This window comes from Streptomyces sp. CB02056, from assembly GCF_001905545.1.
GTDB lineage: Bacteria > Actinomycetota > Actinomycetes > Streptomycetales > Streptomycetaceae > Kitasatospora.
Genome location: NZ_LIPD01000024.1, coordinates 68,474 through 111,945, shown reverse-complemented (window position 1 = coordinate 111,945; position 43,472 = coordinate 68,474). Strand labels below are relative to the sequence as shown.

Annotated in this window: 47 protein-coding genes; 25 read left to right on the top strand and 22 right to left on the bottom strand. The window is 74.3% G+C overall.

All coding sequences use genetic code 11. The features are described 5' to 3' along the window. The first annotated feature begins 259 nt into the window (after positions 1-259). Positions 260-394, top strand: coding sequence for a DUF397 domain-containing protein (locus AMK13_RS45640; protein WP_338016390.1), 135 nt, complete (start codon positions 260-262; stop codon positions 392-394). Positions 395-578: 184 nt separating this feature from the next. Here AMK13_RS45640 and AMK13_RS39200 read toward each other — a convergent pair whose 3' ends face one another. Further along, complete coding sequence (locus AMK13_RS39200) at positions 579-1,247, bottom strand: response regulator transcription factor (RefSeq protein ID WP_380745244.1); 669 nt, start codon at positions 1,245-1,247, stop codon at positions 579-581. Between the two features lie 32 nt (positions 1,248-1,279). Then, the gene (locus AMK13_RS39195) at positions 1,280-2,290 is read right to left on the bottom strand and encodes a sensor histidine kinase (RefSeq protein WP_079272918.1); all 1,011 of its coding nucleotides are present in this window, start codon (positions 2,288-2,290) and stop codon (positions 1,280-1,282) included. A gap of 306 nt (positions 2,291-2,596) precedes the next feature. Between AMK13_RS39195 and AMK13_RS39190 the strand changes: the two genes are divergently transcribed. The 4 genes from AMK13_RS39190 to dacB all read left to right on the top strand — a co-directional run bounded on the left by AMK13_RS39190 (position 2,597) and on the right by dacB (position 7,228). Continuing rightward, positions 2,597-3,337, top strand: a complete 741-nt coding sequence (locus AMK13_RS39190; protein ID WP_079136449.1) for an ABC transporter ATP-binding protein — start codon at positions 2,597-2,599, stop codon at positions 3,335-3,337. Then, positions 3,334-4,674, top strand: coding sequence for an FtsX-like permease family protein (locus tag AMK13_RS39185; protein WP_074006325.1), 1,341 nt, complete (start codon positions 3,334-3,336; stop codon positions 4,672-4,674). Before AMK13_RS39190 ends, AMK13_RS39185 begins: the two co-directional genes overlap by 4 nt. A gap of 62 nt (positions 4,675-4,736) precedes the next feature. Next, entirely contained in the window at positions 4,737-5,504 is a 768-nt protein-coding gene (locus tag AMK13_RS39180; protein ID WP_074006324.1) for a DUF4097 family beta strand repeat-containing protein, read from the top strand. Between the two features lie 77 nt (positions 5,505-5,581). Then, complete coding sequence (gene dacB / locus AMK13_RS39175; RefSeq protein ID WP_079272917.1) at positions 5,582-7,228, top strand: D-alanyl-D-alanine carboxypeptidase/D-alanyl-D-alanine endopeptidase; 1,647 nt, start codon at positions 5,582-5,584, stop codon at positions 7,226-7,228. Positions 7,229-7,517: 289 nt separating this feature from the next. Here dacB and AMK13_RS39170 read toward each other — a convergent pair whose 3' ends face one another. Then, positions 7,518-8,045 (bottom strand): ferredoxin, encoded by a 528-nt coding sequence (locus AMK13_RS39170; RefSeq protein ID WP_074006322.1) that lies wholly within the window; start codon positions 8,043-8,045, stop codon positions 7,518-7,520. A gap of 218 nt (positions 8,046-8,263) precedes the next feature. On the opposite strand from AMK13_RS39170, the gene AMK13_RS39165 reads away from it, so the two are divergent. Beyond that, positions 8,264-8,806 (top strand): hypothetical protein, encoded by a 543-nt coding sequence (locus AMK13_RS39165; RefSeq protein WP_074006321.1) that lies wholly within the window; start codon positions 8,264-8,266, stop codon positions 8,804-8,806. Here AMK13_RS39165 and AMK13_RS39160 read toward each other — a convergent pair. Then, positions 8,776-9,438 carry a response regulator gene (locus tag AMK13_RS39160; protein ID WP_074006320.1) on the bottom strand — a complete coding sequence of 221 codons (663 nt, stop codon included), beginning with the start codon at positions 9,436-9,438 and terminating at the stop codon, positions 8,776-8,778. The genes AMK13_RS39165 and AMK13_RS39160 overlap by 31 nt on opposite strands. Further along, a complete protein-coding gene (locus AMK13_RS39155) occupies positions 9,435-10,763 on the bottom strand; it encodes a sensor histidine kinase (protein WP_079272916.1) in 1,329 nt (442 codons plus the stop codon). The genes AMK13_RS39160 and AMK13_RS39155 overlap by 4 nt, the downstream gene beginning before the upstream one ends. Before the next feature lie 366 nt (positions 10,764-11,129). Between AMK13_RS39155 and AMK13_RS39150 the strand changes: the two genes are divergently transcribed. From AMK13_RS39150 to AMK13_RS39140, 3 genes are all read left to right on the top strand, one after another. Beyond that, positions 11,130-12,629 carry an alpha/beta hydrolase family protein gene (locus AMK13_RS39150; protein ID WP_074006343.1) on the top strand — a complete coding sequence of 500 codons (1,500 nt, stop codon included), beginning with the start codon at positions 11,130-11,132 and terminating at the stop codon, positions 12,627-12,629. A 154-nt stretch (positions 12,630-12,783) separates the two neighbouring features. After that, the gene (locus AMK13_RS42660) at positions 12,784-13,695 is read left to right on the top strand and encodes a hypothetical protein (protein WP_074006319.1); all 912 of its coding nucleotides are present in this window, start codon (positions 12,784-12,786) and stop codon (positions 13,693-13,695) included. 346 nt (positions 13,696-14,041) lie between these two features. Continuing rightward, positions 14,042-14,419: a hypothetical protein gene (locus tag AMK13_RS39140; protein ID WP_074006342.1), complete on the top strand. Its 378-nt coding sequence runs from the start codon at positions 14,042-14,044 to the stop codon at positions 14,417-14,419. A gap of 31 nt (positions 14,420-14,450) precedes the next feature. Here the strand turns inward: AMK13_RS39140 and AMK13_RS39135 are convergent, their stop codons facing one another. Next, on the bottom strand, positions 14,451-14,723 hold the full coding sequence (locus tag AMK13_RS39135; RefSeq protein ID WP_074006318.1) for a hypothetical protein: 273 nt from the start codon (positions 14,721-14,723) through the stop codon (positions 14,451-14,453). A gap of 149 nt (positions 14,724-14,872) precedes the next feature. Continuing rightward, a complete protein-coding gene (locus tag AMK13_RS39130) occupies positions 14,873-15,259 on the bottom strand; it encodes an LppU/SCO3897 family protein (protein ID WP_074006317.1) in 387 nt (128 codons plus the stop codon). 260 nt (positions 15,260-15,519) lie between these two features. On the opposite strand from AMK13_RS39130, the gene AMK13_RS39125 reads away from it, so the two are divergent. After that, positions 15,520-16,680, top strand: a complete 1,161-nt coding sequence (locus tag AMK13_RS39125; RefSeq protein WP_079272914.1) for an ATP-binding protein — start codon at positions 15,520-15,522, stop codon at positions 16,678-16,680. A gap of 97 nt (positions 16,681-16,777) precedes the next feature. On the opposite strand, the gene AMK13_RS39120 is transcribed toward AMK13_RS39125, so the two are convergent. From AMK13_RS39120 to AMK13_RS39110, 3 genes are all read right to left on the bottom strand, one after another. Beyond that, positions 16,778-18,415, bottom strand: coding sequence for an alkaline phosphatase D family protein (locus AMK13_RS39120; RefSeq protein ID WP_049655540.1), 1,638 nt, complete (start codon positions 18,413-18,415; stop codon positions 16,778-16,780). 163 nt (positions 18,416-18,578) lie between these two features. After that, on the bottom strand, positions 18,579-20,225 hold the full coding sequence (locus AMK13_RS39115) for a multicopper oxidase family protein (protein WP_241853221.1): 1,647 nt from the start codon (positions 20,223-20,225) through the stop codon (positions 18,579-18,581). Then, complete coding sequence (locus tag AMK13_RS39110) at positions 20,218-20,718, bottom strand: hypothetical protein (protein ID WP_198959521.1); 501 nt, start codon at positions 20,716-20,718, stop codon at positions 20,218-20,220. The genes AMK13_RS39115 and AMK13_RS39110 overlap by 8 nt, the downstream gene beginning before the upstream one ends. A 149-nt stretch (positions 20,719-20,867) precedes the next feature. On the opposite strand from AMK13_RS39110, the gene AMK13_RS39105 reads away from it, so the two are divergent. Next, on the top strand, positions 20,868-21,767 hold the full coding sequence (locus AMK13_RS39105) for a LysR family transcriptional regulator (RefSeq protein WP_074006340.1): 900 nt from the start codon (positions 20,868-20,870) through the stop codon (positions 21,765-21,767). A 50-nt stretch (positions 21,768-21,817) separates the two neighbouring features. Here the strand turns inward: AMK13_RS39105 and ypfJ are convergent, their stop codons facing one another. Continuing rightward, on the bottom strand, positions 21,818-22,723 hold the full coding sequence (ypfJ, locus tag AMK13_RS39100; RefSeq protein WP_074006315.1) for a KPN_02809 family neutral zinc metallopeptidase: 906 nt from the start codon (positions 22,721-22,723) through the stop codon (positions 21,818-21,820). A gap of 188 nt (positions 22,724-22,911) precedes the next feature. Further along, positions 22,912-23,748, bottom strand: coding sequence for a helix-turn-helix transcriptional regulator (locus AMK13_RS39095; RefSeq protein WP_074006339.1), 837 nt, complete (start codon positions 23,746-23,748; stop codon positions 22,912-22,914). A gap of 161 nt (positions 23,749-23,909) precedes the next feature. Here AMK13_RS39095 and AMK13_RS39090 point away from each other — a divergent pair, with 161 nt between their 5' ends. Both AMK13_RS39090 and AMK13_RS39085 read left to right on the top strand, forming a co-directional pair. Beyond that, a complete protein-coding gene (locus AMK13_RS39090) occupies positions 23,910-24,440 on the top strand; it encodes an EF-hand domain-containing protein (protein ID WP_074006314.1) in 531 nt (176 codons plus the stop codon). A 181-nt stretch (positions 24,441-24,621) separates the two neighbouring features. Continuing rightward, the gene (locus AMK13_RS39085) at positions 24,622-25,473 is read left to right on the top strand and encodes an NAD-dependent epimerase/dehydratase family protein (RefSeq protein WP_074006313.1); all 852 of its coding nucleotides are present in this window, start codon (positions 24,622-24,624) and stop codon (positions 25,471-25,473) included. A 69-nt stretch (positions 25,474-25,542) separates the two neighbouring features. Here the strand turns inward: AMK13_RS39085 and fusA are convergent, their stop codons facing one another. The 4 genes from fusA to AMK13_RS39065 form a co-directional block, all read right to left on the bottom strand. Then, a complete protein-coding gene (gene fusA / locus AMK13_RS39080) occupies positions 25,543-27,609 on the bottom strand; it encodes an elongation factor G (protein ID WP_074006312.1) in 2,067 nt (688 codons plus the stop codon). A 397-nt stretch (positions 27,610-28,006) separates the two neighbouring features. Continuing rightward, positions 28,007-28,513: a hemerythrin domain-containing protein gene (locus AMK13_RS39075; RefSeq protein WP_074006311.1), complete on the bottom strand. Its 507-nt coding sequence runs from the start codon at positions 28,511-28,513 to the stop codon at positions 28,007-28,009. Between the two features lie 153 nt (positions 28,514-28,666). Beyond that, positions 28,667-29,254, bottom strand: coding sequence for a nuclear transport factor 2 family protein (locus AMK13_RS39070; RefSeq protein ID WP_079272913.1), 588 nt, complete (start codon positions 29,252-29,254; stop codon positions 28,667-28,669). A gap of 70 nt (positions 29,255-29,324) precedes the next feature. Next, complete coding sequence (locus tag AMK13_RS39065; protein WP_074006310.1) at positions 29,325-30,266, bottom strand: DMT family transporter; 942 nt, start codon at positions 30,264-30,266, stop codon at positions 29,325-29,327. 49 nt (positions 30,267-30,315) lie between these two features. On the opposite strand from AMK13_RS39065, the gene AMK13_RS39060 reads away from it, so the two are divergent. From AMK13_RS39060 to AMK13_RS39050, 3 genes are all read left to right on the top strand, one after another. After that, positions 30,316-30,900, top strand: coding sequence for a MarR family winged helix-turn-helix transcriptional regulator (locus tag AMK13_RS39060; protein ID WP_079272912.1), 585 nt, complete (start codon positions 30,316-30,318; stop codon positions 30,898-30,900). Between the two features lie 24 nt (positions 30,901-30,924). Continuing rightward, positions 30,925-31,455 carry a DUF6328 family protein gene (locus AMK13_RS39055; protein WP_198959520.1) on the top strand — a complete coding sequence of 177 codons (531 nt, stop codon included), beginning with the start codon at positions 30,925-30,927 and terminating at the stop codon, positions 31,453-31,455. Positions 31,456-31,656: 201 nt separating this feature from the next. Then, positions 31,657-32,259: an AAA family ATPase gene (locus tag AMK13_RS39050; protein ID WP_074006308.1), complete on the top strand. Its 603-nt coding sequence runs from the start codon at positions 31,657-31,659 to the stop codon at positions 32,257-32,259. Positions 32,260-32,284: 25 nt separating this feature from the next. Here AMK13_RS39050 and AMK13_RS39045 read toward each other — a convergent pair whose 3' ends face one another. Together AMK13_RS39045 and AMK13_RS39040 are read right to left on the bottom strand one after the other, a co-directional pair. Further along, positions 32,285-32,674, bottom strand: coding sequence for a hypothetical protein (locus tag AMK13_RS39045; protein ID WP_074006307.1), 390 nt, complete (start codon positions 32,672-32,674; stop codon positions 32,285-32,287). A gap of 119 nt (positions 32,675-32,793) precedes the next feature. After that, positions 32,794-33,204: a winged helix-turn-helix transcriptional regulator gene (locus AMK13_RS39040; protein WP_074006306.1), complete on the bottom strand. Its 411-nt coding sequence runs from the start codon at positions 33,202-33,204 to the stop codon at positions 32,794-32,796. 112 nt (positions 33,205-33,316) lie between these two features. Here AMK13_RS39040 and AMK13_RS39035 point away from each other — a divergent pair, with 112 nt between their 5' ends. The 3 genes from AMK13_RS39035 (at position 33,317) to AMK13_RS39025 (ending at position 35,614) form a co-directional block, all read left to right on the top strand. Beyond that, positions 33,317-34,255 carry an NADP-dependent oxidoreductase gene (locus AMK13_RS39035; RefSeq protein ID WP_074006305.1) on the top strand — a complete coding sequence of 313 codons (939 nt, stop codon included), beginning with the start codon at positions 33,317-33,319 and terminating at the stop codon, positions 34,253-34,255. Between the two features lie 508 nt (positions 34,256-34,763). Then, entirely contained in the window at positions 34,764-34,988 is a 225-nt protein-coding gene (locus AMK13_RS39030; protein ID WP_074006304.1) for a hypothetical protein, read from the top strand. Beyond that, positions 34,985-35,614 carry a helix-turn-helix domain-containing protein gene (locus AMK13_RS39025; RefSeq protein WP_074006303.1) on the top strand — a complete coding sequence of 210 codons (630 nt, stop codon included), beginning with the start codon at positions 34,985-34,987 and terminating at the stop codon, positions 35,612-35,614. The genes AMK13_RS39030 and AMK13_RS39025 overlap by 4 nt, the downstream gene beginning before the upstream one ends. A gap of 31 nt (positions 35,615-35,645) precedes the next feature. Here the strand turns inward: AMK13_RS39025 and AMK13_RS39020 are convergent, their stop codons facing one another. Further along, a complete protein-coding gene (locus tag AMK13_RS39020; RefSeq protein WP_074006302.1) occupies positions 35,646-36,389 on the bottom strand; it encodes a helix-turn-helix domain-containing protein in 744 nt (247 codons plus the stop codon). 268 nt (positions 36,390-36,657) lie between these two features. Between AMK13_RS39020 and AMK13_RS39015 the strand changes: the two genes are divergently transcribed. The 3 genes from AMK13_RS39015 (at position 36,658) to AMK13_RS39005 (ending at position 38,605) form a co-directional block, all read left to right on the top strand. Beyond that, the gene (locus AMK13_RS39015; RefSeq protein WP_074006301.1) at positions 36,658-37,323 is read left to right on the top strand and encodes a DUF4097 family beta strand repeat-containing protein; all 666 of its coding nucleotides are present in this window, start codon (positions 36,658-36,660) and stop codon (positions 37,321-37,323) included. A gap of 39 nt (positions 37,324-37,362) precedes the next feature. Next, a complete protein-coding gene (locus tag AMK13_RS39010; protein WP_074006300.1) occupies positions 37,363-38,199 on the top strand; it encodes an alpha/beta fold hydrolase in 837 nt (278 codons plus the stop codon). 61 nt (positions 38,200-38,260) lie between these two features. Beyond that, positions 38,261-38,605, top strand: coding sequence for a hypothetical protein (locus AMK13_RS39005; protein WP_074006299.1), 345 nt, complete (start codon positions 38,261-38,263; stop codon positions 38,603-38,605). 31 nt (positions 38,606-38,636) lie between these two features. Here the strand turns inward: AMK13_RS39005 and AMK13_RS39000 are convergent, their stop codons facing one another. Beyond that, a complete protein-coding gene (locus AMK13_RS39000) occupies positions 38,637-39,794 on the bottom strand; it encodes an acyltransferase family protein (protein WP_074006298.1) in 1,158 nt (385 codons plus the stop codon). Positions 39,795-39,932: 138 nt separating this feature from the next. On the opposite strand from AMK13_RS39000, the gene AMK13_RS38995 reads away from it, so the two are divergent. Continuing rightward, entirely contained in the window at positions 39,933-40,583 is a 651-nt protein-coding gene (locus AMK13_RS38995; RefSeq protein WP_074006297.1) for a GNAT family N-acetyltransferase, read from the top strand. 109 nt (positions 40,584-40,692) lie between these two features. On the opposite strand, the gene AMK13_RS38990 is transcribed toward AMK13_RS38995, so the two are convergent. Together AMK13_RS38990 and AMK13_RS38985 are read right to left on the bottom strand one after the other, a co-directional pair. Then, positions 40,693-41,409 carry an HAD family hydrolase gene (locus tag AMK13_RS38990; RefSeq protein WP_074006296.1) on the bottom strand — a complete coding sequence of 239 codons (717 nt, stop codon included), beginning with the start codon at positions 41,407-41,409 and terminating at the stop codon, positions 40,693-40,695. Positions 41,410-41,446: 37 nt separating this feature from the next. Continuing rightward, entirely contained in the window at positions 41,447-42,082 is a 636-nt protein-coding gene (locus AMK13_RS38985) for a TetR/AcrR family transcriptional regulator (RefSeq protein ID WP_074006295.1), read from the bottom strand. 160 nt (positions 42,083-42,242) lie between these two features. Between AMK13_RS38985 and AMK13_RS38980 the strand changes: the two genes are divergently transcribed. After that, positions 42,243-42,944, top strand: a complete 702-nt coding sequence (locus AMK13_RS38980) for an SDR family oxidoreductase (RefSeq protein ID WP_049655318.1) — start codon at positions 42,243-42,245, stop codon at positions 42,942-42,944. Positions 42,945-43,016: 72 nt separating this feature from the next. Next, entirely contained in the window at positions 43,017-43,439 is a 423-nt protein-coding gene (locus tag AMK13_RS38975; RefSeq protein WP_074006294.1) for a tautomerase family protein, read from the top strand. Positions 43,440-43,472 lie beyond the last annotated feature (33 nt).

Here is a 43,472-nt window from a genome sequence, read left to right as displayed (position 1 = left end):
ACACACTCTGCACCCAACACGGCATCGCAACAACGGCCTGAGCCTGACCTAGATCGAATACTTCGCCAGCAGAGTCGCCGGGCCGACTTCCTGCGCGGGAGCCAGGGGCGAGTGGTGTGGGGCGGCCCGATCCGACAGCACGACGATCAGCTCCGGATGGAGTCTCTGTCCAAGGTGGCTTCGCTCGACGTGATCCGCGCTGCACCGACGCCAGCTGGCACAGGTCCGGGTACGGCAACAACGGGGCACCTGCGTCGAGGTGGCGCCCGGATTCCCCGACGTGAGGCCCGTCCGCGATTCCAAGGACCCGAACGGACCGGCCCTGATCTTTGCCGCCAAGGCCTGGGAACCGTTCGTCACCACTCTCCGCAGTGACGAGTTCGGCGAGGCCTGAACCAAGGATCTCCCCGGTCGGCCAGATGCTCGGCTGGGTCCTCCCGCCGAGCATCTGACGTGGTGGAGAGCACCTACTTCCCGATCAAGGCGACCATGCTCGGCGGCCGGGTCCGGCCACGGAGCGGATCAACTGCACCGTTCTGCTGCAGGCCGCCGCCGGTGGACGCAGCGGCGTTGAAGTCCTAGTTGTATTCGAACCAGGTCAGGATGGCCTTCACCCGGCGGTTGTCCTCGCCGGAGGGCATGCCGAGTTTCAGGAAGACGTTCCCCACGTGTTTGGCCACGGCGGCGCCCGAGAGGAACAGTTCTGCCTCGATCTCCGCGTTGGAGCGGCCTTCGGCCATGAGGGCGAGCACCTCCTGTTCGCGGGCCGTGAGCCGGGCGAGCGGGCCCCGCGGCGGGTCGGCGCGGGTGACGTGGCGGACCACCTCGGGGTCGATCACCACTCCGCCGCCGGCGACCGTCTCGACGGCCCGCAGGAAGTCCGCCACTCTGCCCACCTTCTCCTTGAGCAGGTAGCCGACCGCCCCGTCGGCGCCCGGGCCGTTCAGGAGTTCGCGCACGTACGGTCCCGTGACGTAGGCGGAGAGGACCAGGACCGGCAGGTCCTTGTGCCGCGACCGAATGTCGATCGCGGCCCGGAGTCCGTCGTCGGTGTTCCCGGGCGGCATGCGGACATCCGTGATCACCAGGTCGGGGGCGGCTCCGGCGGCGGCGAGGTCGTCGACGGCGGCGACCAGTTCGTCGGCGTCCTCGCATTCGCGGATCACGTCGTGGGCACTGGAAACCAGGATCTCCCGGATTCCGGCGCGTATCAGCAGGCTGTCGTCCGCCAGGATGATTCTCACAATCGGTTTCCCGTCGCTTTCCCTGTCGAATTCCGTCACCACGGGGGTTGGGCCGGGGCGGATGCCACGACCTCCGTTCCGCCGCCCGGCGGGCTGGTGATTTCGAGGTTCCCACCGACGCTTCGCATCCGCTCACGCAGCCCGGAGAGCCCGGATCCGGTGCTGATCCGCGCGCCGCCGGCGCCGTCGTCGCCCACCCGGACACGGACGCCGCTCTCGGTGCACCGCATGTCGATCCGGGCGCTCCCGACGCCCGCGTGCTTGGCGATGTTCGTCAGGGCCTCGGAGACCGTGAAGTACACGGCCGCGGCGATCGGCGAGGAGAGCCAGGCGTCCGTACCGGTGCTGGTCAGTTCGACCCGCAACGGTGATCTGGCCACCAGTTCCCGGACGGCGGCGACGAGGCCGAGATCGCTCAGTTCGCTGGGGTGGATGTCGCGCACCGTCTCCCTCAGCCGTTCGAGGGCGCGCTCCGCCTGGGCCTGGGCCTGGCGGGCCAGTTGGACGATCCGTTCCTGCTCGGTGGCCGTCGCCGCGGCTTCCAGGATTCCCAGGCGCATGACGAGGGCGACGAGTTCCTGCTGGGCGCCGTCGTGCAGGTCGCGCTCGATGCGCCGGCGCTCGTTCTCGAAGGCCGCCGTCAGCGAGGCCCGGCTGGTGCGGAGTTCCTCCAGTTTCGCGAGCAGGTCGGGGTTCCGGCTCCCCGAGAAGGCCCGCAGGAGCAGGTCGCGGAGCAGGGAGACGCCGGTCAGCGCGCCCACGGTGACCGCACCGAGGGCGATTCCCGCGGGCACCGCCACGAGGGTTTCCCACAGGGCGGCCGGGGTGAACGGGCCGACTTCCGCGGCGATGCCGAAACCCCAGAGGACGGGGGAGAACACTAGCGCCAGGGCGCCGAGGAATCCGAAGAAGCCCACCGGCAGCGAGAGCGCGGACAGGAGCGCGGCGGTGACGAACACGGGCAGGTCGGTCCTCCACACCGACCGTGCCCGCAGCCGGTCGGCCACCCACCGCGGCCAGCTGCGGTCGGCGGGCCGCAGCGGCATCGTCCGGACTCCGCACCACTGCGCCCTGGAGCGGTCCAGTTCGGCCACCATCGGAACCGATACCGGTGCGGCGAGAACGGAAATCAGGAGAATCGGAAAGGCGGCCGCTGCGACGAATTCGGTCAGCAGCCTCCGGGCAACACGAATCTGCGCCATGATCGACATTTTCGCACGGTTCGGACCGGTCGGGCGGTAGATCCAAGTCTACCTCCGATAGCAGTGCAGGCTCCCGTGCACTCCACTGCCCGGCCCTGTTTTCCTTGATTCATGCCATTTCCCACTGCCGCTCCCGTGCCGTGCATTCGTTTGCGCGGCCTTCGGACGGAATTCCCCATTCCCGGCCGCCGGGGCGAGACGACGCGCGTCCTGCACGACATCGACCTGGAGATTCCCGAAGGCCGGCTGACCGCCGTCGTCGGCCCCTCCGGTTCGGGCAAGTCGACGCTCCTGCTCTGCACGGCCGGGCTGGAGCGGGCGACCGCGGGGTCCGTCGAGATCCTCGGGACGGACGTCCGCTCGCTCAGCCCCCGCAAGCAGGCCGCGTTCCGCAGCGAGAACATCGGCTTCGTCTTCCAGGAGTACAACCTCGTCAGCTCGCTGACGGTCGAGGACAACATCGCCCTGCCGGCGCGGCTCGCCGGCCGCCGGGTGCCCCGGGCGCGGGTCGAGGACGCCATGGCGCGGCTCGGCATCGCCAAGCACGCGCGGCGACGCCCCGACCGCCTCTCCGGTGGCGAGCGCCAGCGCGTCGCGGTGGCCCGGGTGGTGGCGAACCAGCCGCGGATCGTCTTCGCCGACGAGCCGACGGGTGCGCTCGACCTCAAGTCGGGTCATGTGGTGCTCGACTGGCTGCAGGCGCTTCCCGCGCAGGGGAGCACGGTGCTCATGGTCACCCACGACCCCCACGCCGCCGCGCGGGCCGATCAGGTCGTGGTGATGGGGTCCGGGCGGGTACACGCCGTCATCCCCGGTGGCGACTCCCGCGCGGTGGGCGACGCCGTCCTCGCGGCGCAGTCGGCGGACGAGGCGGGCGGGGAGGAGTCGTGATCCGGCTCGTGCTGTCGGACATCCGCCTGCAGGCGTCGATGTGGTGGTGGACGCTCCTGTGCGCCACGGTCGGCGCGGCGTGCTCGGCGGGCTCGGCCATCGCGATGTTCACCGCCGTCTCGGCGGCGCGGGCGGCGGGTGACGCACGGATGGTCTCCGCGTCGATCGCCCTCGGCGGCAACATCGCCTTCTTCACCGTGCTCGCCGCCGTGGGCGTCGTCGCCTCCGCGGTCGGCCTGACGCTGACGACCCAGCGGCGCGAGCACGCCCTGTGGGTGATCCTCGGGATTCCGCGCCACCGGGTCAGGTTCGTCCTGCGGACGCAGACGGTGGTGCTGGGCGCGGTGGCCGGCGCGCTGGCCGCACCGCTCGCCCTGCTGGTCGCGGGTGTCGCCCTCGCGCAGTGGAAGGGGACGGGTCTCGAACTGCACGGGGCCTCGGCCGGGTTCCGGTTCTGGTACGTCGGCGTGAGCGTGCTGTTCGGACTGGTTCCGTGCCTGCTCGGCGGCTGGGGCGTCACCCGGCGGGCCGCCAGGACGCCGGAGATGCGCGCCTTCCGGGACTTCTCCGACCCCCCGGCGCGGCCGGGCGTCGCCCGCGCTGCCCTCGCCCTGTGCCTGCTCGCCGGCGTGGTCGGGATGTGGATCCCCGGCCTGGGCCTCGAACTCGAGGGCGGACTCGCCCAGCGGACGGCCTTCGCGTTCGCCGGGAACCTCTTCCTCCTCTGCCTGCTGCTGCTCATGGGGCCGTGGGTGCTCACCCCGCTGATGAGGCTCTGGACGGCGCTGGTGCCCTCGCGCGGCGTCGCCTGGCACCTGGCCGTGCAGTCGTGCCGGGCCCGCGCGACGAGGAGCGTCACCACGGTGCTGCCCTTCGCGCTCTCCCTGTCGTTCGTCGGCCTCTTCATGGTGATGGGGAAGGTCATGCCCGGAGGCAACGCCGGGCTGGACAACATCCTGGTCGTGCTGGGCTGGGTCTTCGTCGTCTCCTGGGTCGGGGGCCTCGCCGTGATCGCCCTCGTCGGGCGGGAACGCGCCCGCGACTGCGCCGTGGTGACGGTGGCCGGTGCGCGGCCGGGCGTGGTCACCCGGTCGATGGTCTACGAGGGGGCGATCTACGCGGGGACGGCGATCGTCTTCGGCGCGCTGTTCGTCGCCGTGTCGAGCCTCACCACCGCCCTCGGAGCCCGGACCGACGCCGTCCGGGTCCTGGCGGGCCTCCCCTGGGCCACGCTCGGGGCGCTCGCCGCCGCGACGCTGGTCACCACCTGCCTCGCGCTGGTCCTGCAGGCGGCCCGGGTGTCGCGCACGGTCGCGGTCCGGGCGCTGCGCTCGTGAACCGGGGCGCGGGAACCCGCACCACCTTGCCCGTTCATGCTCGTTGACGAAGGAAGAACCCGATGGAACCGACCACCCGCACGCTTCTCGCCCTCGGCGGAGCCGCCCTCCTCGGCCTCGCCGCCACGGCCTGCACCACGGACGGCGCCTCGACCGACGCGACCGTGGAATCGAAGTCCTTCGACTTCTCCGGCGGCAGCCTGACCGTCGACTCCGGTTCCGCCGACCTCGCGCTGGTGGCCGCCGACATCGAGGACGTTCAGGTGGAACGACGGGTCAGCGGCAGGAAGGTCGGCGGGGAGGTGGGGTCCGGCTGGCAGCTCGAAGGGGGCACGCTCACACTCTCGCTGGACTGCACGGGGATCTCGGTGGGCTGCGGCGCGAAGTACACCGTGAAGGTGCCGCGCGCCGTCGCCGTCACCGCCGAGAGCGGCAAGGGGCGCATCGAGGCCACCGGCTTCACCGCGGACTTCTCGGCCCGGACCGCCGGCGGCGACGTCCGGCTGTCGGACCTCCACGGAGCCAAGCTGGCCCTGCAAGGCGGCGACGGAAGCATCAAGGGCGACGGGATCTCCGCCCGGTCCGTCAGCGTCACCTCGCGCAACGGCACCGTCGACCTGCGCCTGGCCGCCGTGCCCGACCTGGTCGACGTGCAGAGCAAGGACGGCGACGTCGAGCTGGGCCTGCCGGACTCGACGTACGCGGTCCGCACAGCCGCGAAGAAGGGCGACGTCACCGTGAACGTCGCGAAGGACGACGCGAGCGGCCGTTCCGTGGCCGTCCGGACCCGCAACGGCAGCATCGCCATCGGCAAGGGCGGGAAGCCCTGACCGCCGCGCGGCAACCAGGCCGGAAGCCTTCGATCGAGCGCGAAAGCCGAACAGGAAAGTCGAACAGGAAAGAACGAATGCCAAGCAACTCCCTCTCCGGAATCAAGGCCCCTCGGGTACGGCGGCGTACCGCCCTGGCGCTCGCCGCTTCGATGACGGCCGCCGTGGCGATGACGGCGTGCTCCCACGACTCCACGGACGACTCGGCCTCTCCCACGCCGGGTGCCGCACCGGTGAGCGCCGACCTGCAGAAGCTCATGAGCACCGCACCGTGGTCGTCGGGCCAGTGGGGCCTGCAGGTCGCCGACCTGCAGACCGGGAAGGTCGTCCAGTCCAAGGGCGCCGATTCCCAGTTCATGACCGGTTCGACGGCCAAGACCTTCGCGGTCGGTGCCGCGCTCGACGTCCTGGGTGACGACCATCGCTTCCGTACGCCCGTGGTGCACTCGGGTACGGTCTCCGCGGACGGGCGGCTCTCCGGCGACCTCATCCTGGTCGGGAGCGGCGACCTGGCACTCGGCGGGCGGACCACCGCGTCAGGCGGACTGGACGTCCCCGACTTCGACCACTACGACGCCAACGCCGTCCCCGGCATGGCGACCATCACCGCAGAGGACCCGCTGGCGGGCGTCAACGAGCTGGCCCGACAGGTCGCGGCCAGCGGAGTCCGCCACGTCGACGGCGACGTGGTGATCGACAACCGACTCTGGGATCCGGTGTCGATCGGCGGGTTGCCGGTCACCCCGACCATCGTCAACGACAACCTCATCGACGTGCTCATCACGCCGGGCGCACCCGGCGAGCCGGCCAAGGTCGACTGGCGCCCGAAGACGGCCGCCTTCGGCGTCGACGCGCAGGTGACGACCACACCCGCCGGAAGCAAGCCGGCGGTGACGACCGAGAGCGTGAGCCCCGGTCACATCCGGGTCCGGGGTTCCGTGCCCGCGGACGCGAAAGCCCCCTTCGTGACGACCTACCAGGTCCCCGACCCGGCGGCGTTCGCCCGCACCGTCCTCATCGAGGCACTCGCCAGGAACGGCGTCAGCGTATCCGCCCCCTCGCTGGGAGCGAACCCCGACAGCAGGCTCCCCCCGTCGGCGGAAGTGAACTCGCTGCCCGTATCGGCGACCTACACCTCTCCGCCCTTCAAGGAGTACGCGAAGCTGATCAACAAGGTCAGCCACAACCTCGGGGCGAACCTGCTGCCGCCGCTGATGGCGGCACACAACGGGCAACGAACCTATGCGGACGGCATGAAGACCGAGAAGGAGTTCCTCGCCCGCTCAGGAGTGGATCCGAGTGCAGTGAGCCTCGTCGACGCCCAGGGCCTCCCCGGCGACAAGGCGACGCCGACCGCCCAGGTGGCGCTGCTGCGGCACCTGGCACGACAGGACGACTTCGACGTCTTCTACGACTCCATGCCGAACATGGGCGTCGACGGCTCGCTCGCCGACGTCATCGACCGCACCGACCCCGCCGCAGGACACATCCGCGCGAAGACCGGCACCCTGGTCAGCCCCTACCAGGGCAAGCTGGCCCTCGGCACGAAGGCGCTCGCCGGCTACATCGATGCGAAGGACGGCCACCGCTACGCCTTCGCGATCTACGTGAACAACATCCCGGTGCCCAGCGACTCCGTGAGCGATGCCATCGACCTCGCGCTCAAGGCCAACAAGCAACTGGGAGCGATGGCCGCCACCATCTACAAGTCGCCCAAGGCGTGAAGGCCATCCTGACCTGGTTCGAAGACGACCGGGACTCCAACGCCGTCGCGTCCACCGGCGGCGGCATGACGCAGGTCCGTCCTCCATGACCTTGCCATCGGTTGTCGATCTTCGCGAGATGCCGGACCTGTCGATCCAGGGCCACCGGGCGAGCGCCTGGGGCAGGCCGGTGACCGCGACGCCTGCGACGATCTCCCGACGGTCGGTCATGCCCTGGGTCCGGGAGGCCAGGATCCGTACGGCGAGGCGACGGCTGGCCCCGGCGAGCCCACGCGCTCGCTGCGTGACGCTACAGCTCGGGCAACCGGTCAACGGGGGCGGGGGATCGCCGCTCTTCCAGCCAGTAGAGGTAGATCCGCAGGTCGGTTGCCAGGCCACCGGCGATGTAGAGCTCAAAGTCGCGGACGGCAGCGGCTACGCCCTGGCCTGCCCGGACATCGCTCTCCTCCCATGTGCTCCGTTGATCGGAGAGGTACTGCACGACCTGGCCGCGGTCACGCCACCACTCCCGGACCGTTTGCGGTGTCCATCGCGAGTCGCCATCGCAGCCGTACCCGAGGAACGGGTCGTTGTCTGCCGCCTCGACCAGCAGGGCCGTGTCCGCAGGCGTTCTGGGCTGGCGGTAGACGTACTCGCTGAGGTATCTGCCTCCGTAGAGAACGTGAGCGGGTGCCGAAAGCCGTCCCGTCCAGCAGGTATCGGTCTCCCCGCCGTAGAAGGGCCCGGGAACGTTGAGCCACAGTCGGTCTTCCCAACGGCCTCGGAAGGCGTCACGGTCCTTGCCGAGGATGGCCATCGGGTCGAAGTAGAGCGTCATCAGCCGAGACTAGGGCATCCGTTCGAGCTCGACGACGGGCCGTCGACGGGAGGGCGACTTCCCGGTCCCCCGGGCTCGCCTCGGCCGCGGTCGGCGCTGTGTCGGGACGAGAGACCGGGCGCACCGACAACCGGCTGCCCTCGAACCGGCGTCTGCTCCATGATCCCGGGGCGGGAGTCCGAGCTGCCGCCTCAGCCCTTCAACGACCAGGAGCCCGTATGTCGGTCGAGCTCGACATCCCGGAATTCCCCCATGAGGAGCCTCCCGGCGAGATCACCTGCCGGCAGAAGCCCTGGAACGGTGTCCTCGTCAGGGTGGACCGGATCCCCTTCAAGGCCGGAGACAAGCTCACCTTCGACGTCACGGTCCGCAGCGACTTCCAAGGGCAGACCCCGGCCGCGGCAGTCCAGGGCGTCGTGAACATCGCCGCTGACACCGCCACGGTCGACTACGCCATCCCATGGGACGGCGTCCTCAACGCCGTCACCGAAGGTTCCATCATGGTCTTCTACACCCTCACTCCCGCCGACGGCAGCAAGCCAACGACCTCTGAGGGCGCCATAGTCCGGTACTCCCGCCGGCAGCCCGGTGGCGCCGTCTGCGGCCCGGACAGCTGCACGACCTCCAGCCGGCACGCCGGTGGGCGTTCCACAGCCAGGGCGTTGGCCTCGGCCGCGCGGGAAGTCGGCGGGGCCGACTTCCCGCGCGGGGTGGGTACCGGGAGGGCGGGTCATGTCGGGTGGATGAGGCGGGTTTCGTAGGCGAGGACCACGGCCTGGATGCGGTCGCGGAGTTCGAGCTTGTGGAGGATGCGGCCCAGGTGGGACTTCACGGTGGCCTCCGCGAGGTGCAGGGTGGCGGCGATCTCGGTGTTGGACAGGCCGCGGCCGACCTGGACGAGTACCTCGCGTTCGCGGGTGCTGAGCCGGTTCAGCCGCTCGTCGTGGTCGGGGTTGCGGCCGTCGGGGATGTGCGGGCGGAGGTTGTCCAGGAGGCGGCGGGTGATCCGCGGGGAGAGTACGGCGTCGCCCGCGGCGACGTTGCGGATCGCGGTGAGGAGTTCCTCGGGGCGGGCGTTCTTCAGCAGGAAGCCGGAGGCTCCGGCGTTGAGTCCGGCGAAGGCGTACTCGTCCAGGTCGAAGGTGGTGAGGATGAGCACTCTGCTCTGCGGGGAGGCCGCGATGAGCTGCCCGGTCGCCTCGATGCCGTCGGTCCCGGGCATCCGGACGTCCATGAGGACGACGTCGGGGCGCAGTTCGCGGGCGAGGCGTACGGCCTGGGCGCCGTCGGCGGCTTCGCCGACCGGTGCCATGTCGGGCTGGGCTTCCAGGACGGTGCCGAAGGCCATCCGGAGGAGTGCTTCGTCGTCGGCGATCAGGATGCGGATCGTCATGCGGGCGGCGCTCCGGCGCTGTCGAGGTGGAGGCGGGTGTGGACCCGCCAGCCGCCATCGGGAAGCGGTCCGGCGTGCAGTGTGCCCCCGTAGGCGGCCGAGCGTTCGCGCATGCCGGGGATGCCGTGGCCGGGCGGTACGACGACGGCAGCGGTGGCGGTGGCGGGCTGGGGCGGGTGGGGGCCGGTGTCGGTGACGTCCACGGTGACGGTCGCGGCCGCGCAGTGGATGCGGACCGTCGCGCGGGTGCCGGCGGGCGTGTGCTTGAGGGTGTTGGTCAAGGCTTCCTGTACCAGGCGGTAGACGGTGAGTTGGGCGGTGGCGGGGATGTGGGCGTGGCCGCCGTGGACGTCGATGCCGGTGGGCAGCCCGGCGGCGCCCATCTGGTCGGCGAGGGCGGCCAGTTGAGCGATGCCGGGCAGCGGGTGGCGCCGCGCGTCGGGTTCGTCGGTGCGCAGGACGCCCAGCGAGCGGCGCATGTCGGTCAGGGCCTGCCGGCCGGTTTCGGAGATCTGGAGCATCGCGGTGGTGGCCTTGTCGGGCGACCGGTGCTGGGCGTAGACGGCGGCGTCGGTGAGCGCGACCATGACGGACAGGTTGTGGGTGACGATGTCGTGCATCTCCCGGGTGATGCGCGTCCGTTCCTCGGCGGCGGCCAGTCGCGCCTGCTGCTCCTGTTCGTGTTCCAGGCGTGCGGCCCGCTCCTCCAGGGCGGCGAGGTAGGCGCGCGTGGTGCGCACGTTCACGCCGAGGACGGCGGCGGCGACGGCCAGGGCGGTGACCGCGACGAAGGGGGTCAGGAACGCGCCGTCCGTCGACCAGCGCAGGCAGGCCAGCAGGGCCCCGGCCTCCACGACGGCGCCGGCGATGAGCGTGCCGCGCCGGCCCGAGTTCGCCGCCACCGTGTAGAGGGCCACCAACAGGGCTACGTCGGCGGGCAGTTGGAAGCCCGTCAGCCACTGGACGAGGGCCGCGGCCGCCACGGCGGCGAACACCGTGCGCGGGGCCCGGCGCCGCCACAGCAGGGGCAGGGTGAGGGCGGCGGTGAGGGCCGCGGCCACCGGCAGCTCGTGCGGTGCGCGGGTGGTCGCGACGTTGAGGAGCAGGAGCGTCGCCAGCAGGGCGTCCCATGCCGTGGGCGGCAGCCGGGAGCGCCAGCGCGCGGCGGCTCTCAGCGGTCGCGCGGCTCGTGCGGCTCGTGCGCAGGCGAGGTCGGCGTAGCCGGTCAGCCGTGCGGCCGTCCTCGCCCACCGGGCCCGCACGCGGACGCGCACCGGCGCCTGGTTCCGGTGGGCGTGGCCGGGTTCGGCGGCCGCCTCGGTCATCGCACGTCCCTGTCGATTCGGCGTCAAGGCGGCCCCGGGTCCGGCACGTCGGGCACGTCCGGCACGTCGGGCACGTCCGGCACGTCCGGCACGTCGGGCACGGGGACCGTACGCCTCGCGCGGCCCCGGGTGCGTGCCGCCGCCCCGGCACGTACCGCGGCCCTGTCACGGTAGGCCGCCGGCCCCGCGCGGCGCATGAGCCCACCGTCTGATCGCCCCGCGCCGGCATACGACCGCAGGAGGAGTCCCGCCACCTCCCGTGGTCGCAGCGCGCCCGCCGCTCCGGCCCGCCCGGCTGCCACCGCGGTCGTACCCGGACCGCCGCGGACCGCACCCCTGGTGGCACGCGGCGGCGACCGGTGGCCGATGCGGCGGCGCGCGCCCGGCGCCGAGCATGGCCAGGTGACCGAGATCATCCCGGGACTGCCCATGTCCCCCCTGGAAATCCTCGCCCTGCTGGCCGCCCTCGCGCTGGTGACGGCACGCTGGCTTCCCCCCGCCGCCCGCCCGCGCGCCACGATCGCGGCGGGGGCGGTCCTCGTGCCGTGCGCGATCGCGCTGGGCGCGGCGGGCGTCCGCTGGCAGCTGCTGCCGGTCCTGGCGGGCGCCGCCCTCGCCTCGCCGTTCGCCCTCGCGCCCCTGCTGCGACCGCTGCGCCGCCGTACCGGACGGCCGGCGTGGCGGGCCCGCTGGTGGCTGGCGCTGCCGGGGTCGGCGGCCTGCGTCGGCCTGATCGCCACGGGCCCGGTGGCCGCCTGGGCCTTTCCCGTCCCGGTGTTCCCCGAGCCGTCGGGCGGCTTCGCGGTCGGCACCCGCGTGGTGCAGTGGACCGACCCGCACCGCCCCGAGACCTTCACCGCCGACCCGAACGACCTGCGCACCGTCGTGGTCCAACTCTGGTACCCCGCAGGGGAGATCCCCGCGGGTGCGCAGCGGGCCCAGTACCTCGGACGCACCGCGCAGGAGGCGCGCACCGTCTCCGGGGCCCTCGCCCGGGGCGTCGGTCTGCCGGGCTTCCTGGTCGACGGCGTCCCGCGCGCCCGCAGCCGTTCGGTCTTCGACGCTCCGGTGGCCGGCGGCGGCGAGCGGTTCCCGGTCGTGCTGTTCTCCCCCGGGTCGGGCGGGGTGCGCACCCAGAACACCGCGTGGGCGGAGGAACTGGCCAGCCACGGCTACGTGGTGGCCGCCCTCGACCACCCGTACGACTCCGCCGCCGTCGTCCTCGCCGACGGCCGGACGATCGGCACCGAGACCGCCTCCAGCGGCGACCGGGACAAGGACGACGAGCTGGCGGCCGGCTGGACGGCCGTCCGGGCCGGCGACCTCGGCTTCGTCCTCACCCAGCTGGACGCCCTGGAGCGCGGCGGGATCGCCGACCCGCTGACCGGACGCCTGGACACCGGCCGGGTCGCGGTGACCGGCCACTCCATGGGCGGCGCCGCCGCCCTGCAGGCGGCCCGGCAGGACCGCCGCTTCGCCGCCGTCGTCGACCTGGACGGCTACCCCCACGGCCCCACCGCGCCCGCCCTCGACCGGCCGACGCTCGCGCTCACCCAGGCCATCACCCCGGACAGCGACCCGCGCTACCTGCCCCGCCTCACCGAGGCGCTCGACTCCAGCACCGCGCCGAGCTACCGGCTCACCGTCCCCGGCGCCGCCCACCTCACCTTCATGGACGGCCCCCTGTACCTGCCGCCCGTGCCCTCGCTCGTCGGCACCCTGGGCCGCACCGGGGGCCCGCGCACCGTCGCCGCGGCCACCCTCGCCTTCCTGGACGCCGTCCTGCGGGACAAGCCCGGCGACCCGGCCGGCGCCCTGCGCTCCTACGGCGACCTCACCGTCCACCGCCCGGGCACCCCCGGCTGACGCCGGGTGACGAAGGGCCCCGGCCGGGGCAGTTGTCGCGAACGCCCGTTCTGTGCGTGACCGTTGTGGTACGTTCCGTAATCCAACCGAAAACAGGCGACCCCGGCGGTGCTACCAACACCCCGGGGTCCGGCAACAGGAGCCAACACTCCCGATGCGCGTCCATCGTAGCGCCCCCGTGCGCAACTTCACCGTGCTGCCCAACGCCGTACTCCAGTACCGACGGCTCTCCTACACCGCCCGGGGCCTGCTCGCGGACCTCCTCTCCCGGCCCGACGGGTGGCGCGAGGACGGCCGGCACATGGCCGACACCAGCCCCCAGGGGCGCGGCGCGATCCGCAGGGCCCTGAAGGAGCTGGCCGACGCCGGGTACTACCGGGTCGAGAAGATCCGCCTGCCCGACGGCACGATCATCACCGAGACCCACGTCTACGACGTCCCTCGGGCCGCAGCGCCGAGTACCACCCGCCCGGTCCCCGGTGGAGCGAGCACCGGCCGCACTGACACCCTTTCAAAGGACCGGCACCAAGAACCCACCCTCCCCGCCGAATCGCCCTCCGAACCGCCCGACGGGCAAGCGGGCGGGCGGCCGGGCGGGCAGTCCGACGAGCAGCTCCGCGAGGCGGTCGCCACGCTGTTCCGGGTGATCCGCCCCGAGCCGCGACTGCGCCTGGGCGAGGCCGAAGCCCGCGCACTCGCGCCCCTGGTCGCCCGGTGGCTGGAACGCGGCAGTACCGCCGCCGACCTCGCCCAGGCCCTGCTGCCGGGCCTGCCCGCCCCGATGCACTCGGCGGCCGCCGTCCTCCGCCACCGCCTGGAGCGCAAGCTGCCGCCCGCCCCAAGCACCGTACGGACCGGGGCACTTCGGTACGCCGAGTGCGCGGCGTGCCACGACCCGGTGCCCGAACCCGGCATCTGCGGCCCCTGCGCGGGCCTCGCCCCCCGCCCCGTCGCGGTCGGCGGCGGCGAGGCGGCCACCCGCCCCGGCGCGGCCCGTGCCAGGGCGGCGCTGCGGGCCGCCCGGGCGGCCGGCCCGCACCCGGGCGGCCTTGTCACCTGCCGCTGAGCCCGGAGGCGTGTGCCGCTCGACTCCGTGCCGGAACCCCTCTGTGAACACCCTGGAGGCCATGTACCGCTCCCCACCGGGGATTTGCGCGGACGGGGAGCCCGGTGGCGCGGTTCCGGCGGGCGTACGGCGCATGCGGTCCCATCACGGGACGGACCGCCGAGTCCTCCGCGGAAAGCCGGTTGGTCACCCACTGGGTCCAGCGCCACCCCGGTTTCGACACCGGGGCGGCGGCGTGCGGATCGAGGGCGGAAGCCCGGGCGGCACGGGGTGCCGCGTGGGTGCTGCCGTCCTGGTACTCGCCCTCTTCCTGATCCGTACGCGCAGCGGCTGGTATTACTGGGGTATGCAGGAAGAGACGGCACGCTCCGCGATCGACACGTTCATCTCCGCGTTCAACGCCTCGGACGACACCTATGTGACGGCCCTGCTCTCCCAGGCCCTGACCTCGGACGTGGTCTTCTGGGGGCCGTTGGGCCGCAGCGAGGGAATCGCGGCGGTCGAGCAGTTCGTGCTGGACATCCGGCACCACCCGGCGGGAACCGGCACGATGACGCGCTGCTCGGCGGTGGACATGCCCGGCGAGTGGGCCCGCTACCAGTGGGTCTTCACCACCCCGGACGGAGGCCCCCGCCTGGCGGGAACGGACGTCGTCCATCTGCGGCGGAGCCTCATCGACCAGGTCATCGTCTTCGCCGGGGAGATCGAGCCGTCCGCCTCCTGACGAACCGCCCGGGCAGCGCCGCGGGCGGGCTTCAGCGCGGGGAGCCGTAGCGGAGGTCCACGAGGGCGCCGGTCAGGCCGCCGAGCGTGAGGGCGGGGACGACCGCCGACCAGGGGTCTCCGGTCAGCGCTCCGGAGAGCATCACCAGGGCGATGACAGCCGCTGCGACGGCGCGGGCCGGCAGCGAGCGCGGCAGCAGCGGTACGGGCGCACCGGCGCGGTGCCGTCGGGCCAGTCTGACGGCGAGCAGGACCAGTGCGGCCACCAGGAGCGGCGGCACCATCGCGTGCGTGGAGATCCCCATGGCCTTCGCCCTTCTGGACGGCTGGGTGCGAACATACACCCCCGACTCCCCTGCCCACCGCCCCCGGTGACAGCGAACGGCCCGGCGCCGGGCCGTTCGGCGAAGGCTCGGCCGACCGAGTGCGGCGAGGGGCCCGGGGCGGCGCCTCGCTACGGGTTGACGGGGCCGAGGATGGTGGTCGGCTTCGGCTGCTTGGGGGTCTCCAGGCTCTGCAGGCAGAGGGTGTACTTGTCGCTGCCGTGCTTGGAGGTGAAGTAGCCGTCGGCGGTGGGGTACTTGCGGCAGGCGTTCTCGCCGTCGGTGGTGTCGTCCTCGCGGCCGACGACGCGGGCCTCGGCCTTCGGGTCGGAGCAGGGGACCACGTCGATGTCGGGATTGCTGTCGACGACGCCGGGCAGGACGGCGGCGATCGGGTTGTTGTTGTGGATGCAGTCGCCGGCCTCGGCGAACTCGGGGTCGCGCTTGGCCATGACGACGATCAGCGGGATCAGGACCGCCGGGACGAGCAGGCCGACGATGGCGGGCCGCAGGTACACCGGCTTGCCGGGGTCCGCCGGCGGGCGGGGCGCGAAGAACTTGGATCGGGGGACCTCGGGAGCGCCCGGAACGGCCCCGTACGCGGCCCCGGCGGGGGCGGGGCCGCGCTCCGGCGGGTGTCCGGGGCCCCTGCGGCGGGCGCCCGCGGGCAGGCGCTCACGCGCCCGCCTGCGCCCTCGGCAAATGGGCTCTGACCTGGCGTTATACCGAAATTCGCCTAGGCTGTGGAGCTCTGCCGGACACCTTCGGAGGGGACATCGTGAACGAGGAGAAGACCGGGTACGAGGCCGCCCGCATCCAGGTCCTGGAGGGCGTGGAAGCCGTGCGGAAGCGGCCCGGGATGTACATCGGCTCGACCGGTGAGCGCGGCCTGCGCCACATGGTGTTCGAGGCTGCTGACCGGGCGGTGAGGGAGGTCCTGGCCGGCCACGCCGGGCGCGTCGACATCACCCTCATGTCCGACGGTGGCGTGCGCGTCGCCGACGACGGCCCGGGCGTCCCCGTCCGCGGGGCGGAGGGCATCGGTGAGCCCGACCTCGACACCCTGCTGACCCGTCTGTGCGCCGGAGCGGGGCCCGGTGGCGGCCGCAGCGACCTGGCGCTCGGGCACTGGGCGGTGGGCCCCGCCGTCGTCAACGCCCTGTCGGGCCGGATGACGGCCGAGGTGCGGCGCGAGGGGGTGCGCTGGGAACGGGAGTACGCGCGCGGCACGGCCGTCACCCCGCTCACCGACGCGGGCCCGGCGACCGGCAGCGGGACCGTCCTCACCTTCTGGCCGGATGCCGAGGTCTTCGGGACGACGGAGTTCTCCTTCGACGACCTGGCGGACCGATTCCGTGAACTGGCCTTCCTGAACCGCGAGTTGGACATCTCACTGACCGACCGGCGCGGGCCCGGCGAGCCCAGGTCCGAGCGGTTCCACTCCCCCGGCGGGGCACAGGACTTCGTCGCATTCCTCGACAACCGGGACGCGGCGCCCGCCGCCACGGACACCGTCGCCTTCGAGGGCGAGGACCCGCGGATGGCGGGGACGGTGGAGGTGGCCCTGCGCTGGCGCGCCGACGGCGAGGAGCGGGTCCGGAGCTTCGCCAACAGCCGGCCCACCCCGCGCGGCGGCACCCACGAGGCGGGCTTCCGCGACGGGGTGGCGGCCGCGCTCGACGCGTACGCGCGCAAACGGCTCCGGCCGGCCCCGGCGGAACCCGGCCTGAGCCCCGGGCAGGCCTGGGCGGGCCTGACGGCGGTCGTGTCGGTGAAGCTCGACGAGCCCGAGTTCCACGGCTCCACCCTGGACGTGCTCGGCAACACCGCCGTGCGCGCCTGCGTCGCCGAGGCCGTCCGACGCCACCTGGACGCCTGGCTGGAGGAGCACCCGCAGCAGGCCGCGGCCGTCGTCGAACGCCTCGTCCGGGGCGCCTGAGCGGCACCCGGCCCGCCTGCACGGCCCCGGCCGCCTGAGCAGCACCCGGCCCCGCCGCCTCCCTCAAGGCGGCGGGACCGGGAGGCCAAGGGCCCTGTCAGGCCGGGCGGATGCCCGGGTTGCCGGCCTCGGTGGTGAAGGAGGCGGCGGTGGACAGGGTGCCGCCGGGGCGGGTGATGTGGGAGACGACGCGGTAGTCGGCGCGGGCCCGGTGGCGGTCCAGGGTGAGCACGGTGTAGCCGCGGCGCCCGTCGTAGAACTTCATGTGCGGGTTGGCCGCCATGAGGTTGCCCCAGTTGGACGGCTTCTCCTCGCCGTCGCCGTCGCTGCTGATCGAGGTGCCGACGAACTCCACGCCCACCGTGCGGGAGTTGGGGTCGTTGAAGTCGCGCTTGACGTCCAGGGCGTAGGCCACGTGGACGTCGCCGGTGAGCAGCACCAGGTTCTTGACGCCGGACTGGTCGACGGCCTTCAGGAAGCGCTCGCGGGCGGCGGGGTAGCCGTCCCAGGCGTCCATGGAGAGCTTGGAGCGCTCGGCGGTGGTGTTCTTGCGGCGGGAGAAGACGACCTGCTGGGGGACGACGTTCCAGGTGGCCTTGGAGTGGCGCAGGCCGTCGGCGAACCAGCGTTCCTGGGTGGCGCCCATGAGGGTGCGCTTGGGGTCGTCGGACTCGGGGGTGGGGTACTGCCAGCCGTCGCCGTTGGCCTGGTCGTCGCGGTACTGGCGGGTGTCGAGGATGTCGAACTGGGCCAGCTGGCCGTAGTGGACGCGCCGGTAGAGGGTCAGTTCGGTGCCGCGGGGCTGGGGCATGCGCAGCGGCTGGTTCTCCCAGTAGGCGCGGTAGGCGGCGGCGCGGCGGGCGACGAAGGGGGCCGGGTCCTGGTTCTTCTCGGGGATGCCGGCGGCGTAGTTGTTCTCGACCTCGTGGTCGTCCCAGGTGACGTACCAGGGGTGGGCGGCGTGGGCGGCCTGGAGGTCGGGGTCGTTCTTGTAGAGGGAGTAGCGCAGCCGGTAGTCCTCGAGGGTGGTGGTCTCGTGGTTGAAGTGGGCGGCGAGGGTGCGGTCGGTGTACTTGCGGTCGCCGCCGGCGGCGTCGATGCCGTACTCGTAGATGTAGTCGCCGACGTGGAAGACGGCGTCCAGGTCCTCGCCCGCGAGGTGGCGGAAGGCGGTGAAGTAGCCGTCCTCGTAGGCCTGGCAGGAGACGAAGGCGATGCGGGCGCTGTCGAGCTTGCGGCCGCGCGGCGGGGCGGTGCGGGTGCGTCCGACGGGGCTGGCCCAGGTGCCGACGGTGAAGCGGTACCAGTAGGTGCGGGCGGCGTCGAGGCCGTCGACGTCGACGTGGACGGCGTAGTTGAACTCGGCGTGGGCGCGGGCGGTGCCGCGGCGCTCGACGCGGCGGAACTTCTCGTCGCGGGCGATCTCCCAGCCGACCCGGACGGAGCCGGTGGGCGGCAGGCCGGCGCCGGGCTCCAGCGGGCGGGGGGCCAGGCGGGTCCAGAGCACGACGGCGTCGGAGGTGGCGTCGCCGGAGGCCACGCCGAGGGTAAAGGGATCGTCGCCGATGGCGCGCGGGGCGATCTCGTTGTCGGCGGCGTGCGCGGAGGGCAGGTTGACGCTGAAGGCGAGCGCGGCGGCGGCCGAGGTGACGGTGAGGAAGCGGCGCCGGTCCAGGCGGGAGGCGGCCTCGCGCAGCATCCGGTCGGGCGTGGGGTGGTCGTCGGGGCGGGTCATGGGGGTGGTGGCCTTTCGCTGCTCGGGGGGTGTGCGAAGGGAATTGGAGTGGACCGCCCGGTACGGCGGGGGTCGGGATTCCGGCAGCAGAGTGATCATCCGGTGCGAGAGCCGTGAAGGTCCGGCAGTTCCGGCGGATCCCCCCGAACAGGGGTGAAAGGGATCAGACGACTTCCAGGTTGGCCATCATCCCCATGTCCTCGTGCTCGGCGTTGTGGCAGTGGAAGAGGTAGCGGCCGCGGTAGCCGTCGAAGCGGGTGATGATCTCCGCGGACTCCCCCGGGCGCAGCGAGACGGTGTCCTTGAGGCCGGCGTCGTGGGGCAGTGGGGGTCTGCCGCCGCGGGTGAGGATGCGGAAGCCCACGAGGTGGAGGTGGACGGGGTGGTGGACGTCGGCGATCAGGCGCCAGATCTCGGTGTCGCCGAGGGGGACGGTGACGTCGGTGCGGGCGGGGTCGAAGGGGCGGCCGCCGATGAGCCAGCCGTGGCCGCCGTTCGTGCGGCCGGCACGGAAGGCGAAGTCCCGTGTGCGGACGGCGTCTTCGCGCCGCCAGTCGGGCAGGTCGGTGGCGAGGCGGGGCGGGATGCGGCTGTCGTCGGCGGGGGCGGGGCGGGCGATGCGGAAGGCCATGACGTCGCGGGTGCGGCCGGTGCCGAGGCGGTTGACGATCCGGACCAGGGAGCCGACGGGGGCGGCGGCGAAGTCGACGACGAGGTCGTAGCGTTCGGCGGGGGCGACGGGCAGGCTCCGGTGGGTGACGGGGGCGGCGAGCAGGCCCTGGTCGGCGCCGATCTGGACGAGGTCGAGGCGGCGGCCGTCCTCGGTGCGGGCTTCGAGTTCGTAGTGGCGGGCGTTGGAGGCGTTGAGCAGGCGCAGGCGGTGGCGGGCGGCGTCGGTCTCGTGGACGGGCCAGGGGGCGCCGTTGACGAGGACGACGTCGCCGAGGACGCCGGCGAGGTGGGGTTCGGTGACGCCGGGGCGGTCGCGCAGGGCGGGGTCGAGGGAGGGGTAGGTCAGGGCGCCGTCGGCGGTGAAGGCGCGGTCGGTGATCATCAGGGGGATCTCGTGGGGGCCGGCGGGCAGGCCGAGGGCGTCCTCGGCGTCGTCGCGCACGATGTGCAGGCCGGCGAGGCCGCGCCAGAGGGCGGGGGCGGTGAAGTCCATGCGGTGGTCGTGGTACCAGAGCAGGGTGGGGCGCTGGTCGTTGGGGAAGGTGTAGTCGCGTCGCAGGCGGCTGGTGACGGCGCGGGGGTCGGCCATGCCCGTACCCGTGCCGCCGCCGTGGCCGCCCGCGCCGTCCATGCCGGGCATGCCGGGCATGCCGGGCATGGTCTGGGGGGCCTGGGGCCAGGCGGCGGGCAGGACGAGGTCGGTGGGGTAGCCGTCGGAGTCCGCGGGGGTGCGGCCGCCGTGCAGGTGGACGACGGTGGGCACCGGCAGTTCGTTGCGGTGGGTGACGGTGACGGGCCGGCCGCGGCGGGCCTCGATGGTGGGGCCGGGGAAGGAGCCGCCGTACGTCCACAGCGGGGTGCGCAGGCCGGGCAGGACCTCGGCGCTGGTCTCGCGCTGGACGATCTCGTAGCGGTCGGTGCCGCCGTCGGTGGAGACGGGCCTGGCGACGGCGGGCAGCGGCAGCGGCACCTGGTAGGGGGGCGGCAGGACGGCGGCGCTGCGCAGTTCGGCGCCGGTGGTGGCGGGGCGGCGGGCGAGGGCGGCCGCGCCGGCCAGCGAGGCGGTGGTGAGCAGGCCGAACGCTCCGCCGATTCCGAGAATTTGACGGCGCGTCAGGTTGACGTGGGGTTCAGGCACGGTCGTCGTCCTCCCGGCGGAGGGGCCGGCGCGGGGGCAGCGGGGTACGCCACAGGGCGATGGTGAGCACGGCGAGGCCGGCGATGGTCGCCACGCCCAGCGGCAGGTGCAGCCACAGGGCGCCTTCCGTTCCGGCGACGTACTGCGCGGTCTCGGCCGCGACCGCGGCGAGGGTGGCGGCCGCCGGCCAGGAGCGGCGCAGCCGGATCCACACCACGAGGGCGGCGACCAGCTGCAGGTAGCCGAGGGCGGTGACGGCGTTGGCGCCGGCGGTGTGCCAGCCCAGGGCGTCGTAGTCGCCGCTGAGGTAGACGCCGGCGAAGACGGGCTGGCCGAAGGCGGCGGCGGTGTGGACGGCGGCCACGGCGCGCAGGGTCCGTCCGGCGGGCCCGGTCCGCTCCCCCGGGTCGGCCCCTGCCCGTGGCCCGGTCCGCTCCCCTGTGGCGGACCGGGCCTCGGGCTCCGGTGGGGTCTGGTAGGCGGCGGTGGCCATGGCGCGGGGTCCTTCCTCGTACAGGGCGTCCGGGCCGGCGCATCGCTGCGGGCGGTGTGCGGCCCGTCCCTGACGCTATGTCCGCCCGGCTATCCTGTCTAAGATCAATATTGCTATGGCGTTATGACCGCTGGGGCATGGGGGCTTTCGTGGACCTGAACACGCTCGCGCAGTTCCTGGCGGTGGCGCGGCTGGAGCACCTGAGCCGGGCGGCGGAGGAACTGCGCGTCGCCCAGCCGTCGTTGAGCCGCTCCATCGCCCGGCTGGAGGCCGAGCTGGGCACCCCGCTGTTCGAGCGCGGCGGGCGGCTGCGGCTGAACGCGGCCGGGCAGCTGTTCCGCGGCTACGTCGAGCGTTCGCTCGGCGAGCTGGAGGCGGGCCGGCGGGCGGTGGCGGAGGCCGCCGGGCAGGGGCTGGGCACGGTGCGGCTGGCCTCGGAGACCTTCCTGGCCTTCAGCGGGCCGCTGGCCGCGTTCAAGCGCGGCCACCCGGGGGTGGAGGTCGAACTGCACCAGCTGCCCGCGCGGGAGACGGCCCGGCGGCTGCGGGCCCAGGACGTCGACCTCGCCGTCGTCTCCCAGCCGATCACCGCCGAGGGCCTGGAGTCGGTGCTGCTGCTGGACGAGGAGGTGGGGCTGGCCGTCGCCCCCGGCCACCCGCTGGCCGGGCGCACCGCGGTCGGCGTCGACGACCTCGCCGGCCAGCCGTTCATCGCCGCCCGCCCCGGGCACTGGCAGCGCCGCCTGCTGGAGCGGCTGTTCGCCGCCCGCGGCCTGGAGCCGCGGATCGTCTGCGAGAGCGACGAGGCCGGCGCCATCGCCGAGCTGATCAGCGCGGGCCTGGGCATCGGCCTGGTGCCCGCGCTCTCCCGGCGCACCGCCACCCGCCTGCCGCTGGTGTGGGTCGGCGTCGACGACCCCGACTGCCGGCGCTCCCTGACCCTGTTCTGGGCCTCGGACACGCGCCTGCCCGCCGGCGCCCGCCGGCTGCGCGAGGCGATCGCGGGCTGGGACTGGGCGCGGAGCGGGCAGGCGCAGCGGAGCTTCTGACGACGGGCCCCGCGGGCGGACGTCGCGGCCGGTCCTCGCGGGCGGTGGTGCTACAGCTTGGCGGCCGAGAAGGTGTCGCACTGGGCGAAGTCGCCGCCGCGGTAGCCGGTGGTGAACCAGGCCTTGCGCTGCTCGGCGGAGCCGTGCGTCCAGGCCTCCGGGTTGATCCGGCCGGTGGCCTGCTGCTGGATGCGGTCGTCGCCGACCGCGGCGGCCGCGTCCAGGCCCTGGGCGATGTCCTGGTCGGTGAGCGAGGCGATCAGCGGACGGCCGGTGGAGGCCTGCGGGGTGGTGGTGGCGTGGTGCGCCCACACCCCGGCGTAGCAGTCGGCCTGCAGCTCCAGGCGCACCGAGCCGCTGGCGGCGCCCTGGCGGTCGTTGCCGACCTTCTGCATGGCGCCGGTGAGGGTCTGGATGTGGTGGCCGTACTCGTGGGCGACGACGTAGGACTCGGCGAACGGGCCGCCCTTGGCGCCGAAACGGGCGGACAGCTCGTTGAAGAAGCCCAGGTCGAAGTAGGCCTTCTTGTCGCCGGGGCAGTAGAACGGGCCCACCGCCGAGGTCGCCGGCCCGCAGGCGGTGGAGACCTGGCCGGTGAACAGCACCGTCTCGGCGTTCTTGTACGGGATCTTGGCGGCGCGCGGCAGCTCGGTGCGCCAGAACTCCTGGAGGCTGTTGGTGACGGCCACGATCCGGCAGTCCTGACGCTTGTTGGCGTCGGCGCCGGTCTTGCAGGCCTGCTGCACCTCGCCGGCGGTGCGGGTGCCGGTGGAGGAGCCGGAGGAGCCGGAGCCGGAGGACAGGCCCAGCAGCTGCGGGTCGACGCCGAGGACGACCGCGAACAGCACCGCGAGCAGGCCCACGGCCCCGCCGCCGATGGCGACCTTCCCGCCCGGGATGCCGCGCCGGTCGTCCACCTGCGAGGTGTCGAGGTCGCCCTGGTCGTCGAACTGCATGTGCCCCTGCCTGCCCGCTTCTGTCGGTCTCTGGCGATCGGTCGATCGGTCGATCTGTCGGTCGGTCGATCTGTCGGTCGGTCGCTTTGTGCGCTCTGGTGACGGTCTGTGCCGTCACGGCCCGGCCCAGCCTACGGGCCCCGGCCCGCCTCGTCGCGCAGCGGGGCCTTCCGATGCCGGTGCGGGCGTCAGGCGGGGGCGGGGGCGCCGACGACGCGCAGCAGTTCCAGGCGGGAGGCGGAGTCGCTGCCGGGCGCGGCGGTGTGCACCAGCAGCAGCTGGTCCTCGCCGCCGGCGGCCAGCACCTCGCACTCCAGGTCCAGCGGCCCGACCACCGGGTGCAGGAGCCGTTTGCGGCCGCTGCGCCGCCGGGCGACCTCGTGGCGTTCCCAGTAGGCGGTGAACTCGCCGCCGTCGGCGAGGAGTTCGTCGAGGAGTTCGGCGGCGCGGCGGTCGCCGGGGCGGGCGGTGCGGGCGGCGCGCAGGGCGGCGACGTGGGCGCGGGCGAGGTCCTCGTGGTCCTCGGCGGGGAACAGCGTGCGGGTGTCGGGGTCGGTGAACCAGCGCAGCAGGAGGTTGCGGCGCTCGGGCGCCAGGGCGGCGTGGTCCCCGAACAGGGCGGCCGACATGGCGTTCTGCGCGAGGACGTCGCCGAGGTCGGAGACCACCTGGGCGGGCGTGTCGTGCAGCCGGTCGAGGATGAGCAGCAGTCCGGGGCGCACGTGGCCGAGCGGGCCGTGCCGGCGCGGGGGCTCGTGCCCGACGAGGCGGAACAGGTGGTCGCGTTCGTCCTCGCTCAGCCGCAGGGCCCGGGCCAGGGCGGCGAGCAGCTGCGGTGAGGGCTGAGGGCCGCGGCGCTGTTCCAGGCGCGCGTAGTAGTCGACGGACAGCCCGGCGACCTGTGCCACCTCCTCCCTGCGCAGTCCGGGTGTGCGCCGCCGCGCCCCGGGCGGCAGCCCGAGGTCGGCGGGGGTGAGCCGGGCCCGGGCCCGGGTGAGGAAGTCGGCCAGCGCCGTTCGGTCGATCATGCCCCCAGCATGGCCCGCCGGGGCGCGGCGCAGCCAGGGATCGCCGGTCCCCGGCTGCCGGGACGCCGGGCTCCCGCGCCGCGCCTTCCCGGCCCGCGCGCGTCCCGCCGGTAGCGTGGACCGGCAGAACTTCCCCTGAGAGAACGGATGGTGACGGGATGTCGGACGAGGCGAAGCGCCGTATCTTCGCGATGCTGGACACCGACGGCGACGGCGTGATCTCCCACGACGAGTACCTCGCCCGGGTCGACCGGGCGGCCTCGGCCTTCGGGCGCGGCCCGCACGACCCGCCGGTGGCCGCGGCCCGCGCGACCCACGAGGAGGTCTTCCGGCAGATGGACGGAGACGGGGACGGCGGCGTCACCTTCGAGGAGTACCGCGCCTGGGCCGGTCACGAGGCCTTCGAGGAGACCTGTCGGCCTGCGCTCGGCTCGCTGTTCGACCTCGCCGACGGCGACGGCGACGGGCGTGTGACCCGAGGGGAGTTCGCCCGGCTGCGCGCGGCGAGCGGCAACCCGCCGGAGGGGGCCGCCGCAGCGTTCGACGCCCTCGACACGGGTGGCGAGGGCACCGTGGAGCGCGCCGTCTACCTGGTGGCGATCCACGACTTCCTCACCACCGGCTCCTCCCCCATGGCCGGCGCCTACGGTGACGGCCGCCCCGGCCCGCGGGAGCCCGCCGTCCGCTGACCTGGCTCCCGGCGGTCGGTGCGGGCGTCGGCGGGTGTCGGCGGCCGGGAGCCCGCCCGGGCGCCCCGTGGCCCCAGCCAGGGATCGGCGGTCCCTGGATCGGGAGGTCTCTGCCGCGCCCCTCGCGCCGCGGGCAGGGTGGTGGGCGTCGGAGGAAGCGACTCCCTGGAGGAGACGGGCGATGGCGAAGATCCTGGTGACGGGCGCGACGGGTTCGGTGGGCAGTCGGCTGGTGCCGCGGCTGGTGCGGTGGGCGGGAGCGGAGGGCTCCTCGGTGCGGGTGCTGGTGCGCGACGCGGCGAGGGCGCGGGGCCTGGACGGGGTGGAGGTGGTGGTCGGCGACCTGTGCGAACAGGGCGACCGGGCACGGGCGTTGGACGGGGCCAACGTGGTGCTGAACGTGGCGGCGGCGCTGCGCGGGGTGCCGGACGAGACGGCGTGGGCGGTCAACCGGGACGCGGCGGTGGCGCTGGGGAGGGAGGCGGCGAAGGCCGGGGTCGCGCGGTTCGTCCACACCAGTACCAACCTGGTGTACGGGCGGGGGCTGGGCCGCCCCGCCGTGGAGGGCGACCGGACGGCGCCGGATCCGGCGTGGGGGGTGTACGCGGCGTCCAAGGCGCGGGCGGAGGAGGGGCTGCGCGCGCTCGGGGACGAACTGCCGCTGGTGGTGGCCCGGTTGGCGTTCGTGTACGGGGACGGCGATCCGCACCTGGCGCAGTCGCTGAACTGGGCGGCGCACTGGCCCGCGCACCAGCGCCTGGCGGTGGTGCACCACGCGGACGTGGCGCGGGCGCTGTGGCGCGCGGTGACGGTGCCCGGCGTCGAGGGGCGCACGTACAACGTCGGCGACAACGCGCCACTGACGGCCTGGGACCTGTACGCGCTCAACGGGCGGGTCCACCCCGGTGGTTCGCCGGACGCCCCGTTCGACCCGTGGGAGGGGCAGGTGTCGACGGCGGCGGCGCGCCGGGAGCTGGGCTGGCGTCCGCTGTACCCGTCGGCGTGGGCGGCGGCCGACGCCGGGGCGCTGTAACTGGGCCGACCCCGCCGCGGGAAGGCGGGCCCGGCCCCGCCGTGGGGACGGCGGGGCCGGGCGACGGGCTCAGCCGGCCGGCGTGGGCGCGGGGGCGTAGCCGGCCGGGCGGGTGGTGAAGGTGCCGCGGCCCTGGGTGCGGCCGCGCAGGCGGCCCGCGTAGCCGAACAGTTCGGCGAGCGGGACCAGCGCGCCCACCCGGGCGGTGGCGCCGGGGCCGGGGTCGGTGGAGCGGACGTGGCCGCGGCGGGCGGCGAGGTCGCCGAGGACGGTGCCCAGCGCGTCCTCGGGCACGGTGACCGTCACCTCCGCGACCGGTTCCAGCAGGTGCATCCGCGAGGCGCGCAGGGCCTCGCGCAGGCCGAGGCGGGCGGCGGTGCGGAAGGCGAGCTCGGAGGAGTCCTTGGGGTGGGTGGCCCCGTCGGTGAGGGTGACGGCGACGCCGGTGACCGGGTGTCCGCCGAGCGGTCCTTCGGCCAGGGCGTCGCGGCAGCCCGCCTCGACGGCCTGCACGTACTCGCGCGGCACCCGGCCGCCGGTGACGGTGGAGGCGAACGCGAACTCCGCTTCGGCGCCGTCCGGCAGGGGGTGGACGTCGAGGACGAGGTGGGCGAACTGGCCGGCGCCGCCGTCCTGTTTGGCGTGCCGGTGGACGAAGCCGGTGACGCCCTCGACAAGGGCCTCGCGCAGGGCGACGCGCGGGCGGCCGACGACCGCCTCGATCCCGCTGTCGCGCCGGACCTTCTCCACCGCGACCTCCAGGTGCAGTTCGCCCAGTCCGGACAGGGTGCGCTGGCCGGTCTCGGGGTCGGTGGCCACGCGCAGCGAGGGGTCCTCCTCGGCCAGGCGGGCGAGGGCCGCGGCCAGCTTGTCGGTGTCGGTGGCGCGGCGGGCCTCGACGGCGACGGTGACGACCGGTTCGGCGCTCACGGGGGCCTCCAGCAGGATCGGGTGGTCGGGGTCGCACAGGGTGGCGCCGACGCGGGTGTGCTTGGGGCCGACGACGGCGACGATGTCGCCGGCGCGGGCGTGGTCGGTCTCGGTGTGGCGGTCGGCCAGGACGGTGAGGATGCGGGCGACGCGTTCGCGGCGGCCGGTGGCGGTGTCGAGCACGGTGGCTCCCTTGTGGAGGGTGCCGGCGTACAGGCGCAGGTGGGTGAGGCGCCCGGTGGGGGCGGCCGTGACCTTGAACGCCAGGGCGGTCAGGGGCTGTTCGGGGTCGGGGTCGCGCTGCTGGGTACGGTCGGCGGAGCGGGTGGGCGGGACGTCGAGCGGGGAGGGCAGGTAGGCGACGGCGGCGTCCAGGAGCGGTTCGATGCCGCGGTTGCGGTAGGCGGATCCGCACAGCACCACGACGGCCTCGCCGGTGCGGGTGAGGTCGCGCAGGGCGGCGGTGAGGGTGGCGGCACCGACGGTTCCGTGGGCGCAGAACTCCTCCAGCGCCCGGGGGTGCAGTTCGGCGACGGCCTCCTCCAGGGCGCGGCGGCGTTCGGCGGCCGGGCCTTCGAGGTGGGCGGGCACCGGGCCGTGCGCCATGGCGCCGTCCTCGTGCCAGGTGAGGGCGCGCAGGTGGACGAGGTCGACGACGCCGGTGAACGACTCCTCGGCTCCGATGGGCAGTTGGACGGCCAGCGGGCGCGGGTGGAGGCGTTCGCGGATGGAGCCGACGGCGGCGTCCAGGTCGGCGCCGGCCCGGTCGAGCTTGTTGACGAAGGCGATGCGCGGCACGCCGTGGCGTTCGGCCTGGCGCCACACCGACTCGCTCTGCGGCTCGACGCCGGCGACCGCGTCGAACACCGCCACCGCGCCGTCCAGGACGCGCAGCGAGCGCTCGACCTCGTCGGCGAAGTCGACGTGGCCGGGGGTGTCGATGAGGTTGATCCGGTGCCCGGCCCAGGCGCAGCTGACGGCGGCGGCGAAGATGGTGATGCCGCGGTCGCGTTCCTGGGGGTCGAAGTCGGTGACGGTGGTGCCGTCGTGGACCTCGCCGCGCTTGTGGGTGGTGCCGGTGAGGTAGAGGATCCGCTCGGTGACGGTGGTCTTGCCGGCGTCGACGTGGGCGAGGATGCCGAGGTTGCGGACGGCGGCGATGCTGCTTGTGGTGGCGGTGCTCGCGGTGGTGGTGTGGGTGCGCATGGCCCGGGTGCCTTTCGAGGCGGTCCTGCTGGTGGGTGGGCGCGCGATTCGGCAGTGCCGACGGACCGTCGGATTCGTTGCCACACAGTGGGCTTACGGCCTCACGGGCCGGTGTCAGACGGTGGCGGCACTGCTCCGGTGCCGGCCGCGCAGCGGGCACCGGGAGAGGCGGGACACCAGGATCACCTCGTACCGCGACGCGGGAGAGGGGGCGGCGGCACTCTGCTTCGGCATGGCCGCCCGCCCCCTCTCCCCGTCTCGTACGTCACGGTCGTCGCGTTCGGGCCGCGCGTCGGGGCGCGGCCGCGTGGCGAGTGTAGGGAAGGCGGGCCGGACGGTGCGACGGGTTTTACGGTGCGCGGGTTCTACGGTGCGCGGGTTCTACGGTGCGCGGGTTCTACGGTGCCGGGTCCCGCGGCGCGCGGAAGCGCAGGACCGGTTCGGACCAGCCGTCGTCGCGCACCCCGGCGTCCAGGGCGGCGCCGATGGCCCGTTCCTCGTAGCCGAAGTGGGAGTCCATGATGGCGGCGAGCCCGTCGAGTTCGCGTCCGATCGCCTCCAGGTCGGCGTCGGGCCGTCCGGCGGCCTGGTCGGCGAGGTGCTGTACCCGGGCGAGGATGCCGGTGATGAAGCCGTGGTCCTCGACGAGTTTGGCGATGGTCGGCGCCAGGTCGGGGCGTTCGCGCAGGAGTTGGGCGAACAGGCCGTCGTCCTCGCCCTGGTGGTGGTTGGTCAGGGCGGTGCAGAAGGCCAGGCAGTGGGTGAGGAGCCGGTCGTCGTCGCCGTGCGGGCGGGGCCGGCCGAGGTTCGCGCGCAGGTCGGCGAGGCGGCGACGCAAGTCCTGGTGCGCGCGGGAGAGTTGCAGGCTGAGGGCGGCCGTACGGCCGGTGGAGGGGGAGGCCACGGGTGGCGGTCCCTTCGGTCGCGCACCTCCATGCCTGACGCGGTCCGTCACCGGCACGCGATGCTCGCGCCAGCAGATCACGTGATCCGCCCGGCGGGCAAGCGGCGGGGCCCCGGCCCAAGTGGCGCCCCGGTCGGTGCCCCGGGGCCGCCGTCACGCTCCGCCGGCGAGGTCGCGCAGGGTCGCCCCGGCCTTCGGGGTCAGGACGAGCGGGCCCCTGCCGCTCGTCCACACGGCCCGCACGTCCAGGCTCCGCAGGCGCCAGCCGTCGGGGGTGCGCACCGCCTCGCCGGTGAACGTGCCGCCGACGTCGAAGTGGCCGCCGGGCTCCTCGCCGCGCGCCCGCTGGGTGGAGGCGAGGTGGACGTGCGCCATGACGGCGTTCCAGCGCACCGCGGCCCGGTCCCCGTCCAGGTCGATCATGTGGTTGGCGCCCACGTGCTGGGTCCGCTCGAACTTCCCGAGGGTCGCCTGCTCGGACTCGGCCAGCCCGTCGATGCCCTCGTGGTCCCCCACCGGCGTGGTGATCCGCACGTCGGGGGTGAAGTAGCGCCGCGCCCAGGCCTCGTCGAACCGCCCGCCGTCGCGGGGCACCGTGTCGAGGCTGAGCAGGTAGCCGTCGATGAGGCCGGTGATCTCGGCGCGGTCGGTGAGGACCCGGACCCGCTGTCCGAGCGCGGCGAGGTTCGCGGCGATGGTGTCGATGGCGGTGGTGTCGGTGGCGGTGGTGTCGGTGGTCATGGCCCTGGCTCCTCGGGGTCGCCGTGCGCAGCGCGACCCGGTCCGGCCACGCACCACGGAGGCTAGGACCTCAAGTCGACTTGAGATCAAGGTCCCGGTCCGCCGATGGGCGGGCCCGACCGGCAGCGGACTCGGCGGCGGGCTCGGCGGCGGGACGGACAGCGGTTTCGGCGCGCGGCCGCCCGAGCAGGATGCCGGCCACGACCAGCGCCAGCCCCGCGCCCTGGCGCGGCCCGAAGGCGTCGCCGTCCAGCGCCGTGCCCAGCAGCACGCCGGTGAGCGGGTTGAGCAGTCCGAGCAGGCCCACGGTGCCGGCCGGCAGATGGCGCAGTCCGGCGAACCAGCAGGCGAAGGCGAGCGCGGTGGCGATCACGGTGGTGTAGCCGAAGGCGAGCAGGGTGGGCGCGTCCACCGGCGGGGGCGGGCCCTCGACGGCGGCGGCGAGCGGCAGCAGCACCAGGCCGCCCGCGGTCAGCTGCCAGGCGGTGGCGGCGAGCGGGTCGGCGCCCTCGCGCCAGCGGGCGGCCAGCACGTAGCCGACGGAGGAGACCAGCATCGCGGCCGCCGAGGCGGCCAGCCCGGCCCAGCCGATGCCCTCCCCCGGTCCGGCCAGGGCCAGCGCGACGCCGGCCAGGCCCACCACCGCCCCCGCCAGGTGCGCGCGGCGCGGGCGCGGGCCGGCCAGCGCCCAGGCGGTGAGCAGCATGGTCAGCGGGGAGGCGGCCATGACGGTGGCGGCGGCGCTGGTGGGCAGCAGTTGGGAGGCGAGGTAGAGCAGGACGAAGAAGACGGCGGTGTTGAGCAGGCCGAGCAGCGCGCTGCGCCACCACCAGGCGCCGTGCGGGCGGCGGCGGGCGAGGGCGAGGAGCAGCAGGCCGGCGGGCAGGGCGCGCAGGGCGGCGCCCCACAGGGGGTGGTCGGCGGGCAGGTGGGCGTGGGTGACCCAGTAGTTGGCGCCCCAGGCGACGGGGGCGAGGGCGGTGAGCAGGACCCACCGCGTATTGGCTTCCATGGAAGACAATATAGCTTCCCAGGAAGCTATCGGGGATAGGATGGCGCCCATGGAGCACGGACAGGGACAGGGACACGGACAGCACGCCGACCACGCGGACCCCACCGACGCCGCGGACCACGTCGCCCGGGTCCAGGCCGAGTGGCGGCGCGAACGCCCCGACCTGGACGTCTCCCCGCAGGCCGTCATCGGGCGCCTGCACCGCCTCGCCGCCCGCCTGACCGCCGAGCTGACCCTCGTCTACCAGCGCTACGGCCTGGGCGAGGGCGAGTTCGACGTGCTCGCCGCGCTGCGCCGGGCCGGCGCCCCGTACGAGCGGGCCCCGGGCGAGCTGGCCGCGCACACGATGGTGACCACCGGGGCGATGACCAAGCGGATCGACCGCCTGGAGCGCGCCGGGCTGGTCACCCGCCGCCCGGCCGCCGACGACCGGCGCGGGCGCGTGGTCGCGCTCACCGAGGCCGGCCGGCGCCTGATCGACGAGGCGTTCACGGCGCACATGCGCAACGAGCACCGGCTGCTGGCCCACCTGAGCCCCGAGGAGGCCGGCGCCCTGCAGGGGTTGCTCACCGTCTGGCAGCAGCGCCTGGACGGCACCGGGGGCGCGGACCCCGGTGCGACGCGCGGGGCCTGACGCCGGGCCGTGGGAAGCTGACGCATGACCAGTGCACCTCCCCCGGACTCCCCCTCGCCCGGCCACCGGTCCGACTCCGCTCCCCCGCCCGGCTGGGGGAACCCGGCCGTGCGCGCCGACCGGCGCCTGGTGGCGATGCTGCAGGAGCTGCGGGTGCTCCAGACCGGCGTGCAGATCGTCTTCGCGTTCCTGCTCGGCGTCGCCTTCACCCCGCGCTTCGCCCAGCTCACCGACGCCCAGCAGGACGTCTACGTCACCACCCTGCTGCTGTCGGTCGTCGCCGCGGCCGTCCTGGCCACCCCCGTCGCCCTGCACCGCGGGCTGTACCGCCACCCGGGCAAGGAGCGGATCGTCGCCGTCTCCATCCGCGTCGCCCAGGTGGGCCTGCTGCTGCTCGCCTCCGCGCTGACCGGCGCCGTGCTGCTGGTCCTGGACGTCGTCCTCGGCACGGCGCTCGCGGTGCCGATCACCTGCGGCATCGCGCTGATCTTCGCCGTGCTGTGGTTCGGCCTGCCCTGGGCGGTGCGCCGCTCCGCCCGCCGCGACGGGGCCTGACCGGACCCGGGCGCCGCCGTACGGGCCCGTCCGCTGCCGGCCGTTCGCTGCCGCCGCCCGCACCGGGGGTGCGGGCGGCGGACCACGGACCGGGCCGGGGCCGGCTTCCGGGCGCCGGGGGCCGGGCCGGGAGGCGCGCCCTCGGCCGCCTCCCCCACCCCCCGGAGCCCACCCGCACCCCGGACCGCTTACCGTGCCGGTATGCATACCGACGAAATCCCGTGGGACGTCCTGCTGATCGGCGGGGCCTCCGGCCTCGGCAAGAGCCGCGCCGCCGACCTCCTGCGCGTTCGACACGGCGCATTCGTCGTCGAGTTCGACGACGTCGTGGCCGCCCTCCAGGCCGCCACCAGCGCGGACAGCCACCCCGGCCTGCACCACTTCTCCGCCGTGCCCGACCCCGACGCGCTGGGCGCCGACCGCGTCCTGGAACTCCAGATCGCCACCGCCCGCGCCCTGGACGACGCGCTGCTCGGCGTCGTGCGCAACCGGCTCACCGTGGACGTGCCCGCGATCGTGGAGGGCGACTACCTCACCCCGGCCGCCGCCGCCCGCGCCGCCGCCGAGGCCGCCGAACAGGGCCGGCGGGTGCGCGCGGTCTTCCTGCACGAGGACGACCCGCGGAGCATCGGCGCCAACTACGCCGACCGCGAGCCCGACAGCGGCCCGCAGCCCGAACGCGCCGCCGTCAGCGCCCGCTACAGCACCTGGCTCGCCGACCAGGCCCGCGCCCACGCGCTGCCCGTGGTCGAGTGCCGCCCGTACGCCACCCTGCCCGAGCGCCTGGCCGCAGCCCTGGCGTGACCCCCGGGGGCGGCGTGACGGCGGGTCAGCCCTCCTCGATGTCCGAGATCAGCTTGGTGCCCAGGTCGCTCTGCACCGCCAGCCGGGTGTGCCCGGCGTCGGGGCCGGTGCCCCAGGTCAGCGTGACGGTGGTGAACAGGTGCCCGGCACCGGAGTCGTGGTAGCGCACCTCCCAGCGGGTGGGCACGTCCTGGGCGCGCAGCACGCCGTCGGCGTGGTTGGCCTCCTCCCAGGCCGCCAGCCGCTGTCGGAAGTCCTCGGTGAGGTAGTGGGCGCGCAGCTCGGTGCCCAGGTCGTCGGTGCCGTCGGAGACGGCGTCGACGTAGGCACCGTAGAAGTCGGCGACCCGGTCGACCGCGGAGTCCGGGCTGCCGCTGCGGACCGCGGAGTCCGCGGCGGTGTCGGTGTCGGTCATGAACGTCCCCATCCGTCAGGGCCGGGGCGTACTCCCGCCCCCGGCCGGTCGGTTCGACCCGTACGCCCAACGAGCCGCCCCGCCGGAGGTTGCGCCCGGACCGTCCCCGGTCCCCCGGGTCATTCCGGTGTCCGGTGGTCCTCGTCGTACGCGGCGCGGGCCGCCAGCACCTGGGGCATGTGGCTCTCCGCCCAGTCCTTGATCTGCCGGACGAGCGGCAGCAGGTCGCGCCCGAGCCCGGTGAGCTCGTAGTCGACGCGGGCGGGCACCCCGGCGGTGACGGTGCGGCTGACCAGGCCGTCGCGTTCCAGGGCGCGCAGGGTCTGGGTGAGCATCTTCTCGCTCACCCCGGCCAGGCGCCGGCGCAGGTCGCTGTAGCGCAGCGGCCCTTCGGCGAGGGCGGAGACGAGCAGGCTGACCCACTTGTCGCCGATCCGGTCCAGGAGTTGGCGGGCCGGGCACCAGGCGAGGTAGGCGTCGTAGGCGGCGGCCTCGGCGGCGCGGCGCCGGGCGGCGGTCGTGGTGGGCATCGGCCCACTCTCCTTTCCGTGCGGTACGCACCTTCGGGTGCGTCCTTCCCCATGGAGAGTAACTCTCCTTAGGTTGGGTGGAGTTGCCGATTCGTGAGGGGTGGGTGTCGTGATGCGTGCCGTGGTGGTGCGGGAGTTCGGCGGTCCCGAGGTGCTGGAGCTGGTGGAGGTGGCACTGCCGCGGCCGGGCCGCGGGCAGGTGCGGGTGCGGGTGGCGGCGGCCGGGGTCAACCCGGTGGACGCGGTCACCCGCTCCGGGGTGCTCGCCGGGGCCGGGCTGATGGCCCCGCGCGCGGTGACCGGCATCGGCTGGGACGTGGCCGGGACGGTGGACGCGGTGGGACCTGAGGTGACCCAATTCTCGCTCGGCCAGCGGGTGGTGGGCCTGCGCGACCGCCTGGACACCGACCTCGGCACCTACGCCGAGCACGTCGTCCTGGACGCGGACGCCCTCGCCCCCGCCCCGGCCGGCGCCACCCTCGCCCAGGCCGCGACCCTGCCGCTCAACGGCCTCACCGCGCTACAGGCCCTGGACCTGCTCGACCTGCCGGCCGGCTCCACCGTCCTGGTCACCGGCGCGGCGGGCGGCGTCGGCGGCTTCGCCGTCGAACTGGCCGCCCTGCGCGGCCTGCGGGTGGTCGCGCTCGCCGGACAGGACGACGAGCCGCTGGTGCGCGACCTGGGCGCCGAGTGGTTCGTGCCGCGCACGGCACCCGACGTGGCCGCCGCCGTACGGGAGTCGGTGCCCGGCGGGGTCGACGGCGCCGTCGACGCCGCCCTGCTGGGCGTACGGGCCCTGGGCGCGGTGCGCGGCCGCGGCGCCTTCGTCGCGGTCGCGGCCGGCAGCGCCCCGGTGCCCCTGCGCGGCATCCGGGTCGCCAACGTGTGGATCACCGCCGACGGCCCGGCACTGGCCCGCCTGTCCGACCTCGCCGCCGACGGCCGCCTCACCCTGCGGGTCGCCGACACCCTCCCCCTGGACCGCGCCGCCGACGCCCACCGCCGCCTGGAGGCCGGAGGCCTGCGCGGGCGGCTGCTCCTGACACCCTGACGCCCTGACCGGTAGGCGGGGACGAGGAGAAGGCCTGCCCCCTGGACGGGGGCAGGCCTTCTCCGATGTGATCCGCGTCACGGCGGGGCTGCGGCAACAGCACTCCGCCCGGGGAGACCGTCCGGGTTGAGGGGAAGGGCTCTCGGATCGCAACTCTTGCATTCGGCGGCGCTGCGACCAAGCCGACCGGACGGCTTCGGACACTCCCGGACGCCGGACCGCCCCGAGCAGGTGCGATCCCGGCGACCCGCCCGACGGCGCCCGGACGGTCTCGGACAGTCCCGGACGACTTCGGACACGCGGGCGCCGGCGGCGCGGCAATGGTGTCCGAATTCGTCCCGACAGTCAGTCATATCAACTCTTGCAAACCCTGGTTGCCGCCGGAGGAGCCGCGGGCGGCAACTTGCGCGGCGCCTCACGGCCCGCGCATGATCTGGCCCAACCACCCGCCGGGTGGCCCAGGGGACGGCAATCCCCACGTCCGGGTTGAGGTTCAGAAGGGACCACTGTGCTGCTCGAACTCCGATGCGCGGTACGGCGCACACCGCCGCCCGCCCCGCCCGCCGAGGGCTCCGGCCTCCGGCACACCGCACTGTCCGCCGCGTTCCTCGCGGTCGCCCTGGCCGGCGTCATCGCCCTGATCGTCCTCGGGTACGCCGTCGAGGCGCTGGTCACCGTCATCGTCACCGCCGCCGTCGAGGCCTCCGGCACGGCCGTGCGGGGGCGGCGATGAGCGCACGCGAGGAGCTTTCGCACGAGCTGCAGAAACACCATCACCCCGCTTCCGTGCGGTCCATGGAAGCGCTCGCACTCAGGGTCGGCATGTCCCCCTCCTTCGTGCACGGGATCATCCAAGGACGCCTTCTGCCCCTGGAGGGGGAGCTGAAAGCGCTGCTGAAAGCGATGGACGTGGGTGAGCGCGCCCAGCAGCGCGCTCTACTCCTGCACGGGGAAGCGATGGCAGAACTCCACACCCGTGCGCGAACGTCCGCCAAGAGGCCGCCCGCCACCGACTGGCGCGTCCCGGTCCCGCCCGCCGGCGAACCCGATCCCGTGCTGTTCTCCACCGTGCAGGAGTTCGTCGCGGGCCTGGAGGACGTCAGGATCTGGGCCGGCGAGCCGTCGCTGCGCCACCTGGAGGAGCGCAGCGCGCGGCTGCACCAGCAGCGGCAGACGGCCTACGGCAGGGTCCTGCGGCGCAGCACGATCTCCGACATGCTCAACGCGACGTCCCTTCCGCAGATGGAGAAGGTGCGGCACTTCCTGCAGATCTGCGGGGTGCGGGACATCGACGCGTGGGTGTACACGTGGCGGCGGGTGCGGACGATCGAGAGGGCCGCGCTGCGCCGGGCGGCCTGACCCTTCACGGCCCCGGAGTGCGGTCGACGTCCTACTCCGGGGCCTCGTCCCCGGTGGTGGTCGTCGCGGGTTTGGTGTGGAGGACTTCGCGGGCCTGTTCGGCGGCGCGGACGATGCTTTCGCTGATGAAGTCGAGGAAGCGGGCGATGTTCTCCAGGCGGACGGCGGCGGGGGTGCCGGGGCCGAGGACGGCGACGCCCTGGCGGGCGGTCTCGATGACCCTGTCGTTGGCGCGGGCGCTGGCGATGACGGCCTGGTAGTAGAGCTCGTCGTCGACGATGTAGCGGTCGCGGCGGCGTTCGTCGCGTTCGCGGCGTACCAGGCTCTGGCTCTCCAGGAAGGCGATCGCCTTGGAGATGGAGGCGGGGCTGACCTGGAGGCGTTGGGCGAGTTCGGCGGCGGTGAGGCTGCCGGCGTCGGTGGTGGACAGGCAGGTGACCACGCGGGCGCCCATCCGGTTGAGGCCGGAGCCCATGAGGACGGTGGTGAGCTGTTCCTCGTAGGCGGCCACGGCCTCGTCGTCGCGGCCGTGGGGGTGGGTGCCGGGCCGTGGGCCGGCCGTGGGGGCGGGGCGGCGGCGCTGGGCGCGGTGCTCGGTGGCGCGGTGGGCGAGGTCGGCGCGGTAGGCGACGGGGCCGCCGTTGCGCATGACCTCGCGGGTGACGGTCGAGGTGGGGCGTTCCAGGCGTCGGGCGATCTCGGCGTAGGGGAGGCTGTCGGCCAGCCCCAGTGCGATCTGCCGGCGTTCCTGCTGGGTGAGCCTGCCTCCCGGCATCGCGTTCTCCTCGGTGGTGGTGGCCGGGTGGTTCCCGGTCGGCCGTGTGGTTCCCGGTCGGCCCCCACCTTAGCGTTCACCTTCAGACCATTGCAATGATCGGGATGGCGTCCGTTGCGTTACCCGTGCGTCCGTTGCAACAGTTTCCCGCTATCCACCTGCTATTACGCCACTTTGACGCAACGAACTAGTTGCCGAGATCTTGAAAGCAACGTAGCGTTTCCAATGTCGGAAACACCGATGGAACGAAACCTCACAGGAGTGCAGCATGCAGAAGTTCGACACCCCCGCCCCGGTCACCGTCGTCCTGGACATCCCCGGCGGGCGCGTGCGGTTCATCGCCGCCGAGCGCGTCGACACCACCGTCGAGGTCCGGGCCGCCGAGCCCGGCAAGGGCCGCGACGTCCGGGCCGCCGAGCAGACCGCCGTCACCTACGAGGACGGCGTCCTGCGGATCGTCACCTCCGCGTCCGGCGGCCAGCTGCTCGGCCCCACCGGCTCCCTGGAGGTCACCGTCCAGCTGCCGGCCGGCTCCGCCGTACGGGGCAAGGCCGCGGCCGCCGAACTGCGCGTCGTCGGCCGCCTGGGCGACGTCGCCTTCGACGGCGCGTACCGCCACACCAAGGTCGACGAGGCGGCGAGCCTGCACCTGAGCGCCGTCGACGGCGACATCGAGGTCGGCCGCCTCGGCGGGCCCGCCCGGATCAGCACCACCCGGGGCGACATCCGCGTCACCGAGGCCCACCGGGGCACCGTCGAGCTGAGCACCCAGTCCGGGAGCATCACCGTCGGCGCCGCCGCCGGCGTCTGCGCCGCCCTGGACGCCGGCACCGGCCACGGCCGCGTCGCCAACTCCCTGCGCAACGACGGCGCCACCGTGCTCGACATCCGCGCCACCACCTCCCACGGCGACATCACCGCCCGCAGCCTCTGACCCCGTCCCGGGGCCCGACACCCGTCCCAGGGGGACACCATGACGAACAGCACCGCACCCGCGACCGGACCCGCCCCGTGGACCGGCCTGGTGCCGGTCGACGACACCGCCCTGGCCGCCACCGACACCGGCGGCCCCGGCCTGCCCGTGCTCTACCTCAACGGCCAGTTCGCCACCCAGGGCTACTGGCGGCGCGTCCTCGCCGACCTCGGCCCGGGCCTGCGGCACATCACCTACGACGAGCGGGCCCGCGGCCGGACGTCGAAGCGCTCCGCGGACTACTCCTTCGAGGCCGCCGTCCGGGACGTCGACGCCGTCCTCGCGGCCCGCGGCGTGCGGCGGGCGCTGCTGGTGGGCTGGTCCTACGGGGCGTTCGTCGCCGCGCACTGGGCCTCGCGCAACCCGGGCCGCTCCGTCGGCGCGGTCCTGGTGGACGGCGCGCTGCCCTACGACTGGCTGACCGAGGAGCTGGAGCGGCGCATCCGCACGCAGTTCCGGCGGTGGGCACCGCTCATGGCACTGGCCCGCCCCACCGGCCTGACCCCGCGGATGACCCACCGGCAGATGTCGGAGTCCAACATCGAACTCGGCAGGATCGGCAGCGCCGCCGCCCTGGGCCCGGTGCTGGACGCCATCACCGTCCCGACCCGGTACGTGGTCGCCTCGGGGACCTCGCTGGGCAGCAAGGGCGACGAGCAGGAGCTGATCCGCGCGGCCCTGCCGGCGGTCACCGCGCGCAACCCGCACATCCGGATCAGCGCGAAGGTGCCCAGCAACCACGGCGCGATCCTGAAGAAGGACTTCCGCGCCATCGCCGACGCGGTGCGCGAGGTCGCCGCCCTCGACGCCCCCGACCGCCCCGCCACCGGCCGCTGACGGCCCGTCCGCCGGAGCACCCGGCCGCAGGCCCCGGCGCGGCCCCGGCCATCATGGGGGCATGTCAGCGATCACGACCATCCTCCTCAACCCCGGCGGCTGGGCGGACGACGACGACGTCGTCGCCGAGCTCAACGCCCGCCTCGCCCCGCTGAGCCCCGACCTGCCCGGCCGCTGGAGCCTGCGGAACATCTCCACCGAGGACCACGCCTGGGGCGGCACGAAGCGGCCTCCCCACCTCTACGGCGGCGCCCTGAACCACCTGCCGTTCGCCGAGTTCGCCCGGATCGCCGCGCAGCTCCCCTGGTCGGACCCCGAGCAGTTCCAGCTGCTCGTCATGGGGGACGGCGAAGGCCGCTTCCGGACACTCACCCTGGCCGACCTGCGGGCCTGGCCCACGGACTGAACGGCGCGCCCCTCGCCCGCACCGCCGCCCCTCAGCCGGCTCCCGCCGCCCGGCCGGCGAGGCGCCGTACCGCGGGGCGCTCGACCAGGGCGTGGCTGAGGGCCCCGGCGGCCAGGGTCGCGCCGAAGGCGGCGACGGTCAGCAGGGCGGCGAGCGGCGCGGGGTAGGTGCGGTCGCCGAACAGCAGGGGGCGGCCGTGGAAGAGGACGACGCCCTGGCAGAGGTAGAAGCCGAAGGAGACGGCGCCCAGCCACTGGGCCGGGCGGCGCGGCGGCGGGTCCCCGGCGCCGCGCCGCAGGTCGTGCTGGGCGGCGGCGCAGATGACCAGCGCGAGCGGCAGGACCATCGGCAGGACGAAGTCGTAGGGCGAGGGGACGGCGAGCGCGAGCGCGTAGGCGGGCGCCACCAGGAAGGCGGCGGCGGCCAGGGGGACGCGCGGGGCGCGGCCGGCGGCGACGGCGCGGGCCAGCAGCATGCCGAGGACGAACTCCGGCAGCCGGGCCGGCGGGAAGAGGTAGCCGAACCACAGCTGGTCGAGGGAGACGGGCAGTTGGGGGATCCGGGGCCGGTCGGACAGCAGGACCGCGTCGGCTCCCGCGACGGCCGCGGCGGCCAGCAGGGCGGCGGCCAGGGCCGGGAGCAGGGCGCGTGCGGGCAGGCGCCGTACGGCGCGGTGCAGGAGCGGGAAGAGCAGGTAGAACAGGGCCTCGCAGCACAGCGACCAACTGGGCATGTTCATCCCCGAGTTGATGTCCGGGTCGGGCGAGTAGGCGTGGACGAGCAGGAGGTTGGGCAGCCAGGTGCGCACCGGGGCGGCCCAGGCGAACAGGAGGGCGGCGGCCGCCCACATCGCCAGGTGGCTGGGGTAGATCCGGGCCAGGCGCCGGCGCCAGAACGCGGCGGGGCGTTCGCGCTCGCGCGCGGACCAGGTCAGGACGAAGCCGCTGAGGACGAAGAAGAACGAGACCCCGGCGTAGCCGGCCTTGGAGGTGGCGTGGGCGAGGGTGGCGGCGAGGCGGGGGTCGGCGAAGAAGCCGAGCGGGGCGCCGGGGTGCAGCGGGTCGGCGACGAGGAAGGCGTGGAAGAGGAAGACGGCGAGGGCGGCGGCGAAGCGCAGGGAGGTGAGGGTGGGCAGGCGGTGCGGGGGTGGCGGTCCTCCGACCAGCCGAGTATCACTTCGTGCGCTCATCGCACGACTGTAGGTGACGGTACGTCAAGTCGGGTCGCCGCCGCTGTCCCCCGGGAGGTGGATTCGGGGCGGAGGCGGACGTGAAGGCGAGGTGGAAATGGCGGTGCGCGGCGCGGGCGGGCTGGGCACACTGGCTCGATGATCATCGACCACTGGCCCCTGCGGGGGCTGCGCGTGTCCTCGCCCCGCCTGGAGCTGCGCCTGCCCACCGAGGACGAACTCGCCGAGGTGGCCGACGTCGCCGCCCGCGGCGTCCACCCGCCCGAGGAGCGCCCGTTCCTGACGCCGTGGGGCGAGCTGCCGCCGGCCGAACGGGCCCGGCACGTGGTGCAGTTGCACTGGCGGCGGCTGGGGCGCTGGAGCGCGCAGGACTGGGCGCTGAACCTGGTGGCCTTCCACGAGGGGCGCCCGGTGGGCATCCAGGACATGCGCGCCAAGGAGTTCGGCGTGCGGCGCGAGATCGTCTCGGGCTCCTGGCTCGGCCTGGAGTTCCAGGGCAAGGGCCTGGGCACCGAGATGCGCGCCGCGATGCTCCACCTGGCCTTCGCGGAGCTGGGGACGCGGTCGGCGCGGTCGCTGTCCTTCGCCGACAACCACTCCTCCCTGGCCGTCTCGCGCCGGCTCGGCTACCGCGGCGACGGCATCGACCGCGACGTCCTGGACGGGCGGGTGGTGGTCTCCCAGCGCCTGCGCCTGACCCCCGAGGCCTGGGCCGGGCACGCCCGCACCCCGGTCACCGTCACCGGCCTGGACGAGGGCTGCCGCGCCCTGTTCGGCCTCGACGACTGAGCACCCGACCGGGACGCCCGCGCGCGGGACGAGCGGCGCAGCGCGCCCACTCCCCCGCGACGCGGGAAGTCGGCCCGGCCGACTTCCCGCGCGACCGGGCGGCCCCGGCTCAGGTCCGCAGGGCGGCGGGCAGTTCGGCCAGGGTGTGCAGGACGTGGATGCCGTCGTCGACCGGGGTGCGGGAGGCGGCGCGGTCGAGCCAGAAGGGGCGCAGGCCGGCGCCCCGGGCGCCGAGGGCGTCCAGGTCGTACCTGTCGCCGACGTAGGCGACCTCGTGCGGGGGCAGGCCCAGGCGGGCGCAGCCGGTCAGGAAGATGGCGGGGGCGGGTTTGGCCTCGCCGGGCCGGTCGGAGCCGACGAGGGCGGTGTCGGCGAAGTGGTGCAGCAGGCCGGTGGCGTGGAGTTTGGGGCGCTGCTGGTCCATCGGGGCGTTGGAGACGATGCCGAGCCGGTGGGTGGGGGCGAGGGCGGCGAGGACGGGGGCGGCGTCGGGGAAGGCGGTCCAGGCGGCGTCGCGGTGGGCGGTGTAGCCGGCGAACCAGGCGGTGGCGGCCTCGTCGGGCATGGCGGCGGTGTCCTCGCCGAGGCGGGCGAGGAAGCGGCGGACGCGTTCGCGCTGCTGGCCGGTGAAGGTGAGCTCCCCGGCCAGGAAGCGGGCGTACTGCTCGTCCAGGATCTCGCGCCACAGCGCCACCGCCGTCTGCGGGTCGGGGACGCGGCGCAGGAGGTCGAGGTGGCGCAGGTGGGCGAGGATGCCCGCCCGTTCCGAGCCCGAGTAGTCGAACAGGGTGTCGTCGACGTCGAAGAGCACGCCTCTGATCGGCACGGTCCGTCCTTTCGCCAGGTCCACGTACGTACGGACCCTACGCGGTCGCCGGCTCCCCGCTCCCGTTTCCGTCCCCGTCCCCGTCCCCGTCCCCGTATCCGTCGTCGACGGCCAGGCGGTGGCGGGCGGCGGCCAGGAACTCCCCGGACAGGTCGGGGTCCTGGCTCGCCCGGGCGAGCAGCAGTGCTCCGACCATGGTGGACAGGTCGGCGAGCGCCTCCTGCCGTTCGGCGGGTTCGGGCAGGGCCGCCAGGGCGTCGACGAGGTCGCGCAGTCCGGCGGTGTAGGCGGTGCGCAGCGGGGTGCCGGGTTCGGTGCGGGCGGCGTCGGCGGCGAGGGCGGCGGCGGCGCAGCCGTGGCCGGGGTGGTCGCGGTGGAGTTCGGACAGGTAGCGGTGGAGGAACTCGGCGCGGGGGGTGCGCCGGGCGGGCGGCTGGTCGGCGAGTTGTTCCATGGCGTCGCGCCGTTCGGTGAAGGCGGCGGTGAGGGCCTCGGCGAGGAGGTCGTCCTTGGAGGCGAAGTGCCGGTAGAAGCCGCCGTGGGTGAGTCCGGCGGCGGCCATCGCCTCGGGGACGCTGACCTGGTCGGCGCCCTTCTCGCGGATCAGGCGGGCGGTGTGGTCGACGACCCGGCTGCGGGTGCGTTCGGCCTCGGCGCGGGACACGCGGGGCATGCCGCGGCTCCTTCCCTCTCGTACGACGCGTGGTGCGTCCGGTCGGTGCTTCCACTTGGTGCGTCCACTTTCCCATCCCCTTTAGATGATGGTAATAATCTAAATGCTGCGGTGCCCGCCGGCGACGGCCGGTGCCGCCCCGAGAGCGAGGAGATGCACCATGACCGTGATCGAAGGCTCCACCGCCCTGGTCACCGGAGGCCGCCGGGGCCTGGGCCGGGCGTTCACCGCGGAACTGCTGGCCCGCGGCGCGAAGAAGGTCTACGCCACCGCCCGCACCCCCGACACCAGCGAGGACCCGCGCGTGGAGGTCCTCGCGCTGGACGTCACCGACGACGCCTCGGTGGCCGCCCTCGCGGCCCGCGCCGACGACGTCGACATCGTCTTCAACAACGCCGGCGTCCTGTACCCGGCGCCGCTGCTCAGCGCCGACCTCGCGCTGGTCCGGGACACCTTCGAGACCAACGTGCTCGGCCCGCTGCGCATCGCCCAGGCCTTCGCCCCGGTGCTGGCCGCCCGCGGCGGCGGCGCGCTGGTCGACATCCACTCGCTGCTGTCCTGGGGCGCCGGGGCCGGGGCCTACGGGGCCTCCAAGGCCGCGCTGTGGTCCCTGACCAACTCGCTGCGCCTGGAGCTCGCCGCCCAGCGCACGCAGGTCGTCGGCGTGCACCTGGGCTTCGCGGACACCGAGATGGTCGCGGCCGTCCCGGTCGACAAGATCCCGCCCGCCGAGGTGGCCCGCGCCGTCCTGGACGGCGTCGAGCGCGGCGAGCACGAGGTGCTGGTCGACGACGCCACCCGGGCCCTGAAGGCCGCCCTGTCGGGCCCCGTGGACGACCTGGCCGTCCTCGGCCGCCGCTGACACCCCGGCAGGACCACCGGCAGGACCGCCGACGAAAAACCCCGACCCGACCGACGACCAGGAGGAACCGCCATGCCCCTGTGGCACGTCTACCACCCGCCCGGCACCTACGACCCCGGGCAGAAGAAGCAGCTCTCCACCGACATCACGGGCTTCTACACCCGCTTCGGACTGCCGAAGTTCTACGTGGTGGTCCTCTTCCACGAGGTCGCCGCCGACTCCTTCCACGTCGGCGGCGACCCGCACGGCGCGGCCGTACGCGTCGTGGTCGAGCACATCGCCCGCCACACCGAGGACCCGGACCTGCGCAGGCGCACCCGCGAGGCGCTCGCCGCCCTCCTCGCGCCCCACACCACCGACCGCGGCCTGTACTGCGAGTTCCACGTCGACGAGACGCCGCGGAACCTGTGGATGATCGACGGCCTCACCCCGCCCCCGGAGCAGAGCGAGACCGAGAAGCTGTGGGCCCGGGAGAACCGCCCGCTCCCGTACTGACGCACCCGCGCCCGCGCCGACACCGCCACCGTC

Coding starts and splice junctions, on each gene's coding strand:
- AMK13_RS39195 (WP_079272918.1), bottom strand. CDS start 2,290: ATGCCGCTGCGGCCCGCCGACCGCAGCTGGCCGCGGTGGGTGGCCGAC.
- AMK13_RS39180 (WP_074006324.1), top strand. CDS start 4,737: ATGGAACCGACCACCCGCACGCTTCTCGCCCTCGGCGGAGCCGCCCTC.
- dacB (WP_079272917.1), top strand. CDS start 5,582: ATGCCAAGCAACTCCCTCTCCGGAATCAAGGCCCCTCGGGTACGGCGG.
- AMK13_RS39170 (WP_074006322.1), bottom strand. CDS start 8,045: ATGACGCTCTACTTCGACCCGATGGCCATCCTCGGCAAGGACCGTGAC.
- AMK13_RS39165 (WP_074006321.1), top strand. CDS start 8,264: ATGTCGGTCGAGCTCGACATCCCGGAATTCCCCCATGAGGAGCCTCCC.
- AMK13_RS39160 (WP_074006320.1), bottom strand. CDS start 9,438: ATGACGATCCGCATCCTGATCGCCGACGACGAAGCACTCCTCCGGATG.
- AMK13_RS39155 (WP_079272916.1), bottom strand. CDS start 10,763: ATGACCGAGGCGGCCGCCGAACCCGGCCACGCCCACCGGAACCAGGCG.
- AMK13_RS39150 (WP_074006343.1), top strand. CDS start 11,130: ATGCGGCGGCGCGCGCCCGGCGCCGAGCATGGCCAGGTGACCGAGATC.
- AMK13_RS42660 (WP_074006319.1), top strand. CDS start 12,784: ATGCGCGTCCATCGTAGCGCCCCCGTGCGCAACTTCACCGTGCTGCCC.
- AMK13_RS39140 (WP_074006342.1), top strand. CDS start 14,042: ATGCAGGAAGAGACGGCACGCTCCGCGATCGACACGTTCATCTCCGCG.
- AMK13_RS39135 (WP_074006318.1), bottom strand. CDS start 14,723: ATGGGGATCTCCACGCACGCGATGGTGCCGCCGCTCCTGGTGGCCGCA.
- AMK13_RS39120 (WP_049655540.1), bottom strand. CDS start 18,415: ATGACCCGCCCCGACGACCACCCCACGCCCGACCGGATGCTGCGCGAG.
- AMK13_RS39110 (WP_198959521.1), bottom strand. CDS start 20,718: ATGGCCACCGCCGCCTACCAGACCCCACCGGAGCCCGAGGCCCGGTCC.
- ypfJ (WP_074006315.1), bottom strand. CDS start 22,723: ATGCAGTTCGACGACCAGGGCGACCTCGACACCTCGCAGGTGGACGAC.
- AMK13_RS39090 (WP_074006314.1), top strand. CDS start 23,910: ATGTCGGACGAGGCGAAGCGCCGTATCTTCGCGATGCTGGACACCGAC.
- AMK13_RS39085 (WP_074006313.1), top strand. CDS start 24,622: ATGGCGAAGATCCTGGTGACGGGCGCGACGGGTTCGGTGGGCAGTCGG.
- fusA (WP_074006312.1), bottom strand. CDS start 27,609: ATGCGCACCCACACCACCACCGCGAGCACCGCCACCACAAGCAGCATC.
- AMK13_RS39070 (WP_079272913.1), bottom strand. CDS start 29,254: ATGACCACCGACACCACCGCCACCGACACCACCGCCATCGACACCATC.
- AMK13_RS39065 (WP_074006310.1), bottom strand. CDS start 30,266: ATGGAAGCCAATACGCGGTGGGTCCTGCTCACCGCCCTCGCCCCCGTC.
- AMK13_RS39060 (WP_079272912.1), top strand. CDS start 30,316: ATGGAGCACGGACAGGGACAGGGACACGGACAGCACGCCGACCACGCG.
- AMK13_RS39055 (WP_198959520.1), top strand. CDS start 30,925: ATGACCAGTGCACCTCCCCCGGACTCCCCCTCGCCCGGCCACCGGTCC.
- AMK13_RS39050 (WP_074006308.1), top strand. CDS start 31,657: ATGCATACCGACGAAATCCCGTGGGACGTCCTGCTGATCGGCGGGGCC.
- AMK13_RS39045 (WP_074006307.1), bottom strand. CDS start 32,674: ATGACCGACACCGACACCGCCGCGGACTCCGCGGTCCGCAGCGGCAGC.
- AMK13_RS39040 (WP_074006306.1), bottom strand. CDS start 33,204: ATGCCCACCACGACCGCCGCCCGGCGCCGCGCCGCCGAGGCCGCCGCC.
- AMK13_RS39035 (WP_074006305.1), top strand. CDS start 33,317: ATGCGTGCCGTGGTGGTGCGGGAGTTCGGCGGTCCCGAGGTGCTGGAG.
- AMK13_RS39025 (WP_074006303.1), top strand. CDS start 34,985: ATGAGCGCACGCGAGGAGCTTTCGCACGAGCTGCAGAAACACCATCAC.
- AMK13_RS39020 (WP_074006302.1), bottom strand. CDS start 36,389: ATGCCGGGAGGCAGGCTCACCCAGCAGGAACGCCGGCAGATCGCACTG.
- AMK13_RS39015 (WP_074006301.1), top strand. CDS start 36,658: ATGCAGAAGTTCGACACCCCCGCCCCGGTCACCGTCGTCCTGGACATC.
- AMK13_RS39010 (WP_074006300.1), top strand. CDS start 37,363: ATGACGAACAGCACCGCACCCGCGACCGGACCCGCCCCGTGGACCGGC.
- AMK13_RS39005 (WP_074006299.1), top strand. CDS start 38,261: ATGTCAGCGATCACGACCATCCTCCTCAACCCCGGCGGCTGGGCGGAC.
- AMK13_RS39000 (WP_074006298.1), bottom strand. CDS start 39,794: ATGAGCGCACGAAGTGATACTCGGCTGGTCGGAGGACCGCCACCCCCG.
- AMK13_RS38995 (WP_074006297.1), top strand. CDS start 39,933: ATGATCATCGACCACTGGCCCCTGCGGGGGCTGCGCGTGTCCTCGCCC.
- AMK13_RS38985 (WP_074006295.1), bottom strand. CDS start 42,082: ATGCCCCGCGTGTCCCGCGCCGAGGCCGAACGCACCCGCAGCCGGGTC.
- AMK13_RS38980 (WP_049655318.1), top strand. CDS start 42,243: ATGACCGTGATCGAAGGCTCCACCGCCCTGGTCACCGGAGGCCGCCGG.
- AMK13_RS38975 (WP_074006294.1), top strand. CDS start 43,017: ATGCCCCTGTGGCACGTCTACCACCCGCCCGGCACCTACGACCCCGGG.